General features: G+C 72.7%; 50 protein-coding genes (1 of these 50 only partly in view). 16 read left to right on the forward strand and 34 right to left on the reverse strand.

Features of this window, described 5'->3' with window-relative positions; all coding sequences use genetic code 11:
- Positions 1-45, forward strand: the 3' portion of a protein-coding gene (locus ACGF3H_RS07700; RefSeq protein ID WP_362500679.1) for a hypothetical protein. The gene continues 720 nt to the left of window position 1, outside the view; the window shows 45 of its 765 coding nt (coding positions 721-765); its start codon lies beyond the left edge, outside the window; it ends in the stop codon at positions 43-45.
- Positions 46-285: 240 nt separating this feature from the next.
- Entirely contained in the window at positions 286-807 is a 522-nt protein-coding gene (locus tag ACGF3H_RS07705; protein WP_362500681.1) for a hypothetical protein, read from the forward strand.
- Between the two features lie 95 nt (positions 808-902).
- Here the strand turns inward: ACGF3H_RS07705 and ACGF3H_RS07710 are convergent, their stop codons facing one another.
- Entirely contained in the window at positions 903-1,397 is a 495-nt protein-coding gene (locus ACGF3H_RS07710; protein ID WP_362496803.1) for a hypothetical protein, read from the reverse strand.
- 331 nt (positions 1,398-1,728) lie between these two features.
- On the opposite strand from ACGF3H_RS07710, the gene ACGF3H_RS07715 reads away from it, so the two are divergent.
- Positions 1,729-2,397 carry a class F sortase gene (locus ACGF3H_RS07715; RefSeq protein ID WP_362496801.1) on the forward strand — a complete coding sequence of 223 codons (669 nt, stop codon included), beginning with the start codon at positions 1,729-1,731 and terminating at the stop codon, positions 2,395-2,397.
- Between the two features lie 35 nt (positions 2,398-2,432).
- Here ACGF3H_RS07715 and ACGF3H_RS07720 read toward each other — a convergent pair whose 3' ends face one another.
- On the reverse strand, positions 2,433-3,269 hold the full coding sequence (locus tag ACGF3H_RS07720) for a polysaccharide deacetylase family protein (protein WP_362496799.1): 837 nt from the start codon (positions 3,267-3,269) through the stop codon (positions 2,433-2,435).
- 163 nt (positions 3,270-3,432) lie between these two features.
- Here ACGF3H_RS07720 and ACGF3H_RS07725 point away from each other — a divergent pair, with 163 nt between their 5' ends.
- The gene (locus ACGF3H_RS07725; protein WP_362496797.1) at positions 3,433-3,894 is read left to right on the forward strand and encodes a universal stress protein; all 462 of its coding nucleotides are present in this window, start codon (positions 3,433-3,435) and stop codon (positions 3,892-3,894) included.
- A gap of 102 nt (positions 3,895-3,996) precedes the next feature.
- The gene (locus ACGF3H_RS07730) at positions 3,997-5,409 is read left to right on the forward strand and encodes an amino acid permease (RefSeq protein WP_362496795.1); all 1,413 of its coding nucleotides are present in this window, start codon (positions 3,997-3,999) and stop codon (positions 5,407-5,409) included.
- Here the strand turns inward: ACGF3H_RS07730 and ACGF3H_RS07735 are convergent.
- Positions 5,406-6,221, reverse strand: coding sequence for an alpha/beta hydrolase (locus tag ACGF3H_RS07735; protein WP_362496792.1), 816 nt, complete (start codon positions 6,219-6,221; stop codon positions 5,406-5,408). The two genes, ACGF3H_RS07730 and ACGF3H_RS07735, sit on opposite strands and share 4 nt — an antisense overlap.
- A 57-nt stretch (positions 6,222-6,278) precedes the next feature.
- On the opposite strand from ACGF3H_RS07735, the gene ACGF3H_RS07740 reads away from it, so the two are divergent.
- Positions 6,279-6,761: a MarR family transcriptional regulator gene (locus ACGF3H_RS07740; protein ID WP_362496789.1), complete on the forward strand. Its 483-nt coding sequence runs from the start codon at positions 6,279-6,281 to the stop codon at positions 6,759-6,761.
- A gap of 28 nt (positions 6,762-6,789) precedes the next feature.
- Here the strand turns inward: ACGF3H_RS07740 and ACGF3H_RS07745 are convergent, their stop codons facing one another.
- Positions 6,790-7,941 carry a CapA family protein gene (locus ACGF3H_RS07745; RefSeq protein ID WP_362496786.1) on the reverse strand — a complete coding sequence of 384 codons (1,152 nt, stop codon included), beginning with the start codon at positions 7,939-7,941 and terminating at the stop codon, positions 6,790-6,792.
- Between the two features lie 232 nt (positions 7,942-8,173).
- Here ACGF3H_RS07745 and ACGF3H_RS07750 point away from each other — a divergent pair, with 232 nt between their 5' ends.
- The 3 genes from ACGF3H_RS07750 (at position 8,174) to ACGF3H_RS07760 (ending at position 10,240) form a co-directional block, all read left to right on the forward strand.
- Positions 8,174-8,719, forward strand: coding sequence for a sigma-70 family RNA polymerase sigma factor (locus ACGF3H_RS07750; protein WP_362496784.1), 546 nt, complete (start codon positions 8,174-8,176; stop codon positions 8,717-8,719).
- 141 nt (positions 8,720-8,860) lie between these two features.
- Complete coding sequence (locus ACGF3H_RS07755) at positions 8,861-9,376, forward strand: hypothetical protein (protein WP_362496783.1); 516 nt, start codon at positions 8,861-8,863, stop codon at positions 9,374-9,376.
- 213 nt (positions 9,377-9,589) lie between these two features.
- Complete coding sequence (locus tag ACGF3H_RS07760; RefSeq protein WP_362496781.1) at positions 9,590-10,240, forward strand: zf-HC2 domain-containing protein; 651 nt, start codon at positions 9,590-9,592, stop codon at positions 10,238-10,240.
- Between the two features lie 4 nt (positions 10,241-10,244).
- Here the strand turns inward: ACGF3H_RS07760 and ACGF3H_RS07765 are convergent, their stop codons facing one another.
- The 3 genes from ACGF3H_RS07765 to ACGF3H_RS07775 form a co-directional block, all read right to left on the reverse strand.
- The gene (locus ACGF3H_RS07765; RefSeq protein ID WP_362496779.1) at positions 10,245-10,475 is read right to left on the reverse strand and encodes a sigma-70 family RNA polymerase sigma factor; all 231 of its coding nucleotides are present in this window, start codon (positions 10,473-10,475) and stop codon (positions 10,245-10,247) included.
- Positions 10,476-10,587: 112 nt separating this feature from the next.
- A complete protein-coding gene (locus ACGF3H_RS07770; protein WP_362496777.1) occupies positions 10,588-11,451 on the reverse strand; it encodes a DNA-formamidopyrimidine glycosylase family protein in 864 nt (287 codons plus the stop codon).
- Positions 11,452-11,598: 147 nt separating this feature from the next.
- On the reverse strand, positions 11,599-13,683 hold the full coding sequence (locus ACGF3H_RS07775) for a SpoIIE family protein phosphatase (RefSeq protein ID WP_362496774.1): 2,085 nt from the start codon (positions 13,681-13,683) through the stop codon (positions 11,599-11,601).
- Positions 13,684-13,803: 120 nt separating this feature from the next.
- On the opposite strand from ACGF3H_RS07775, the gene ACGF3H_RS07780 reads away from it, so the two are divergent.
- On the forward strand, positions 13,804-15,228 hold the full coding sequence (locus tag ACGF3H_RS07780) for a lipase maturation factor family protein (protein ID WP_362496771.1): 1,425 nt from the start codon (positions 13,804-13,806) through the stop codon (positions 15,226-15,228).
- Here ACGF3H_RS07780 and ACGF3H_RS07785 read toward each other — a convergent pair.
- Genes ACGF3H_RS07785 through ACGF3H_RS07795 form a run of 3 tightly spaced genes read right to left on the reverse strand, consistent with a single transcriptional unit; the run spans position 15,225 to position 18,294 of the window.
- Complete coding sequence (locus tag ACGF3H_RS07785) at positions 15,225-16,205, reverse strand: aldo/keto reductase (RefSeq protein ID WP_362496769.1); 981 nt, start codon at positions 16,203-16,205, stop codon at positions 15,225-15,227. The two genes, ACGF3H_RS07780 and ACGF3H_RS07785, sit on opposite strands and share 4 nt — an antisense overlap.
- Positions 16,202-16,957, reverse strand: coding sequence for an SDR family oxidoreductase (locus tag ACGF3H_RS07790; RefSeq protein WP_362496766.1), 756 nt, complete (start codon positions 16,955-16,957; stop codon positions 16,202-16,204). The genes ACGF3H_RS07785 and ACGF3H_RS07790 overlap by 4 nt, the downstream gene beginning before the upstream one ends.
- A complete protein-coding gene (locus ACGF3H_RS07795; protein WP_362496764.1) occupies positions 16,954-18,294 on the reverse strand; it encodes an enolase C-terminal domain-like protein in 1,341 nt (446 codons plus the stop codon). Before ACGF3H_RS07795 ends, ACGF3H_RS07790 begins: the two co-directional genes overlap by 4 nt.
- A gap of 159 nt (positions 18,295-18,453) precedes the next feature.
- On the opposite strand from ACGF3H_RS07795, the gene ACGF3H_RS07800 reads away from it, so the two are divergent.
- A complete protein-coding gene (locus ACGF3H_RS07800) occupies positions 18,454-19,155 on the forward strand; it encodes an FCD domain-containing protein (protein ID WP_362496761.1) in 702 nt (233 codons plus the stop codon).
- A 19-nt stretch (positions 19,156-19,174) separates the two neighbouring features.
- Here ACGF3H_RS07800 and ACGF3H_RS07805 read toward each other — a convergent pair whose 3' ends face one another.
- The 6 genes from ACGF3H_RS07805 to ACGF3H_RS07830 are packed head-to-tail and all read right to left on the reverse strand — an operon-like array spanning position 19,175 to position 28,721.
- A complete protein-coding gene (locus ACGF3H_RS07805) occupies positions 19,175-22,195 on the reverse strand; it encodes a glycoside hydrolase family 38 C-terminal domain-containing protein (RefSeq protein ID WP_362496759.1) in 3,021 nt (1,006 codons plus the stop codon).
- 31 nt (positions 22,196-22,226) lie between these two features.
- Positions 22,227-24,263, reverse strand: a complete 2,037-nt coding sequence (locus tag ACGF3H_RS07810; RefSeq protein ID WP_362496756.1) for an endo-beta-N-acetylglucosaminidase — start codon at positions 24,261-24,263, stop codon at positions 22,227-22,229.
- Complete coding sequence (locus tag ACGF3H_RS07815) at positions 24,260-25,546, reverse strand: glycosyl hydrolase (RefSeq protein ID WP_362496754.1); 1,287 nt, start codon at positions 25,544-25,546, stop codon at positions 24,260-24,262. Before ACGF3H_RS07815 ends, ACGF3H_RS07810 begins: the two co-directional genes overlap by 4 nt.
- 54 nt (positions 25,547-25,600) lie before the next feature.
- Positions 25,601-26,521, reverse strand: coding sequence for a carbohydrate ABC transporter permease (locus ACGF3H_RS07820; RefSeq protein WP_362496752.1), 921 nt, complete (start codon positions 26,519-26,521; stop codon positions 25,601-25,603).
- A complete protein-coding gene (locus tag ACGF3H_RS07825) occupies positions 26,518-27,420 on the reverse strand; it encodes a sugar ABC transporter permease (RefSeq protein ID WP_362496749.1) in 903 nt (300 codons plus the stop codon). The genes ACGF3H_RS07820 and ACGF3H_RS07825 overlap by 4 nt, the downstream gene beginning before the upstream one ends.
- Positions 27,421-27,428: 8 nt before the next feature.
- Positions 27,429-28,721, reverse strand: a complete 1,293-nt coding sequence (locus tag ACGF3H_RS07830) for an extracellular solute-binding protein (RefSeq protein ID WP_362496746.1) — start codon at positions 28,719-28,721, stop codon at positions 27,429-27,431.
- 243 nt (positions 28,722-28,964) lie between these two features.
- Between ACGF3H_RS07830 and ACGF3H_RS07835 the strand changes: the two genes are divergently transcribed.
- Positions 28,965-30,008 (forward strand): LacI family DNA-binding transcriptional regulator, encoded by a 1,044-nt coding sequence (locus ACGF3H_RS07835; protein ID WP_362496744.1) that lies wholly within the window; start codon positions 28,965-28,967, stop codon positions 30,006-30,008.
- A gap of 114 nt (positions 30,009-30,122) precedes the next feature.
- Entirely contained in the window at positions 30,123-31,502 is a 1,380-nt protein-coding gene (locus ACGF3H_RS07840; RefSeq protein WP_362496742.1) for an amidase, read from the forward strand.
- A 24-nt stretch (positions 31,503-31,526) separates the two neighbouring features.
- On the opposite strand, the gene ACGF3H_RS07845 is transcribed toward ACGF3H_RS07840, so the two are convergent.
- Both ACGF3H_RS07845 and ACGF3H_RS07850 read right to left on the reverse strand, forming a co-directional pair.
- A complete protein-coding gene (locus ACGF3H_RS07845; RefSeq protein ID WP_362496739.1) occupies positions 31,527-32,009 on the reverse strand; it encodes a GNAT family N-acetyltransferase in 483 nt (160 codons plus the stop codon).
- A gap of 46 nt (positions 32,010-32,055) precedes the next feature.
- A complete protein-coding gene (locus tag ACGF3H_RS07850) occupies positions 32,056-32,232 on the reverse strand; it encodes a hypothetical protein (protein ID WP_239764780.1) in 177 nt (58 codons plus the stop codon).
- Positions 32,233-32,707: 475 nt separating this feature from the next.
- Here ACGF3H_RS07850 and ACGF3H_RS07855 point away from each other — a divergent pair, with 475 nt between their 5' ends.
- Positions 32,708-33,151, forward strand: a complete 444-nt coding sequence (locus ACGF3H_RS07855) for a hypothetical protein (RefSeq protein ID WP_362496735.1) — start codon at positions 32,708-32,710, stop codon at positions 33,149-33,151.
- A gap of 214 nt (positions 33,152-33,365) precedes the next feature.
- Here ACGF3H_RS07855 and ACGF3H_RS07860 read toward each other — a convergent pair whose 3' ends face one another.
- The 6 genes from ACGF3H_RS07860 to ACGF3H_RS07885 all read right to left on the reverse strand — a co-directional run bounded on the left by ACGF3H_RS07860 (position 33,366) and on the right by ACGF3H_RS07885 (position 42,716).
- Positions 33,366-34,868: an SDR family NAD(P)-dependent oxidoreductase gene (locus ACGF3H_RS07860; protein WP_362496733.1), complete on the reverse strand. Its 1,503-nt coding sequence runs from the start codon at positions 34,866-34,868 to the stop codon at positions 33,366-33,368.
- A 184-nt stretch (positions 34,869-35,052) separates the two neighbouring features.
- Positions 35,053-36,393, reverse strand: a complete 1,341-nt coding sequence (locus tag ACGF3H_RS07865) for a wax ester/triacylglycerol synthase family O-acyltransferase (RefSeq protein WP_362496730.1) — start codon at positions 36,391-36,393, stop codon at positions 35,053-35,055.
- Between the two features lie 236 nt (positions 36,394-36,629).
- Entirely contained in the window at positions 36,630-39,242 is a 2,613-nt protein-coding gene (locus ACGF3H_RS07870; RefSeq protein ID WP_362496727.1) for a PA14 domain-containing protein, read from the reverse strand.
- A 162-nt stretch (positions 39,243-39,404) separates the two neighbouring features.
- Positions 39,405-40,625 carry a glucose-1-phosphate adenylyltransferase gene (glgC, locus tag ACGF3H_RS07875; RefSeq protein WP_362496725.1) on the reverse strand — a complete coding sequence of 407 codons (1,221 nt, stop codon included), beginning with the start codon at positions 40,623-40,625 and terminating at the stop codon, positions 39,405-39,407.
- A gap of 54 nt (positions 40,626-40,679) precedes the next feature.
- The gene (gene glgA, locus ACGF3H_RS07880) at positions 40,680-41,855 is read right to left on the reverse strand and encodes a glycogen synthase (protein WP_362496722.1); all 1,176 of its coding nucleotides are present in this window, start codon (positions 41,853-41,855) and stop codon (positions 40,680-40,682) included.
- 42 nt (positions 41,856-41,897) lie between these two features.
- Positions 41,898-42,716, reverse strand: a complete 819-nt coding sequence (locus tag ACGF3H_RS07885) for a (2Fe-2S)-binding protein (protein WP_362496719.1) — start codon at positions 42,714-42,716, stop codon at positions 41,898-41,900.
- A gap of 227 nt (positions 42,717-42,943) precedes the next feature.
- Between ACGF3H_RS07885 and ACGF3H_RS07890 the strand changes: the two genes are divergently transcribed.
- Positions 42,944-44,332: a DMT family transporter gene (locus ACGF3H_RS07890; RefSeq protein ID WP_362496716.1), complete on the forward strand. Its 1,389-nt coding sequence runs from the start codon at positions 42,944-42,946 to the stop codon at positions 44,330-44,332.
- Here the strand turns inward: ACGF3H_RS07890 and ACGF3H_RS07895 are convergent.
- Positions 44,322-45,602, reverse strand: coding sequence for a transglycosylase family protein (locus tag ACGF3H_RS07895; protein ID WP_362496715.1), 1,281 nt, complete (start codon positions 45,600-45,602; stop codon positions 44,322-44,324). The two genes, ACGF3H_RS07890 and ACGF3H_RS07895, sit on opposite strands and share 11 nt — an antisense overlap.
- A 283-nt stretch (positions 45,603-45,885) precedes the next feature.
- On the opposite strand from ACGF3H_RS07895, the gene gndA reads away from it, so the two are divergent.
- Positions 45,886-47,325 (forward strand): NADP-dependent phosphogluconate dehydrogenase, encoded by a 1,440-nt coding sequence (gene gndA, locus ACGF3H_RS07900; RefSeq protein WP_362496712.1) that lies wholly within the window; start codon positions 45,886-45,888, stop codon positions 47,323-47,325.
- A gap of 752 nt (positions 47,326-48,077) precedes the next feature.
- On the opposite strand, the gene ACGF3H_RS07905 is transcribed toward gndA, so the two are convergent.
- The 9 genes from ACGF3H_RS07905 to ACGF3H_RS07945 form a co-directional block, all read right to left on the reverse strand.
- Positions 48,078-48,731, reverse strand: a complete 654-nt coding sequence (locus ACGF3H_RS07905; protein ID WP_362496709.1) for an aspartate/glutamate racemase family protein — start codon at positions 48,729-48,731, stop codon at positions 48,078-48,080.
- A gap of 5 nt (positions 48,732-48,736) precedes the next feature.
- On the reverse strand, positions 48,737-49,081 hold the full coding sequence (locus ACGF3H_RS07910) for a GNAT family N-acetyltransferase (RefSeq protein ID WP_362496706.1): 345 nt from the start codon (positions 49,079-49,081) through the stop codon (positions 48,737-48,739).
- A 24-nt stretch (positions 49,082-49,105) separates the two neighbouring features.
- Entirely contained in the window at positions 49,106-49,525 is a 420-nt protein-coding gene (gene panD, locus ACGF3H_RS07915) for an aspartate 1-decarboxylase (protein ID WP_362496703.1), read from the reverse strand.
- 500 nt (positions 49,526-50,025) lie between these two features.
- A complete protein-coding gene (locus ACGF3H_RS07920; RefSeq protein WP_362496700.1) occupies positions 50,026-50,640 on the reverse strand; it encodes a hypothetical protein in 615 nt (204 codons plus the stop codon).
- Between the two features lie 68 nt (positions 50,641-50,708).
- Positions 50,709-50,996: a hypothetical protein gene (locus ACGF3H_RS07925; RefSeq protein WP_362496698.1), complete on the reverse strand. Its 288-nt coding sequence runs from the start codon at positions 50,994-50,996 to the stop codon at positions 50,709-50,711.
- A gap of 252 nt (positions 50,997-51,248) precedes the next feature.
- The gene (locus tag ACGF3H_RS07930) at positions 51,249-52,484 is read right to left on the reverse strand and encodes a helix-turn-helix domain-containing protein (protein WP_362496696.1); all 1,236 of its coding nucleotides are present in this window, start codon (positions 52,482-52,484) and stop codon (positions 51,249-51,251) included.
- 242 nt (positions 52,485-52,726) lie between these two features.
- The gene (locus ACGF3H_RS07935) at positions 52,727-54,091 is read right to left on the reverse strand and encodes an FAD-dependent oxidoreductase (protein ID WP_362496693.1); all 1,365 of its coding nucleotides are present in this window, start codon (positions 54,089-54,091) and stop codon (positions 52,727-52,729) included.
- A 181-nt stretch (positions 54,092-54,272) separates the two neighbouring features.
- Positions 54,273-55,235, reverse strand: coding sequence for a dihydrodipicolinate reductase (locus tag ACGF3H_RS07940; RefSeq protein ID WP_362496690.1), 963 nt, complete (start codon positions 55,233-55,235; stop codon positions 54,273-54,275).
- Between the two features lie 282 nt (positions 55,236-55,517).
- On the reverse strand, positions 55,518-56,993 hold the full coding sequence (locus tag ACGF3H_RS07945; RefSeq protein WP_362496688.1) for an APC family permease: 1,476 nt from the start codon (positions 56,991-56,993) through the stop codon (positions 55,518-55,520).
- Between the last annotated feature and the right edge of the window lie 4 nt (positions 56,994-56,997).

Raw genomic sequence — 56,997 nt, forward strand, 5'->3', positions numbered from 1 at the left:
TCGACGGAGCCGTTCCTGAGCCTGTTCCCGGGCGTCAAGGGCTGACGGCACGCACGGGCCGCCCCGCCGCACGTGCACGGTGGTGGCCCGCAGGCGTGCCGACACGCCGTGTCCGTCGTCCGGCCGGCGCGGCGCCGTCCCCCGGCCGGCCCACACCCTTGCCCCGTTCGCGCGACTGCGATCGCGCACCCGAGCGGGGCTTCCTAGCGTTTCGGGCATCGAGGTGCATTCCTGGCGCGAGCGGAACAGGTCCGCAGCTGCTCCTCGGGACCCGGAGGATTCACCATGCGCGCGATACCCGTCGCCTCGGCCGCGCTGCTCGGCGCCGCCGCTCTCACGTCCTGCGTGCCGGCCGGTGCGGCCGTCGGCGGCAGCACCACGCCGTTCGGCTTCAGCGTCCGCCCCTCCACCGTCGCGCCGGGCGGCGAGGTCACCCTGCGGGTGGACCGGAACGACGGCGCCTGCCGGGGCCGGGTGAGGGTCGTGTCCGCGGTGTTCGACACGGTCGTCATCCCGCGCACGCACGTGTCGGCGCAGGCGCGGGTCGACCGGGACGCCCGGCCCGGCGCGGTGTACCAGGTGTCGTTCACCTGTGACGGGACGACGGGCACCACGAACCTGACCATCGCCGGCGGCCACTCGCACCGCCCCGACCCCGTGCCGTCCAGGGGCGTCCACGCCGGCTCGGGCGGCAGCGTCGCCGGCTTCGACCTCAAGGAGACCGGGCTCGGCATCGCGCTGATCGCGGGCTCCGTCGGCGCCGGGTACCACCTGTACCGGCGCCGCTCCGGCCAGGAGAGTGCCTGACCTCCCCGCCCCGTGCGCACAGGGCGTCGCCCCGGGTCCCCGCAAGGACCCGGGGCGACGCCCTGCCGACGTGCGCGGTCCCGGTGCGGGCGGCGTCAGATCCGTCGCTCGGATCGGCGGCGCAGCCAGAACAGGCCGCCGCCGGCGACGGCCGCGGCCACGAGCCCGCCGCCGATCGCGATGTCCGTCGGGGTGGCCCCGCTCGAGCTGCTGCCGCCGAGACCGCCGCGGACACCGCCGATGACGGTGAAGGCGGCCGGGCGGGTCAGCGTCCGGCCCGAGCAGTTGACCGTGATGTCGTACGAGCCGGGCCGGGCTTCGTTCCTGATGGTGGCGGTGCCCCTGGAGGTCTCGTTCGCCCCCCGCACCGGGGTCAGGTGGGCCCTGCCGAACGCGTCCGAGGTCATGGTCCCGCCCTGCGGGCAGCCGTCGACCGTGACGGTCAGCTGACCGCCGCGCGCGATGACGCTGGGCAGGGCGACGATGTTGCTCGGCGTGTTGTGGTCGCCGCCGGCGGTGGCCGTGGGGGCGGCCATCCCGAGAACGGCGACCGCGGCACCCGCGGCCGCCAGGGCACGAAAGTCGCGCATGTCATCCTCCGCGGAAGACGCCCCGGGACCCGTCCCCGGTCGATCGGCGAGAAAGCGCCTCCCAGAAAGACCCTCAGTTGCCCTGCCCGCCACCGCATTTCGGGAGTGGTCCGTCCTGGTGAGGGGGCCTACCGGGCAGGAACCGGCGGGTGGATATCACCGCAGGTCACGGACCGTCAGGAAATTCCGGCCCGGCGTGTCCCGGATGGCGCACCGGCGGGCGCGCGCGCCACCCGTTCGCATGCGCCCCGTCGCTGCGCGCGGGCACCGCGCTTAGCGTGCTCGTATGCGCGGACGACACGGCGACGGCCGGGTCGAGAGGGGAAGGCCAATGTACGGGTCCGAGGAACTGGCCGAAGAGGAGGAGCGGCGCAGGAAGCGCGCTCCCTGGGGCGTGATAGCGCTGGTTCTGCTGACCGGGCTCGCGCTCATCCGCAACGGTTCCGGGGAGTTCGACGTGGGCCCGCCGCAGCCCGCCTCGGCGGCCGCCTCGGACACGCGCGTCGCCGGCGGGGAGAACGCCGTCCCGGGCCTCGCCCCACTGGCGTACGCGGTCCCCGACCGGGTCGCGATCCCCGCCATCCAGGTCGACGCGCCGGTCATGCCGGTCGGCCTGGACGCGGACGGCTGGGTCGGCGCGCCGCCGCCCGAGGACCCGAACCTGGCCGGCTGGTTCACCGGCGCGGTGTCCCCCGGGGAGAAGGGCACCGCGGTGGTCGTCGGCCACGTCGACAACAAGACGGGCCCCGCCGTCTTCTACGGGCTCGGGGCGCTGAAGAAGGGGAACAGGGTCGAGGTCTCCCGCCAGGACGGGAAGACCGCGGTGTTCGAGATCTACGGCATCGAGGTCTTCGAGAAGGACGACTTCCCCGGCGACCGGGTCTACGCCTCCAAGGGCACTCCCGAACTGCGGGTCATCACCTGCGGGGGCGGTTTCACCAAGCAGAACGGCTACGACGGGAACGTCGTCGCCTTCGCCCGCCTGGTCGAGGTCCGCTGAACGGACCGGACCGGGCGGGCGCGGCGCGGCGCGCGTCACACGTGCTGCCGCCGGGGGACGGTGAGGTGATAGCCGGAGTCCAGCAGCTGCGGCAGGTAGGAGCGCAGGGCGCGTACGGTCTGCGAACGGTTGCCCCCGGCGTCGTGCGAGAGCACCACGACGCCGGGGGCGGCGCCGTCCTCGACCCGGTCGATGATGGTGGCGGTGCCGGGGGTGGTCCAGTCGAGGGAGTCGACGGTCCAGGCGAGGGGTTCCATGCCGAGTTCGGCGCCGAGCTGGAAAGCGGCACGGTTCCACGCCCCGTACGGCGCCCGGAACCAGCGCGGCGGCTCGCCGTAGGCCTTCTCGACGACCTCGCAGGTGCGTTCCATCTCGGTGCGGATGCGGCGCCGGGTGAACTTGGTCAGCAGCGGGTGGGACCAGGTGTGGTTGCCGACGATGTGGCCCTCGTCGGCCATCCGGGACAGCAGGTCCCTGTTGTGGTCGGCCATCTCCCCGCACACGAAGAACGTCGCGCGCACGTCGTACTCGGCCAGCGTGTCCAGGATGCTGGGTGTGTAGTGGGGGTCGGGTCCGTCGTCGAAGGTGAGCATCATGGTGCGGCCCCGGCCGGACATGCGCAGGATCGGCTCGCTCCGCACCGCGGGCCGGTGGGGGCCGGCCCCGGACGTGCCGTATCCGGTCAAGGGCTGGAGGCGGTAGGCGGAGGGCTTGAGCGGAAGCCGCACCTGGGGGCCCGCGGCGGGGACGGCCGGCCGGGCAGGCCCGTGGTCCCGGCCCAGCGCGAGCACGCCGGCGGTGCCTGCCGCTCCGGCCGCCGCGGCACCGGCGAGCAGGGCGCGGCGCCGCGTGAGCAACTGATCCTTCTTCATGACTCATCACTCGCCCGGGCAGGGGCCGACGCCCCTGAACGACACCGGTGCGGCGGCAGGGATTCACCCGGCCGGCCCAGTGGGCGTCCGCCGGTGCTCGCCCCGGGGAGCGGGGCGCACGGCCGGGGCGGGACGGATCCGGGGGTTCCGATAACCTCGCCGCGTGACGCAACAGCACTCCCATCAGTTCGAGCGGGGCACGGACGGACCGAAGGTCATCGTGGTCGGGGTGGACGGCTCCGACTCCTCGCTCCGCGCGGCGGCCTACGCCGGCGGTCTGGCCCGACGGCAGCGCGCGCTGCTCGCCGTGGTGTACGTGCAGCCGGTCATGGCGGCGGGGGCGGCGCTGGGCGCACCGGTGGCGGACACGACCGACGAGATCGCCGAGGACCTGGTGGCCCAGATCCGGGCGGCGACGGAGAGGTCCAAGGGTGTATTTGACGTGCGATGGGAGTTCCACACCTTCCGCGGCGATCCCTACAACGGCCTGGTGAAGGCGGCCGACGAGCTGCGGGCGGACGCCGTGGTCGTGGGTGCCTCCGAGCAGGCCGGGCACCGGATAGTCGGCTCGGTGGCGGTGCGGCTGGTGAAGGCGGGGCGCTGGCCGGTGACCGTGGTGCCGTGACACCGGTCGGCGCGGCCCGTGCGTCGTGCCTTCCGTCGGGGGCGGGAGTGCGTCATCATGATCCACCGTCAGCCGTTTGCCGATCACGAAGAGGTGAGGCGCATGGCCCGGATCCGCATGGGTGAGGGCGTTCTCCGCCGCAAACCCATCGAGCACATCGAGGACACGGAGGCCGGTCAGGGTGCCGGCCTGGTGCGGTCGCTGGGGTTGTGGCAGCTGACGGCCATCGGCGTGGGCGGCATCATCGGTGCCGGCATCTTCACGCTGGCGGGCACCGTGGCCAACGGCACCGCGGGACCGGCGGTCCTGATCTCCTTCCTCATCGCGGGCGTCGCGAGCGCCGCGGCCGCGCTGTCGTACGCGGAGTTCGCCGGGCTGATCCCGAAGGCGGGCTCGGCCTACACCTACGGCTACGCGGTCCTCGGTGAGCTGGTCGGCTGGTTCATCGGCTGGGACCTGCTGCTGGAGTACACGGCGATCGTGGCGGTCGTCGCGATCGGCATCTCCGGCTACTTCAGCTTCCTGCTCGGCGAGACGGGGGCCGAACTGCCGGACTGGATGCTGGGGGCGCCCGGTACCGGCGACGGGCACAAGGTCGACCTGTTCGCGGCGGTGCTGTGCCTGCTGATCGCCTACCTGCTGACGCTCGGCATCAAGAACGCGGCGCGTTTCGAGATGGTCGTGGTCGTGCTGAAGGTGCTGGTGGTCCTGCTGGTGATCGGCGTCGGCGTCTTCCACATCAGCACCTCGAACTACCAGCCGTTCTTCCCGTTCGGCGTCAGCGGGGCCTTCACGGGCGCGGCGACGGTGTTCTTCGCGGTCTTCGGGTACGACGCCATGTCGACGGCGGCCGAGGAGTCCAAGGACGCTCAGCGGCACATGCCGAAGGCGATCATCTATTCGCTGATCATTTCGATGGTGCTGTACGTGGCGGCCTGTCTGGTGCTGACCGGCATGCAGAACTACAAGGACATCGACCCGGAGAGCGGCTTCTCCACGGCGTTCAAGTCGGTGGGGCTCAGTTCCCTGGCCGACGTCATCGCGGTGGGCGCGATCATCGGCATCCTCACCGTGATGTTCACGTTCATGCTGGGTGTCACCCGCGTGTGGTTCAGCATGAGCCGGGACGGCCTGCTGCCCAAGTGGTTCGCCAAGACCCACCCGACGCGGCACGTGCCGACCCGGGTCACCTGGATCGTCGGGGTCGCGTCGGCCGTGATCGCCGGGTTCCTGCCGATCGGCGAGGCGGCCGAGCTGACCAACATCGGCATTCTGCTGGCGTTCGTGGTCGTGTGCGCGGCGGTGATCGTGCTGCGTTACCGGCAGCCGGACCTGCCGCGCACCTTCCGTACGCCGTGGATGCCGTTCGTGCCGGCGCTGGGCATCGTCTTCTCGATCTGGCTGATCACGTTCCTGCAGTGGCAGACCTGGGTGCGCTTCGCCGTCTGGTTCGTGATCGGCCTGGTGATCTACTTCGGCTACTCCTACAGGAAGTCGGAGCTGGCGGGCCGTTAGAGGCCGCGCAGGAAGTCGAGCACGACGCGGTTGAACTCCTCGGGCCGCTCCATGTTCGGGTAGTGCGCGGTGCCCTCGACCAGCACGGAGCGGCCGTCCCGCACCGTACGGGCGAACCGTTCCGCCTCCGCGATCAGGTCCGGGGCGTCGAGGGCGCCGTTGACGGTGAGGACCGGGACGTCGATCTTCGGCACGCGGGCCCAGGTGCCGGTCAGGGGCACGTGCCGGTTCTCCTCGTCGGGCGTGTGCTTGGAGAGGGTGCCGAGGGCCATCTCCCGGATCCGGCGCAGGACGTCCGGGTCGACGTCCTCGACGGCGCGGTGCTCGCCGGGCACGAAGCGCAGGAAGGCCGTGAGCCAGCCCTCGACGTCACCGGCGGCCAGGGCCCTGCCCTGCTCGGCCTGCACTTCGCGGACCCAGGGGTCGGTGTACGCGAACTCACTGGTGGCTGCTCCGCACGCGACGACCGCGCGGACCAGCTCCGGGTACTCCAGCACGGTGTCGGTGGCGATGGCCCCGCCCATCGAGACGCCGACGAGCACCGCGGGGCCCGTGCCGAGGTGGCGCAGCAGCGCGGCGAGGTCGTCGGCCCAGCGGAACGGCTCGCCGGCGTTGGCCGAAGCGCCGTGGCCGCGGACGTCGGGTGCGATCACCCGGTGGGTGGCGGCCAGGGCCGGTATCTGGGCGTCGAAGACCCGGTGGTCGGTGAATCCGGAGTGCAGCAGCACGACGGGGTCGCCCGCGCCGGTGTCGCGGTAGGCGAGATCGCCGTCGGCGGAGGGGAAGAAGCGCAGATCCGAGGCAGCAGTCATGACAACCAAGGTGTCATTCCGGCCGGGATTTGGCAACTCAGGTGTCATGATGGCGGGATGGACGACACCGACGACACGGCAGCCCCCCTCCCTCCGGACGAACTGGCCCACCGCCTGACCGAGGTCTACGACCTCGTCGGCCCCCTCTACCGGCGCACCCAGCGCAGCGTCGAGCAGGGCCTGGCCGACGAGGGCGTGTCCGTCGGCGTCCGTGCCGTGCTGACCCTGCTGCACCGGGGCGGTCCGATGACCGTGCCGCAGATGGGCCGGGCACAGGCGATCAGCCGTCAGTTCGTGCAGCGCATGGTGAACGACGCGGCGGCCCGCGGCCTGGTGGAGAGCATCCCGAACCCCGCCCACCGGCGGTCGTCGCTGATCCGGCTCACCGGCGCCGGCCGGAGCGCGATCACCGGGGTCCTCGACCGCGAGCACGCCGTGCTCCGCGCGGTCGGCGGCGCGCTCACGGCGGCCGACGTGACGGCCTGCCTGCGCGTACTCGGCGAGATGCTGCACGCCCTCGACCACGTCGACGTCGACTGACCCCGCGGAGGCGACCGGCGCGGGCCGGCTACTCCCCCATCACCAGACCGTCCTCGGCGGCGCCCCGGCTGAGCACCACGTCCCGGATGCGGTCGCGCACGGCACGCACCTCGGCGCCCTTCTCCAGCGCCTGGTCGAGGTTCACCACCCGGCCGGCGTCGACGTCGAAGAGCTGTGGGACGAACTCGGCCTTCGTCACCCGCCAGCGTTCGCCGGGGCGGGCGGGCGGGGCGAAGGTGAAGCGGGCGATGCTCGACTGGTTTCCGCGCGGATCGCGCTCGCCGTCGTCGTTGATCATCTCGCCGGCGATCTGGTCGCCCATCCCGTAAACCACCCAGGTGCCGTTGACCTTCTCGTACGCCTGCGGGACGTGGGCGTGGGTGCCGAGGATCAGGTCGACGGCGGGGCGGCCGCCGCTGCGGGCGGCGGTCAGGCTGTCGGCGAGGGCCAGCTGCTCGTCGTCGGGCTCGTCCTGCCACTCGGTGCCCCAGTGCAGCGACACGACGACGACGTCGGCGCCCGCCTCCCGGGCGGCACGCGCGTCCGTGAGGATGCGGTCCTCGTCGATCAGCTGGACCGCCCACGGCTGTCCCTGCGGCGCCGGGCGGCCGTTGGTGTCGAAGGTGTAGGCGAGATGGGCGACCTGGGCCGCGCCCGCGCGCAGGATCGTCGTGGTGCGCGCCTCGTCCTCGGAGCGGGCGGACCCGGCGTGCCGCACGCCGGCGCGGTCGAGGGCGTCGAGGGTGTGGCGGATGCCGTCCGCACCGTCGTCGAAGGTGTGGTTGGAGGCGGTGGAGCAGCCGTCGTAGCCGGTGGCGGCCAGGGCCGCCGCCACTTCGGGCGGGGACTTGAACAGGGGGTAGCCGCTGTAGTCGCCGTTCGCGCCGTAGACGGTCTCCATGTGGCACAGGGCCAGATCGGCGCGCGCGACGACGGGCTTGGCGCCGGCGAACATGGGGCGGAAGTCGTAGCCGCTGCCGCCCGCGTCGAAGCGCGCCCGCTCGATGATCGAGTCGTGCGGCAGGACGTCGCCGGAGGCCACGAGCGTGAAGGAACCGGGGGCGGCGGACGGGGCGGGGGCCGGTCGCGCCGGCGGCTCGTGGTCGCGGGCCTGGCAGGCCGCGCCCGCGGTGAGGAGGACGGTCAGGGCCAGGGCCACCTGCCGACTGCGTGTGATCATCCGTTCACTCCGCTGTGGTCGCTGCACGAAGAAAAATCACATTTACACACAAACAGGTAAAGAGACGGACGCCGTCGCAGAGGGCTCCGACACGCCCATTAGCCCGTCCGGCGTGCGCGAAAGAGGGGTGCGCCGACCGTTCGTCGGACCGTTCACCGACGCGATCGACCGTCCGTCGCAGACCCGTGCGCGCGCCCTGTCCCCGCACGGGGCCCTGCGGTGCCATACGGCCATGACGGCCGGAATCACCCTCCCCCACGCGACGACCGCCGAGCACGAGCTCGCCGCCCTCCAGCGCGAGCACGGCCGGCCGCTCTTCGCGCTGCTGCTGCGGCTCAGCGACGGCGACCGCCAGCGCGCCGAGGACCTCGTGCAGGAGACGCTGGTGCGCGCCTGGCAGCATCCCGAGGCGCTGCGCGCCGACTCCTTCGACTCGGTACGGCCCTGGCTGCTCACCGTGGCCCGGCGCCTGGCGATAGACGCACGCCGGGCCCGGCAGGCACGGCCGGCCGAGGTCGGCGACGCGGTGCTGGAGAACGCGCCGGCCTGCGCCGACCACGCCGAGCGGGCCGCCGCAGCCCTCGATGTGCGGGAGGCTGTGAAGACACTCACTCCGCAGCACCGTGAAGTCCTGGTGCTGGTGTACTTCCAGGGGGCGAGTGTGGCGGAAGCCGCGACGGCCCTCGGCATCCCGCCCGGTACCGTGAAGTCCCGCGCGTACTACGCGCTGCGCGCCCTGCGCAGGGTGCTCCCGGGATACACCGCCGACCTGCGGTGAAACCGGCCCTATGGTCAAGCCTCCGCAAAGCGCCTTGCCGTGGACCCCGGTTGAGTAATCGGCTGTCCTCATCCGTGTTCCGGACGGGGGCCCATGACCCGGGTCGGGCGACGCGCACGCACCGGAGGAAGGCAGGAAGGGATGCTGCACAGAGGTCACGAGAGCACGGACGGCGCGGGCGGCGGCGAACTGACCGTCCCGATGGCGTGGTTGTACGCCGAGTACATCGCCGACGAGCTGCTGCGGACCGGCGACCTGATGCCGCCGACGTCCTTCGAGTTCCGCGCCGGACGCGACGCGCTGGCGCTGACCGTCTTCCTGTCCGACACCGAGAACGAGCTGAGCGGCATCCGGGTCGTCACCCGGCTGGAGACCTGGCTGTCCCTCACGGCCTACGACCAGCCCTGGCACGAGTGGGTGCACGAGCGGCTGGCCGAGGTCACGGCCGACACCGTCGCCGCCGGCCGGCACTCGCCGGACCTGGAGCTGGCCCGGGCGGCCTGGCGCTGGCTCCAGGAGACCGAACTGCTCGCCCCGGACCTGAACGCGGTGCCCGGCGGTGCCCCGGGCGCCGGGGAGGACGAGGGACCGAAGGTGTGGACCCCGGCCTGGCAACTGGGCCTGCCGCTCGGCCACCTCGCCATCCACCTCTTCTAGACACCGCCTCGGCCGTTCCGCACGCCGCCTCGGCCCTGCCGGGGCCGCCGCCGCGGGCCGGAGAATCTTCGCGCACGGACCAATCCACGGGTCCGGCCGCTCCGAACCCGTCGGTGGGGATTCCGTGTGTGGCTTGAGTGATTCGGCTGCCCGGTGCGTACCGGTGGGAGCAAGGAGTGACGCCACCCGCACCCAACGGCACGAGGATTCGGCATGAGGTCCCTGGAAAGGCATGGCGACGTCGGCGCCTACGCGCTCGGCGTGCTGGACGAGGCGGACGCGTTCCGCTTCGAGGACCACCTCATGGAATGCCCCCGGTGCGCGACGCAGGTGACCGAGTTCGGCCCCACCGCCCGCCAGTTGATGCTCTACCGGCGGGCGACGCCACGCCTCGTCCACCCCCTGAGCCGGCCGGGGCCGAAGTTGCTGGACCGTTTGCTGTCGGAGGTGGCGGCGCGCGCCCGGTCCGGCCGCCGGCGGCTGCTGTACGCCGTCGCCGCCGCCGTGGTGTGCGCCGTGGCCGGGCCCGCCCTCGCGCTCCACGCGCAGCAGGGCGCGCCGGGTGTCCACGTCACCGGGACGGACGCACGGACGGGGGTGTGGGCACGGGTCACGGCCGAGGACGAGGCCTGGGGCAGCGACGTGGAGGTCGAGGTGAAGGACGGGGCGGGACCGCGCTCCTGCCGGCTCGTCGCCGTCGGCCGCGACGGCACCGAGGAGACGGTGACCACCTGGAGCGTCCCCGATCACGACGCGCGGCCGAACACCCTGCGCGGGGGTGCGGCGCTGCGCCCCGGCCAGACCGCCCGCTACGAGGTGCGGACCGTGGACGGGGAGCGCCTGGTGACCCTCCCCGTCGGCTGAGCGCTCACCGTGCGGCGAGGGTCTCGCGCCGGATCCGGGCGCAGGTGCCGGCGAGCAGCCGGGAGACGTGCATCTGGGAGATGCCCGTCCGCCGGGCGATCCGGCTCTGCGACCAGTCCTCGAAGAAGCGCAGGCAGAGAATGGCCCGCTCGCGCGACGGCAGCCGGCGCACCGCCTCCTTGACGCTCTCGCGGTCGACCACGAGCTGGAAGCCGCGGTCGGGCTCCCCCAGCACGTCCGCGAGGCCCGGCCCGCCGTCGGCCTCACGGCCGCCGCCGTTCGACGCGTCGAGGGAGAGGTCCCGGTAGCTCTCCAGGGCCTCCAGCCCCTCGCCGCTGTCGGGCCCGCTACTTCAGCAGCCGCGACAGCCGCCGGTCGGCGAGCGGTCTGCCGCCGGTCTGGCAGGTCGGGCAGTACTGGAGGGAGGAGTCGCTGAAGGAGACCTCGCGGACGGTGTCGCCGCAGACCGGACAGGGCTCGCCGGTGCGGCCGTGGACACGCAGACCGCTCTTCTTCTCCGCCTTGAGCCGGCCCGCCGCCAGGCCCCGGGAGCGCTCCACCGCCTCGGTCAGCGTGGTGCGCAGCGCCGTGTACAGGCGGGCGGTCTCCTCGTCGGTGAGCGAGGCCGCCAGTTTGAAGGGGGACATCTTCGCGGCGTGCAGGATCTCGTCGCTGTACGCGTTGCCGACGCCCGCGATCAGGCTCTGGTCGCGCAGGGCGCCCTTGAGCTGCCGCCGCTCGCCGGCGAGGAGTGCGGCGAAGCGGGCCTCGTCGAAGTCGTCGGAGAGCGGGTCGGGGCCGAGCCGGGCCACACCGGGCACCTGCCGCGGGTCGGACACGACGTACACCGCGAGCCGCTTCTGCGTGCCCGCCTCGGTCAGGTCGAAGCCCGCGCCGGTCTCCAGTGCGACGCGCAGGGCCAGGGGCCCCTTGCCGGGCCGGGGCAGGCCGTCGGGGAGGCTGTCCCTCCAGTGCAGCCAGCCCGCGCGTGCCAGATGGGTCACCAGGTGGAGGCCCCCGGCGGTCTCGATGCCGAGGAACTTGCCGTACCGGTGCACGGCGGCCACCGGGCGGCCCTCCAGGGCGCTGGGCGCGGGGTCGTACGTCTTCAGGACGCTGATCGCCACGGGCAGCACCCGGACGATCTCGCGGCCGTCGAGGTGCTCGGTCAGGAATTCCCTGAGCGCCTCGACCTCGGGCAGTTCGGGCATGTGTCCAGAGTGCCACCCGCCACCGACGGCGCGCGGTCGTGGCACGCCCCGGACAGCACGGCAGCGACGGTGCGGCAGGCACGGCACGGCACGGCACGGCACGGGACGGACGGTGCGGCAGCGGCGGTGCGGCAGCGCGGTGCGGCATCAGTCGTGCGGCATCACGAACTCCGACCACACGCACTTGCCGCTGCCCCGCGCCTCCACGCCCCACGCATCCGCGAGCGTGTCGACCAGGCGCAGCCCCCGGCCTGAGACGCCGGAGTCCCCGGGGTCGCGGCGGCGCGGCAGGGCGCTGGAGGTGTCCTCGACCTCGACGCGCAGCCGGCGGTCGGTACCGGAGAGGAACCGCAGGGTGACGACGGCGGAGCCCTCGGTGTGCATGAGGGCGTTGGTCATCAGCTCGTCGGCGACCAGTTCGATCGAGTCGGCGTGGTCCTCGTCGCCCCAGGCGCGGACCGCGGCGCGGATCATGTGCCGGGCCTCGGTGAGCGCCTCGGGGTCGCCCGGCGCGACGTGCTGACGGACCCGGCCGCCGATGCGGGGCGTGTCCGGGGTGCGGCGGCGCAGCACGAGCAGAGCCACGTCGTCGTCGCCGCGGCGCTGCTCGGCCGCCTCGATCAGCCGGTCGGCGAGGCTCTGTACGTCCGGCGGGGCGGAGGCGACCAGCTCGGTGAGGGCCCGCATCCCGTCGTCGAGGTCGGCGCCGGGCTCCTCGACCAGGCCGTCGGTGCACAGCAGCAGGGTGTTGCCCGGGTCCAGCTCGACGGTGCCGACCGGATAGGCGAGGCGCCCGAACTCGGCGGACAGGCCGAGCGGCAGGCCGCCCTCCACGGGTACGCGGCGGCACTTGCCGTCGCGGTGCCGCAGCAGCGGGTCGAGGTGCCCGGCGCGGACCACCTGGACCACTCCGGTGGTCAGGTCGGTCTCCGCGTACAGGCAGGTCGCGAAGCGGTCGGTGTCGAGCTCGTGGAGGAAGACGGAGGCCCGCGCCATCACGGTGGCCGGCGGGTGGCCCTCGGCGGCGTAGGCGCGCAGCACGGTGCGCAGCTGGCCCATGACGGCGGCGGCGTGCGTGTCGTGGCCCTGGACGTCGCCGATGACGGCGCCGACGCGTCCGCCGGGCAGCGGGATGAGGTCGTACCAGTCGCCGCCGATGTCGCGGCCGAGGGCGCCGCCGATGGTGGCGGCGCGGTAGCGCACGGCGACGTCGCAGCCGGGGACGCTGGGGATGGTGCGCGGCAGCAGGGCCTGCTGAAGGCTCTCCGCGAGGTCCATCTCCTGCTCGTAGAGCATGGCCCGCTGGAGGCTCTGCGCGATGCTGCTGCCGAGGGCGACGAGCACGTTGCGGTCCTCGGGCGAGAAGCCGTACCGGTCGCTGTAGAGCAGCCCGATGGCACCGATCGGCCGGGCCTGGGCGATCAGCGGCAGATAGGCCGCCGAGGTGACGTGCAGACCGGTGAGGTGCGGCCACAGGACCGGATAGCGCTCCGCGAACTCCCCGGGTGACTCGATGAAGCGCGGGCTGAGCGTGCGGACGGCCTCGCTCATCGGGTAGTCCTCGTCCATGCCGGTGACGCGGGTGCCGTGGACGAAGCTGCCGTCCGGTCCCTCGGCCACCAGCAGGATGCGGTCGTCCTCCACCAGGCCCATGACGACGCTGGTGGCACCCAGATGGGTGAGGCCCTGGGTGTCCTTGAGGGCGTCGATGACGTCGTCCACGGTGCGCGCGTGCGCGAGTGCCGCCGTGGCGAGCTGCACGACGTTGGTCTGCTGCCTGCGGGCCTCGTCCAGGGCGGCCTGCTCACGGCGGGCCCCGATGTCGCCGAGCTCCTGGGTGGCGTCGCGGACGATGCCGATGATGCGGCGGGGGCGGCCGGTGCCGTCGCGGCGGATGTAGCCCTGGGTGTGGGTCCAGCGCAGGGTGCCGTCGCGGCGGCGCATCCGGAAGTAGGTGCCGTAGTTCTCGCTGCCGTCCTTCATCGCCTGGGCCACCATGGCGTCCAGGCGGTGGCCCTCGGCCGCCGGGATGCGGGCCGACAGCGACTCGGGGTGGCCGTCGTACTCGTCCGGGCGCAGGTCGAACACCTCGTGCGCCTGGGCGTCCATGTGGAACAGCCCGGAGTCCAGGTCCCAGTCGAAGCTCCCCATGCGGTTGAGCGCCAGGATCGGGTCCGGGTGGGCGGGCCAGTCGTCCGGGAGTGACAGGGCGCTCGCTCCCCGATCAACCATGCGCCCCACCTTGCCAGGATTTGCCCGATTATTCGACTCCTGATCCGCTGCCGGGCGGCCGGGAGGGAAGGCCGGGCGGCCGGGGTACCCGGAGCGCGGGGCACGAGAGGAGCGCGAGGCGTGGAGTGGTTCACCGCACCCGACTACTGGCTGACCCGGCTGGTCTTCCAGCGGGCCCTGGCCGTCGTGTACCTGGTCGCCTTCCTGACGGCGGCCCTGCAGTTCCGTGCGCTGATCGGCGAGCGCGGCATGCTGCCGGTGCCCCGGTTCGTCGAGCGGGTGCCGTTCGGACGGGCGCCGAGCCTGTTCCAGCTGCGCTACTCGGACCGCTTCTTCGCGGGCTGCGTCTGGGCGGGCTGCGCGGTGTCGGCGGCGCTGGTGGCCGGTCTGGACTCGCTGCTGCCGCTGTGGGGGGCCATGCTGCTGTGGCTGGTGCCGTGGGCGTTGTACCTGTCGGTCGTCAACGTCGGGCAGACCTGGTACTCGTTCGGCTGGGAGTCGCTGCTGCTCGAGACGGGGTTCCTCGCCGTCTTCCTCGGCAACGACGAGGTGGCCCCGCCGGTCGTCGTGCTGTTCCTGCTGCGCTGGCTGCTGTTCCGCGTCGAGTTCGGGGCGGGGCTGATCAAGATGCGCGGCGACGAGTGCTGGCGGAAGCTGACGTGTCTGGACCACCACCACGAGACCCAGCCGATGCCGGGACCGCTGAGCTGGTTCTTCCACCACCTGCCCCGGCCGGTGCACCGCGTGGAGGTGGCCGCGAACCACGTCACGCAGTTGCTGGTGCCGTTCCTGCTGTTCACGCCGCAGCCCGTCGCGACGGCCGCGGCGGCACTCATGATCGTCACTCAGCTGTGGCTGGTGCTGTCGGGCAACTTCGCCTGGCTGAACTGGATCACCATCGTGCTGGCCCTGTCGGCGATCCGGTTCCCGGCCCATCCGCCGTCCGCGCCCGGCGCTCCGCTGTGGTACGTGGTCGTGGTCCTCGCGGTCGCGGCGCTGCTGGTCTTCCTCAGCCACCGGCCGGTCCTCAACATGATCTCCCGCCGTCAGGTGATGAACCGGTCCTTCGACCCGCTTCACCTGGTCAACACCTACGGCGCCTTCGGCAGCGTCAGCCGGGTGCGCCACGAGGTGGTGATCGAGGGCACCGCCGACGAGGTCGCCCGCCAGGACTCGGACTGGCGGGAGTACGAGTTCAAGGGCAAGCCCGGTGATCCGCGGCACTGGCCGCGCCAGTTCGCGCCGTACCATCTGCGGCTGGACTGGCTGATGTGGTTCGCCGCGCTGTCGCCGTCGTACGCCGGACCGTGGTTCGGCGTCCTGGTGGAACGGCTGCTGGAGAACGACCGGGCGACGCTGAGGCTGCTGCGCCGCTCACCGTTCCCGCCGGACGCTCCGCCGCGTTTCGTCCGCGCCCGCCTGTTCCGCTACCGGTACACGAGCCGGCGTGAGCTGCGCGAGACGGGCGCGTGCTGGGAGCGGACGTACGTCAGGGAGTTCCTGCCGCCGACCCGGCTGGTGGGGACGGCCGCCCGGAGGAGCTAGGCCCTGCCGGGGACCGGCGCCTCGTGCGGGAGCAGGCCGGTGTCCTTCAGTTCCTGCCAGAAGGCGGCCGGCACCTCTTCCTCCAAAAGGTCGGCGCAGTCGTGGACCTCGGCCGCCGACCTGGCCCCGACCAGGACGCCGGGCACGGCCGGGTGGGCCGTGCAGAAGGCCAGGGCGGCGGCGCGCAGGGTGGTGCCGTGGCGGTCGGCGAGCGATGTCAGGCGCAGGGCGCGTTCCAGCAACGCCGGCGGGGCGGCGGTGTAGTCGTACGGCGCGCCCGGCCCGGGGTCCGCCAGCAGGCCGGAGTTGAAGGGGCCGCCGACGACGACGGAGATGCCGCGCTCGCGGGCCGCGGGCAGGAGTCCCCTCAGCGCGCTCTGGTCGAGCAGGGTGTAGCGGCCGGCGCACAGCACCACGTCGACGTCGGTGTCGCGGACGAAGCGGGTGAGCATCCCGGTCTGGTTCATGCCCGCGCCGATCGCCCCGACCACGCCCTCGGAGCGGAGCCGCTCCAGGGCGGGGTAACCCTCCCGGAAGGCCTGTTCGGCGTGGTCGTCGGGGTCGTGGAGGTAGACGACGTCCACCCGGTCCAGGCCGAGCCGTTCCAGGCTCGCCTCCAGGGAGCGGCGTACGCCGTCGGCGCTGAAGTCCCACACACGCCGGTGCGTGGCGGGCACCGCGAAGCCGTGGGCGAGGTCGTCGCCGTCGCCGGACGCGGGTTCCAGACGGCGGCCGACCTTGGTGGAGAGCGTGTACGCGGTCCGCGGGCGGTCGCGCAGGGCCGCTCCGAGGCGCCGTTCGGACACCCCGACGCCGTAGTGCGGGGCGGTGTCGAAGTGGCGGACGCCCCGCTGCCAGGCGGCCCGCACCGCCTCGTGCGCCTGTTCCTCGCCGACCTCGGTGTACAGGCCGGCGATCCCGGCGGTGCCGAGGCCGAGCCGGGACACCTCGACACCGCTGCGGCCGAGCCGGTTCACCGGGCCGCCGGGCGCAGCCGCAGGCCCTGCATGCCGCCGTCGACGGCGAGGGACGTGCCGGTGGTGGCGCCGGACAGGGGGCTGGCGAGGTAGGCGACGGCGCCCGCTACCTCGTCGGCGGAGACCAGGCGGCCGGCGGGCTGGCGGGCCTCCAGGGCGGCGCGTTCGGCGGCCGGGTCGTCGGCCGCGTCCAGCAGGCGGCCGATCCACGGGGTGTCGGCGGTGCCGGGGTTGACGCAGTTGACGCGGATGCCCTCGCGGACGTGGTCGGCGGCCATGGCGAGGGTGAGGGCGTGCACCGCGCCCTTGGTGGCGCTGTAGAGGGCCCGCTGCGGCAGTCCCGCCGTCGCGGCGACGGAACAGGTGTTGACGATCGCCGCGCTCGTGGAGGCACGCAGGTGCGGCAGGCAGGCACGGGCGGTGCGGACCATCCCGACGACGTTGACGTCGAGGACGCGGTGCCACTCGTCGTCGGGGTTGTCCTCGACGGTGCCCTGGGCCCCGACGCCCGCGTTGTTGACCAGGACGTCCAGCCCGCCGAGGTCGGCGACGGCGGCCTCCACCGCCGCACGCACCGAGCCGTCGTCGGTGACGTCGGCGCGGTACGGCAGCAGCGGCCCGGCCACGGACGACGGGTCCAGGTCGAGGACGGCGACCGCCGCACCGCGCCGGGCGAGCAGTTCCGCGGTGGCCCGGCCGATGCCCGAGGCCCCGCCCGTCACCAGGGCCTTCAGGCCCGCGAAGTCGTTCATGCCCTCCGCTCCTTGCCGTGGTCGTGTTCGGCGGCCCAGTAGGTGCCGTCGGGAAAGCCGTACCGGGTGATCGACTCGGGCCGCAGGGCGGCCGAGAAGCCCGGGGCCGTGGGTGCCGTGTAGTGCCCCCCGCGGATCACCACCGGGTCGACGAAGTGCTCGTGCAGGTGGTCGACGTACTCGATGACGCGGTCCTCGGTGGTACCGGTGACGGCGACGTAGTCGAACATCGACAGGTGCTGGACGAGTTCGCACAGGCCGACGCCGCCCGCGTGCGGGCACACCGGCACCCCGAACCTGGCGGCCAGCAGCAGGATCGCCAGGTTCTCGTTGACGCCGCCGACCCGGGCCGCGTCGATCTGGACGATGTCGACGGCGCCCGCCTGGAGGAGCTGCTTGAAGACGACCCGGTTGTGGACGTGCTCGCCGGTCGCCACCTTCACCGGGGCCACGGCCCGGCGGACGGCGGCGTGGCCGAGGACGTCGTCGGGGCTGGTCGGCTCCTCGATCCAGTAGGGGCCGGACTCGGCGAGGGCCGCCGTCCAGCGCACGGCCTCGTCGACGTCCCAGCGCTGGTTGGCGTCGACCGCCAGGCGGACGTCGGGGCCGATCGCGGCGCGGGCCGCACGGCAGCGCCGGATGTCGTCGTCGAGGTCGGCGCCGACCTTGAGCTTGATCTGCCGGAAGCCGTCGGCGACGGCCTGTTCGGCGAGCCGGGTGAGCTTGTCGTCGTCGTAGCCGAGCCAGCCGGGGGAGGTCGTGTAGGCCGGGTATCCGGTGGCCAGCAGCCGCTCCGTGCGGACGTCGGCGCCCTGCCTGCCCCGGCGCAGGAGGTCCAGGGCGTCGTCGGGCGTGAGCGCGTCCGTGAGGTAGCGGAAGTCGATCTGGGAGACCAGCCACTCGGGTTCCGCCTCGGCGAGCAGCCGCCACAGGGGGCGGCCGGCGCGCTTGGCGGCCAGGTCCCACACGGCGTTGACGACCGCGCCGATCGCCATGTGCATCACGCCCTTCTCGGGCCCCAGCCAGCGCAGTTGGCTGTCCCCGGTCAGGTCCCGGTAGAGCGTGCCCGGGTCGGCGCACAGCTCGTCGACCGACCGGCCGATCACGTGGTGGCGCAGCGCGTGGATCGCGGCGACCTGCACCTCGTTGCCGCGCCCGATGGTGAAGGCGAAACCGTGCCCCTCCGGTGCCCCTTCCGCGTCCGTGCGCAGCACGACGTAGGCGGCCGAGTAGTCGGGGTCCGGGTTCATCGCGTCGGAGCCGTCGAGCTCCCGCGAGGTGGGGAACCGGATGTCGTGGGTGTCGACCGCGGTGATGCGGGCTGGGGTCGGGGACACGCGGCTCCTCGGGGCTGGGCGGGCCAGGTGTCGCATATTTATCAGACCACTTGGGCGAACGAACAGTCGTCGGCCCGCATTTTCTGCGTGCCGACTCGTATTGGTCGGACCACGTCGGCGATTAGACTGCGGCGCACCCCGGCGAACTGGAGGAACGGCGTGGACGAGACGGCCCCGCGCAAGGGCACGGTGACCGCGCGCGCCATCGAGCGGATCAAGACGATGATCGCGGAGGGCCTGCTGGAGCCGGGGCAGCGGCTGCCGACGGAACGGGAGCTCGCCGCGCAGTCGGGCATCTCCCGCAGTTCCATGCGGGAGGCGATCCGCGCGCTGACGGTGCTGGGCGTCCTGGAGGCCCGGCACGGCTCGGGCATCTACGTGACGCGGCTGGAGGCCGGCGACCTGCTGGAGACGTTCGGCGTGGTGGCCGAGCTGTCGCGCGGCACGCGGACCGTGGAACTGCTCGAGGTTCGCCGGGTCCTGGAGTCGGCGGCGACGGCGCTGGCCGCGGCCCGGATCACGCCGGAGCGGCTGGCCGAGGTCGAACGGCATCTGACGGCGATGGACGCCACCGACGACCCGGAGGAGCTCCTCGCCCACGATCTGGCCTTCCACCGGGAGGTCGTCGCGGCGGCCGGCAACGAGACCATGGCCGCCATCCTGGAGGGCCTGTCCTCCCGGACCTTCCGGGACCGCATCAGGCGCGGCCGTCAGGACGAGGGCGCCTTCGACCGCACCCGCCGCGAGCACGCCGCGATCCACCGCGCCCTGGCCGCCCGCGATCCGGAGGCCGCCCGGGCGGCGGCGGCGGCGCACATCGGTGCGGTGGAGGACTGGCTGCGGGCCCGGCTCGCGGAGTGAACCGGGCCCGCCTGTGCCGTCAGGCGCGCTTCAGCCGCAGGGTCATCAGCTGGAACGGCCGCAGCCGTACGGGGATCCGGCCGCCGTCCGGCCGGGGCGCCTCCGCGTCCGCCAGCGGGCGTTCCAGCAGGTCGGTCACCTGCACGTCGGTGACCTCGAAGCCGGTGGTGAGCGTGGCGCGGACCCGGCCGCCGTGGGCCTCGTGGAAACGGACGACCACGTCCCCGCTGCCGTCGTCGGCCAGCTTCACGGCGGTAATCACGACCGCCTCCTGATCGGCCGTCACGAGCGGGGCGACCTCCCCGGCTCCGGTCGTCCGCCGCTCCGGCAGGTTGATCCGCCAGCCCTCGCGCACGGCGTCGCCGATGCCCGCGCCGGGCACCAGCGCGTGCCGGAAGCGGTGCACACCCTGGTCGGTCTCCGGGTCGGGGAAGCGCGGGGCGCGCAGCAGGGACACGCGGACGGTGGTGGTCGTACCGCGGTCGCCCCCGGTGCGGACGGTGCGGGTGACGTCGTGGCCGTACGTCGAGTCGTTGACCACGGCGACGCCCCAGCCGGGCTCCTCCAGGTGGACGAAGCGGTGGTTGCAGGCCTCGAACTTGGCGGCCTCCCAGCTGGTGTTGGTGTGGGTGGGCCGGTGGAAGTGCCCGAACTGGGTCTCCGATGCGTACCGTTCGGCGTGCACGTCGAGGGGGAAGGCGAGCTTGAGGAACTTCTCCGTCTCGTGCCAGTCGACCTCGGTGTCCACGTCCAGCCTCCGCTCCCCCGGTGCGAGCGTCAGCACCTGGGTGACGCGGGAGGAGCCGAAGGAGCGGACGATCCGCACCGACGCGCCGTCGTCGCCGGGGGCGACCTCGTCGGCGTCGGTGAGGTCGGTGACCGTGTTGCGGTAGAACTCGTCGACGTCCCAGGCGTCCCACATGTTGGGGAAGTCGGAGTGGAGCTGGAGCAGGTTGCCCGCACCGCCCGGCGCGATCGTCTCGCGGTCGGCGGCGATGTCGTACGCCGAGACGACCAGCCCTCGCTCGTCGATCTCGACGCGCAGCAGCCCGTTGTCGAGGACGTGGCCGCCGCCGGGGCGGGGGGTGAGGTCGGTGCGGCCCCCGGTCGTGGGCGCGGCGGCGGCGCCGGCCGGGACGCCGGCGCGGGTGTGCGGGGCGGAGTTGAAGACGAGCGGGGTGTCGCCCTCACCGGCCAGGGCGCGCTGGGCGGCGTCGATGATGCCGTTCAGTTCGCCGGCGACACGGTCGTACGTGGCGCGTGCCTCGCGGTGCACCCAGGCGATGGAGGAGCCGGGCAGGATGTCGTGGAACTGGTGCAGCAGCACCGTCTTCCAGATGCGGTCCAGGTCCTCGTAGGGGTAGGGGAATCCGGTGCGTACGGCGGCCGTGGCCGCCCACAGCTCGGCCTCCCGCAGGAGGTGTTCGCTGCGCCGGTTGCCCTGCTTGGTCTTGGCCTGGCTGGTGAGGGTGGCGCGGTGCAGTTCGAGGTAGAGCTCGCCGACCCAGACGGGCGGCTCGGGATTCTCGGCCTCGGCCTTCTCGAAGAAGGCGTGCGGGGTCTCCCACTCGACGGTGGCCGAGCCTTCGAGGTCGCGCAGCCGGGCGGCCTTGGCGACCATCTCGCGGGTGGTGCCGCCGCCGCCGTCGCCCCAGCCGGTGGGGGCGAGGGAGTGCCGCGCGACGCCCTTGTCCTTGAAGTTGCGGGCCGCGTGCGCGATCTCGCTGCCCTTCATGGAGCAGTTGTAGGTGTCGACGGGCGGGAAGTGCGTGAAGATCCGGGTGCCGTCGATGCCCTCCCAGCGGAAGGTGTGGTGCGGGAACCTGTTCGTCTGCGACCAGGAGATCTTCTGCGTCAGCAGGTACTTGGCCCCGGCCGCCTGGATGATCTGCGGGAGTCCGGCCGCGAAGCCGAAGGTGTCGGGCAGCCACGCCTCGTCGTTCTCGACGCCGAACTCGTCGAGGAAGAACCGCTTGCCGTGCACGAACTGGCGGGCCATCGCCTCCGAGCCGGGCATGTTGGTGTCCGACTCCACCCACATGCCGCCGGCCGGCACGAACCGCCCGTCCGCCACGGCCTTCTTGACCCGCGCCCACACCTCGGGCCGGTGGTCGCGCACCCACGCCCACTGCTGGGCCTGCGACATGGCGAAGACGAAGTCCGGCTCGTCCTCCAGGAGGGCGGTCATGTTGGAGGTGGTGCGGGCGACCTTGCGCACGGTCTCGCGCAACGGCCACAGCCACGCCGAGTCGATGTGCGCGTGACCGACGGCGCTGATGCGGTGCGCGGAGGGCACGGCGGGGGCGGACAGCACCTCGGTGAGGCGGGAACGCGCCTCCTGCGCGGTGCCGTTGACGTCCTGGAGGTCGATGGCGTCCAGCGCCTTGTCGACGGCGCGCAGGATCTCCCAGCGCCGCGGCGACTCCACCGGCAGCTCGGCCATCAGCTCGCCGAGCACCTCCAGGTCGAGGACCAGGTTCCACACCGTCTCGTCGAGGACGGCGAGGTCCATGCGGGCGAGGGTGTACTGCGGTTCGCCGCCCGCGGTGTCCTTGTCGCCGAGCCGCGTGGGCACGAAGGGGTGGTAGTCGAGGATGACCGGGTTGGAGGCGGCCTCGACGTGCAGGCGGACCTCCTCGCCGCCCTCGACGGGGGCGCCGATCCGCACCCACTGGTTGCGCGGGTTGAGGCCCTTCACCGGGGTGCCGTCCGGGCGGTAGACGAGGCCCTCGCACTGGAAGCCGGGCATGTTCTCGTCGAAGCCGAGGTCGAGGATCGCCTCGACGGTCCTCCCGGCCCACTCCTTCGGCACGGTGCCCGTGACCCGGAACCAGCTGGTGCCCCAGGGCGCGCCCCAGCGGGCGCCGACCTCGATGGGCCGCGGTTCGGCCGCGAGTCCCTCCTCGACCGGGACGGGCTCGCCGGGGGCGTGCCAGACCGCTACGTCCAGGGGCACGGACTCTGGGTACACGGCGGGGCGGACGCGTTCGTCGAGGACACGCTTGAGGCGGGCTTCGACCAGGTTGCGGTCGTCATGCATGCGGGTGCTCCGGGGTCGGTGGGGCGGGTGTCTACCAGCGGTGGGTCACGGTGGCGGGGGCGGACGTGGTGTACAGCTCCCCCACGGCGCGTACTTCGAACCGTGCGGCGCGCTCGCGCCGCTCGGGGGCGAGTCCGCCGGCGAACCAGGCGCGCTGGCAGGTGCCTCCGAGGAAGCGGCGGGTGCCGTCGGGGAGCACGCGGTGGAGGGTGTAGTGGCGTACGTCGTCACCGTGGGGGTGGTTCCAGGCGAACCGCAGGTCGCCGCCGTGTGCGGCGGTGATCCGCGGGGCGGTGGGCGGCGCGGGCGCCTTCGGTGCGGCCGCGCGGACGGCGAGAGAGCCGAGCCGCCAGCGCACGGGGCCGTCGGACGACGTGAGCCGCACGCCGATCGCGTGCAGCGTGCCGGACAGCCCGGTGAGCGGCACGGTGACCGTCTCCCAGCCGTTGACCGGCTTCGCGGCCCGCGCGGCCGTCACGGGGATCAGGCGGTACGGCGGTGCCTCGCCCGGTGCACCGGCCTCGGCGGTGGCGACGGCGAGTTCGAGGTCCACGGCGCCCGTGTCCGTGCGGTGCGTCAGCTCGACGACCGTGTCCCCGTCCAGCGGCAGCCGTGTCGCGTACAGGTCCAGCAGGGCCGGCCGGTCGAGTCCGCCCTCGACCAGCACGCTGCTGCCGCCCCGCCACGCGTCGGCGAAGTCGAAGCCGACCGCCGGACGCGTGCCCTCCGTCCGCACCACCCAGCGCCGCGAGGGCAGCCGGTCCTGGAGTCCGAGGTGGTTCCACGGCGCGTGGGAGGTCACGGCTCCCTCCTCGTACCAGCGCAGCCCGTGCCCGGTGTTGAACACGGTCGCGAACGGCAGCGACGTGACGCTCGACCGGTCGGCGACCGACACGGCGGGCGCCCGCCAGGGGTCCGTGGCGTCGGGCCGTGACGGGTCGAGCGACGCCCCCGTCCAGAAGCGGTCGTCGGCGGCGTGGAAGTCTCCTGGTGCTCTGCGGTCCTCGGGCAGGTGGTTGCGGGTCCACTCGGGCCGGTACAGGCCGATCGAGGTGACGTGCGGCCGGTCCGCCGGCACGATCGCGTCCCAGTTCCCGGACGTGTTCCAGCCGTTCGCCTCGACGTCCACCCCTGCCCGGAGCTCGTACCGGCTGCGGCCCAGCGCCTCGGCCCGCGCCCCGGAGGAGGCGAGGCGGCCGGCCGTCCAGCGGAAGTCGACGAACATGTCGTCCGCGGCCTCGAAGAACGCCTGGTTCCGGTCGTTCAACGCCCCCTGCCAGCTGACCGTGCCGTCCACGGTCATCGAGTCGTACCAGGTCACCCGCTGGCCCTTCGCCGTCGCCAGGGCCTTGAGCTCCCGTACGAAGCCCCGCATGTCCGCGCCGAGCGCGGCGTCCCCTCCCCCGGTCTCGGCGTTCACGAACCAGCCGTCGAAGCCGTACGCGTCGGCGACCGCGACCAGTTGCGCGGCGAGCGGGAAACGCCCGGCGGCGTCCTTCCGCACCAGGTCGCGGGTCCAGGTCAGCTGCCCGCCGTAGGCGACGGGCGGCAGGAAGACGTTGCCGAGGACGGGTACGCCGTGCCGGTGCGCCGCGTCGACGACCGGCGCGTTGGGAGCGAGGATCAGCCCCTCGCCCGAGGAGCCGCCCCAGAAGACGAGTTCGTCGACGTACGCCCAGTGGGTGAGGGCGTAGTGGTCGGCGGTGGCGGAGCCCTGGGACGGGTTGCCCGCGGTGGGCCCGAAGGAGACCAGGGACTGGATGCGGGCCTGCCCGGCGCGGGCCGTGGTGTTCGCGGGCGTGGGCGTGAAGCGGTCGGCGAGCGGGACGGACGCGGTGTTGAAGGCGAGGTCGGGGTCGTCGGCCGCCCGCCACGTCCGGAGGCTGCGCCAGGTGATGCCGTCCCCCGGGGTGCCGGCGGGGGTCGAGTCGGGGAACCAGTAGGAGGCGTACGGCTGGAGGCCGGCGGCGGCCTTCGGGGCGGCGGCCGCGGCACCGGCGGCGGGGAGGGCGGGCCACAGCGCGGCGGCGGCGCCGGCGAGCAGGACGGTGCGTCGGGTGGGGGTCACGAGCGGGTGCCTCCTTGGCGGACGTGGGGTCCGTGCGGGGTGGGAAGTACCTGGCCGGGCGTGACGACCTCGGTGATGCCGCGCGCGGCGAGGTGCCCGGCGTCGGCCGCGTGGGTGTCGAGGACGGTGGTCGGACGGGCGCCGTCGGCGACGAGCCGGAAGAAGGCGTCGAAGACGGCGCCGCCGGGGGCGCAGGCCGAGCGCGCGGACGGGTGGGCCGGGACGGCCAGCGCGGTGGTGCGCGGGGCGGGCGCGAGGTGTGTTCCCTCGCGTGCCGCTCGGGCCGCGCGGGCCAGGACCCGTGCCGTGTCCTTCGGACGGCGGTCGTTGGTGAGCAGCCCGAGTCCGTACTCCAGTTCGGGGAAGTCGGCCAGCGTCCGGGACACGTCGTGGGAGCACCACCAGGTGACGCCCCACAGGTCGGGGCAGTCCAGGGCGTTCGCGACGGTCGCCTCGGTGAAGGCGGCGGCGTGCTCGGCGGGGACGAGGGGGGCCGGGGCGCCGACCTCCTGGAGCCAGACCGGGCGGTGCGGGTCGCCGGCCCACGCTTTGCTCAGCTCGATCAGGTAGGCGGCGTGGTGCTCACTGGGCACGGAGGTGCGGCCGTGGCGCTGGGCGGTGCCGTTGAAGACCCAGGAGTGCACCGCCGTCACGGCGCCCCGCCGGGCGGCCTGGGCCGGGGTGAAGGGCTGGTCGTCCTGGTACCAGGTCGCGTCGTACTCGGCGTGCAGGTGCATGCGGCCCGGGGCGCCCTCCTCGCAGGCGGCGAGCATCCGCTCCAGCCAGGCGTCTATCTGGTCGCCGGTGGCGCGGTCGGGGTCGGGGTGGGGACCGGCGGAGAACTGGTTGACCTCGTTGCCGAGGGTCATGCCGAGGAAGTTGGGCCGGTCGGCGAGCGCGGCCGCGAGGGTGCGCAGGTAGGCGGCCTGCCCGTCGATGACGTCGGGGTCGGTGAACAGATTGCGGCGGTGCCAGGTGCGGGTCCAGGCGGGCAGGAAGTCGAAGCTGCTCAGGTGCCCCTGGAGGCCGTCCACGTTGACGTCGAGGCCGCGTTCGCCGGCCGCGTCGACCAGCTCCACCAGGTGCTCGACGGCGCGCTCGCGGATCAGGGAGCGGTTCGGCTGGAAGTAGGGCCACAGCGGGAAGACCCGGACGTGGTCCACGCCCAGTGCGGCGACGGAGTCGAGGTCGGCGCGCACGGAGCCGAGGTCGAAGTCGAGCCAGTGGTGGAACCACCCCTGGCTCGGGGTGTAGTTGACGCCGAAGCGCACGGCAGGAGGCATGCGGTGTCCTTGCTGGGGTGAAGTACGGAAGTCGGCCCTCGGCCGGGACGGCGGTCAGCCCTTGACGGCGCCCTCGCCGACGCCGCGGAAGAAGTACCGCTGGAGGCAGGCGAAGAGGACGATCAGCGGCGCCACGGCGATGATCGTGCCGGCCGCGACGAGCCGCTCGTCGTTGGCGAAGGTGCCGTGCAGGTAGTTGAGGCCGATGGTCAGCGTGAACCTGGACGGGTCGCTGAGCACGATCAGCGGCCACAGGAAGTCGTCCCAGGCGCCCATGAAGGCGAAGATCGCGACGACGGCGAGGGTGCCTCGCACCGACGGCACCGCGATGCGGAGGAAGCGCTGCCAGACGTTGGCGCCGTCGACGTAGGCGGCTTCCTCGATCTCGTAGGGGAGGTTGAGGAAGGCGTTGCGCATCAGCAGCACGTTCAGGGCGCTGACGGAGCCGGGCAGGAGGACGCCGACCAGGGTGTTGTTGAGGCCGAGTTCCCGCATGGCGGTGAACTGGGCGATGATGATGCCCTCCACGGGCACCAGCATCGCCAGGACGAACACCAGGGTGGTGACGCGCCGGCCGCGGTAACGCAGGCGGGCCAGGGCGTAGCCGGCGAGGGCGGCGCCGACGCAGTTGGTGACCACGTTGGCCGCGGCGACCTTCAGCGAGTTCAGGGCGTAGTCCCACACGGGGATGGTGTCGGTGACCCGCTCGTAGTTGTGCAGGGTGGGGTCGGAGGGCAGGAACGTGGGCGGGGAGCTGAAGATGTCCTCGGCCGGGCCCTTCAGCGAGGTCGACAGCTGCCACAGGAAGGGGCCGATGGTCAGGGCGAGGACGCCGAGCAGGAGCAGGTAGCGCAGGGCCAGTTCCCACCCGCGTACCCGGCGGCCGTGCTCGTCGGTGATCCGGGGTTCGCGTTCCCGCTCCCGGGCGCCGGCCGGGGGCTTCCCGGTGGGCCGGGTCTTCTCGACGACGCTCACGAGTCCTCCTTACGGTCGGCGCGCAGGACGAGCAGCATCAGGGCGACGGTGACGACGAAGACGACGACGGAGATCGCGGAGGCGTAGCCGACGCGGCCGGTCAGGCCGGTGCCGGTGCGCTGGACCAGCATGACGAGGGTGGTGTCCTCGCCGGCCGGGCCGCCGCTGGGGCCGGCCATCAGGTAGACCTCGGAGAACACCTTGAAGGCGGCGACCGAGGAGAGGGCCGCGACCAGCACCATGGTGGAGCGCACGGCGGGCACGGTGACGGTGAGGAAGCGGCGGACAGCGCCCGCCCCGTCCACGGCGGCGGCCTCGTGCAGCTCACGGGGCACGTTGGCGAGCGCCGCCAAGTAGATGATCATGTAGTAGCCGAGGCCCTTCCAGACCGTGACGGCCATGGCGCTGAGCAGGATCAGCCACTGGTCGCTGAGGAAGCCGACCGGACTCGCGCCGACCGTCTCCAGCAGGGAGTTGACCAGGCCGCGCTCGTCCAGCAGCCAGACCCAGATCAGTCCGACGACGACGATCGAGGCGACGACCGGGGTGTAGAAGGCCGAGCGGAAGAAGGTGATGCCGGGGATGTTCTTCTGCACCAGCAGGGCGAGCAGCAGCGGCAGCAGGACGAGCGCGGGGACGACCCCGAGGACGTAGAGGGTGCTGTTGCGCAGGCCGGTCCAGAACATGTCGTCGTGGAGCAGCTCGCGGAAGTTGGCGAGGCCCACGAACTCGCCCGGGACCAGGGTGCGGCGGTCGGTGAAGGCGTTGACCAGCGTGGAGACGAACGGGTACAGGATGAACGCGCCCGTGATCAGTAGGCCGGGGGCGGCGAACAGCCAGGGACTGGTGGGCAGTTGGCGCCGCACGCGCCGGGTGCCGGTGAGGGTGGGACTCGCCATGACGTCCCTCAGCCCTGCTGCTGGAGGAGCCGGTCGCACGCCTCGACAGCGTTGTCGAGAGCTTCCTGGGGGCTCTGCTTGCCCTGGAGCGCCTTGGCCACCTCGTTGCGCAGCTCGGTCTTCATCTGCTCGCTGAACAGTACGGGCGTGTAGTTGACCGCGTCCTTCAGCGACTCGGCCGCGGCGACGCGCACCCGGGTCTCGTCGGTCCCGTCCTCCTTGGTGAAGTAGGGGTCGTCCAGCGAGCCGGCGGTGCTCGGGAAGATGGCGACCTGCTTGGCGAACGACATCTGGTGAGCGGCGTCGGTGACGTAGTGGGCGAAGGCGACCGCGGCGGGCTTGCGCTTGCTCTGCGCGTTCACCATCAGGCCCATCACGTACATGTTGACGTGGCCGGTACTGGTGATCTGGTCGGTGATGCCGATGTTCCTGTACAGGGTCGGCGCCTGCTTCTTGAAGTTGGCCAGGTCGAGCGCGCTGCCCGGGTTCATGGCGACGGCTCCGGTGAGGAACTTCTTCCCGGAGGACTCCGGGGTGGCCGTCAGTGCCTGCGGGTCGAGGGCCTTGGCGTCGTACAGCTCCTTGTACCGGGTGAGGAGTTCGACGCCCTTGGCGTCGTTGAAGGTGAAGGCGGTGCCCTCCTCGTTCATGAGCGGTACGCCGTAGCGGCCGAAGTCCTCGACGGTGGGCACGTTGGCGAGCGTGGCGACCTCGCCGCCGGTCTTGTCGGCGATCTTCAGTGCGGCGTCGAAGACCTCGTCGTACGTCTTCGGGGGCTGCTCGGGGTCGAGCCCGGCCTTCTCGAAGAGGGACTTGTTGTAGAAGAGGGGGCCGGTGTTGAGGTACCAGGGGAAGGCGTACGTGCCCTGCTTCCCCGGCACCTGGTGGCTGGCCCAGGCGCCGTCCAGGTACTCCTTCCGGTACTGACCGGCGGCCTTGTCCAGGTCGAGGGCGAGCCCGGCCTCGGCGAGCGGGGCCACGAGGTCCGGGGAGACGTTGACGACGTCGGGCAGGGTGCCGCCGGCCGCGTCGGCGCTGATCTTGTCGGCGTAGCCCTCGCCCGGCTGGTCGACCCACTTGACGTGGGTGCCGGGGTACTTCTTCTCGAAGTCGGCGATCAGGCCCTCGAAGTAGGGCTTGAAGTTGGCCCGCAGGTTCCAGGTCTGGAAGGTGATGTCGCCCTCGACCTTGCCCGAGGCGTCGGTCGACCCGCTCCCGTCACCCCCGGAACCGCAGGCGCTGAGCGGCAGGACGAGGGCGGCCAGGGCGGCGACGGCGAAGGTTCTGCGCGAAGTGGGCACGGTGGCACGTCTCCCTGAAGACGTCGGCGGTGGGATGCCAGCGACCATGCACGGGGGCTTCGGAGAAAGTCAATGGATTCACGGGAACTAAAGAAATGAGGCGCACATTAGTACAGGTCAGAGTGGTAGTGGCCGGACACTTGCCCCTTTCTACTAATGCGCTTTAGGATCTCGACGCTCAAGCGCTTTAGCTCTTGTCTCCACCATGCGTCCGGGTTTCACGTTCTGAGGAAAGGAGCGCCCATGCCGGCCAGACGGCCCGCCGCGCGCCGGCCGACGATGAAGGACATCGCACGGCGGGCCGGGGTCTCGGAGAGCGCGGTCTCCTTCGCGCTGAACGGCCGTCCGGGGGTCTCCGAGATCACCCGGGACCGGGTGCGCCGGGTGGCCGAGCAGCTCGGCTGGCGGCCCAGCACGGCGGCCCGCGCGCTGTCCGGCGAGGGCGCGGCCACGGTCGGGTTCGTGCTGGCGCGGCCCGCGCACACCCTCGGCGTGGACTCCTTCTTCCTGCAGCTCGTCTCCGGCATCCAGGAGGTGCTGGCGCGGCGCCATCTCGGTCTGCTGTTCCAGGTGGCAGAGGACGTCGACGACGAGTGCGCGGTGTACCGGCGCTGGTGGGCCGAACACCGCGTGGACGGCGTCCTGGTGGTCGACCCGCGCACCGACGACCCGCGTCCCGGCCTGCTCGACGAACTCGGCCTGCCCGCCGTGGTGATCGGCGGAGCGCCGGACGAACGGCACCCGGGTCTGTCGACGGTGTGGGCGGACGACGCCGGCGCGATGGCCGCGCTGGTGGACGGGCTGCACGCGCTCGGCCACCGGCGGATCGCGCACATCGCGGGGCTGCCGGGCCTCGCCCACACCGAGCGCCGGATCCGGGCCCTGCGCGCCGAGGCGGCGCGGCGCGGCCTCGAGGTGCAGTCGGTGCCCACCGACTACTCCGACGCGGAGGGAGCCGCCGTCACCCGCCGGGTCCTGGAGGCCGCCGCTCCCCCGACGGCCCTGATCTACGACAACGACGTCATGGCCGTCGCAGGGGTCGCCGCCGCGGCCGGCCTCGGTTTCTCGGTGCCGGCGGACGTGTCCGTGGTGGCCTGGGAGGACTCGGCGCTGTGCCGCATGGTCGAGCCGTGGCTGTCCGCGCTGTCCCGGGACAGCGTGGAGTTCGGCCGCACGGCGGCGACGGAACTGACCGCCCTGCTGGACGGTGGCCCGGCCCGCACGGTGGGCGTGCCGGTGCCGCGGCTGATCGAGCGCGACAGCACCGGACCGGCCCGGCCGGCCTGAGCGGGGGCCGACGCGGCCCGGGCTCTCGACGCGGAGGCGTCCGGGCGGGCAGAGTGCTCTCTGCGTACTCGCCAGTAATTCCGTCCCCGCACCGCACCGCACCGAGGAGCTCCCGTGACCGACTGGCCCGGCCGGACCGCCGCCGAGATCGCCGCCGCCGTACGTGAGAAGCGGGCCACGCCGCGCGAGGTGGTGGCGGAGCACCTCGCGCGGATCGAGCGGCTCGACGGCCGTGTCGGCGCGTTCCGGACGGTACGCGCCGAGGCGGCCCTCGCGGAGGCCGAGGAGGTGGGCGCCCGCGGTGATCTGGCCGAACTGCCGCTGGCCGGCGTCCCGGTGGCCGTCAAGGACAATCTCCCGGTGCGCGGCGAGTCGACGCTGGTCGGTTCCGCCGCGACGCCGGACACGCCCGCCGCGGCCGACCACGTCACCGTGGCCCGGCTGCGGGCGGCGGGCGCGGTGGTCGTGGGACTGACGAACGTGCCCGAACTGTGCGTGTTCGGCACCACCGAGGGCGTGCACGGTACCTCCCGCAACCCGTGGGACCCGGCGCGCACGGCGGGTGGTTCGTCGGGCGGCAGCGCCGCCGCGGTCGCCGCCGGGCTGGTGCCCCTCGCGCTGGGCAACGACGGCATGGGTTCGCTGCGGATCCCGGCGGCCAACTGCGGCCTGGTCACCATCAAGCCGGGACACGGCGTGGTGCCGGCCGGCATCGGCGACGGCGACTGGTTCGGCATGTCCGAGAACGGGCCGCTGGCCACCACGGTGGAGGACGCCCGGGTGATGCTCTCGGTGCTCGCGGACGATCCCGACGAAGGCCCCGCGGTCGGTCCGGCGGGCGGCGGACGGTTCCGCCGCGCGGACCCCGGCAGCCTTCGCGTGGCCGTCTCCCCACGCAGCCCGCTCGCGGGTGTCGCCGTCTCCCGGCCGTACGCGGACGCCGTGCGTGAGGCGGCCGGGGTACTGATGCGGGCCGGGCACCAGGTGCGGCGGGCGGACCCGCCCTACCCGGCGTCGCTGGGCCTGACCGCCGTGGCGCACTGGACGGCGGGGACGTCGGTGGACGCGCGGGGTCTCGACCCGCGCAGGCTGGCTCGGCGCACCCGGGTGCACGCGGGCGTCGGGCGGCGCTTCGTACGCACGGTGTCCACCGGAGCGGGCCGGCAGCGGCTGCGCGATCGTCTGGAGCCGTTCTTCGCCGAGTACGACGTCCTGCTCACCCCGGCGCTGGCCCGCCGCTCGCCCCAGGCCGGACCGTGGCACGAGCGGGGCTGGCTGCGCAACGTGGCGGCGAACTCGGCGTATTCGCCCTTCACCCCGCCGTGGAACCTGACCGGCTGGCCCGCGATGTCGGTGCCCTTCGGCACGCTGCCCTCGGGCGCCCCCTGTGCCGTACAGCTGGTGGGGCGCCCGGGGTCGGAGGCGGTGCTGCTGGAGCTGGCGGAGCGGATCGAGGCGCTGCGCCCGTGGCGGCGCACGGCGCCCCTGGACTGAACGGCCCCCGGGCTCCGGCGGGCCCTAGAGGGCGCGGTACATGATGTGCAGGCCGACCGGTCCGTGCCGCGGGTGGTCGAAGGCGTCGGGGACCGTGCCGAGGATCGTGAAGCCGAGGGAGGTCCAGAGCCCGACGGCCGGGTTGGTCTCGACGACGGCGTTGAAGACCATCCCCCGGTACCCCTCGGCCCTGGCGGACTCCAGGACGTACTCGGCGAGGGCGCGGCCCGTGCCGCGGCCGGCCCGGTCCGGGTCGACCATGAAGCCCGCGTTGGCGATGCGGGCGGCGGGGCCGCCGTAGTTGGGGGTGACGTAGGCGGAGGCGACGACGGTGCCGGTGTCGTCCTCGACGACGTGGACGCGTTTGGCGGGGTTCATCCACAGGTTCCGGGCCACGTCCTCGGGGGTGTCCGGGTCCCAGGCGTAGGTCTCGCCGGCCGCGACGATGCGGTGCCAGAAGGGCCAGATCTGCGGCCAGTCGGCGGCCGTGGCTTCCCTGATCAGCATGGGCGTGAGTCTCGCACGCCCACGCGTCCGGCGGGCCTCGCGGGGGTCAGTCCACGCTGGGCAGGATGTGCGGCTCGGCGAGGTCTTCCTCGTAGCCTGCGAGGCGGATGGGGGCGGAACGTGCCCACACGTCGAGGCTGCCGATCTCTCCGGGTCGGCGTCCCGCGCGCTCGGCGCGTTCCTTGGGGCGTTGTTCGGGGTTCGTCGTCGTCTCCGGTGTCACCGCGCACTCCTTATGTGTCGGGTCACCCTCGGGGCCTGTCGGCCAGTCTGCCGTCCGGCACCTGGCGCCCGCTCGGGTCTGAGTCGCATGCAGTTCGGACGCGGTGGCGCCGGTAACTCGTGCGGGAGCGGGCCGATGTGGATTGGCTCGTCCCATGACGGACCGTGGGTGTGGGTAGGCACCCGGTCCTGCTCGTCCGTCCGCTCCAGATTAACCAAATGAGCGGGGGTGCGCTCTATGGGGCTCCAAAACATGGGGCAACCATTGCCCGCCGCCCCGCGCACAGTTGGGGACAGTCTGCCGTGAATCGCCGTCTTTCGCCCGGCAACCGGCTCACCCGTTCGGCCCACACCGTCGGCCACACCTTCGAATATCGGCACCGGTGGCCGTGCCGTTCAGGTGCCGTTGGCTGCGCCGCAAGCTCGCCATGGTGCGCTGGCGGTCCGCATCGGCTGTCTCGTGGGAGGACCGGGGCATGGAACTGCGCAGCGTCGAGGAGCTGATGGACCTGTTGTACGCCTGCCGGGGCGCACGGGCGTCCTCCGGTCGGGGCGGCGGCCCCGTGGATCCGCACGGGCACGCGCTCCGGACGGCCGCGCTGCTGCGCCGGCGGCGCCCCGCCGACAAGGAGCTCCAGGTGGCCGGCCTGGTGTCCGTGGTGGGGGCGCACCTGTGGCCCGGCGGTCCGGCCGGGCGCACGGCCGACGTGGTACGGCCCCTGCTCGGACCGCGCGTCGCCCGCCTGCTGCACGGGCACGCCCTCCCGGACGGCCGGTCCCACGACGACGACCTGCTCAGCCTGCGCCAGGCCGGCGAGGAGGCCCGTACCGCCGTCTTCGACGCCGGGGTCCTGGAGGACTGGCGCACGGTGCTGGAACTGCTGGCGGCGCGCAACTCGCGGCTGGGAGCGGTCGACTGACCGGTCGCGCCGCGGGTGCGCGGGCGTGCCCGAGATCAGGACGGCCACGCGATGCCCCCCGAGAACGGGGCGACAGGCCCAGGGGCGGGCCTGCATGGGATCGAACCACGAAGTACGCGGGACCGGCGCACCGGGCACGCCGGCGCACACCCCACGGTAGGACGGAGGCCGGCGAACGGGCCAGCGGATTACGGCCGTTGGCCCGGCGCCGGGTTCACCACTTGCCGGGCGCGTAGTCCTTGAGGAAGACGCCGTACAGGTCCTCGCCCGCCTCGCCGCGCACCACCGGGTCGTAGACCCGGGCGGCGCCGTCGACGAGGTCGAGCGGGGCGTGGAAGCCGGCCTCGGCCAGGCGCAGCTTGTCGTAGTGCGGGCGCTCGTCGGTGATCCAGCCGGTGTCGACCGAGGTCATCAGGATGCGGTCGGTGTCGAACATCTCCTGGGCACTGGTCCGCGTCACCATGTTCATGGCGGCCTTGGCCGCGTTGGTGTTCGGGTGACCCGCACCCTTGTAGCCGCGGGCGAACACGCCCTCCATCGCCGAGACGTTGACGACGTAGGCGCGTCCGGAGGACGCCCTGCGCGCGGCCTCGGCCATCGCCGGCCGGAGCGCGCTGATGAGGATGAACGGCGACGTGTAGTTGCACAGCTGGGTCTCGAGCAGCTCCACCGGGGAGATCTGCTCGATGGTCTGCACCCACGTGTTGGTGTCGACGACGTCGGGGAGCAGCCCGCCCGCGTCGATGGCGGTGCCCTCGCGGTGCCGCATCACGCTGGCGTTGCCGGCGACCAGGGCGAGGTCGGCCACCTTCTGCGCGTCGAGCCCCGAGGCGCCGACGGGCAGTGCGGTCAGTCCGTCCACGGCGCCGGAGCCGAAGGCGCCGATCACGTGGTGGGCGGGCAGCTCACCGGCCGGCAGCGGGGCGCTCTCGCCCTCGACGAGGGCGGCGTACGCGGAGGGCAGGCGGCGCACGGTCTGGGTGGCGTTGTTGATCAGGATGTCGAGCGGGCCCTGCTCACGGACCTGGTCGGCCAGCGCCACGGCCTGGGCCGGGTCGCGCAGGTCGATGCCGACGACCTCCAGGCGGTGGATCCAGTCGGCGGAGTCGTCCATGGCCTTGAAGCGGCGGATGGCGTCCTTGGGGAAGCGGGTCGTGATCGTGGTGTGCGCGCCGTCCCGCAGCAGCCGGAGCGCGATGTACATGCCGATCTTGGCCCGGCCGCCGGTGAGCAGCGCGCGTTTGCCGGTGAGGTCGGCGCGGGCGTCGCGCCGGGCCCGGTTCTCGGCGGCGCAGTCCGGGCAGAGCTGGTGGTAGAAGTAGTCGACCTCGACGAAGCGCTGCTTGCAGACGTAGCAGGAGCGGGGGCGCTGGAGTATCCCCGCGATCGTGCCCTCCTCCGTGCGGGAGGAGGGCAGGATGCCCTCGGTCTCGTCGTCGATGCGCTCGGCGGACCCGGTGGCGGTGGCCTCGGTGACCGCCTTGTCGTGGGCGGTCTTGGCGGCCCGGCGCTCCTGGCGGCGGCGCTGCTTGACCATCCGGTAGATGTGCGAGGTGGCCCGGCGGACCGCGATCGCGTCGGGGTGGTCCACGTCCAGTTCGTCGAGCTCCGCCAGCACGCTCAGGCAGACCGCGAGCCGCTCCGGGTCGATACCGGGGCCGTACGCGGGGGCGGCCACCTCGTCCGTGGTCGCCGGGCCGTCCTGTGTCACCGTCATCGCCGCTGCCGTTCCCTGGGTCACCGTGGCGGCGCTCCGAGTCGCGGCCGCTGTCGAACAGCGGATTTTATTCAGCGCCGGGCCCGGATCCAAACCCGCCGGGGTCGCGGCCCGTCTCCCGGATCGGCCCGGTCGCCACGGTCGGTGCTGCTGGACGCCCCGGGGACGATCCGGACGACTGCCCTCAAGGGCCGCAGGCAGTGAGCAACGTCTCCACCTCCTCGGACAGCGCCAGGGCGAGCCGGTCCAGGTCCGGCACCGCCTCGGCGTCGGCGACCAGTCCGTAGTGGACCCGCCCCCGGTACGTCGAGACGGCGACCGCCAGGGCGTGGCCGCGCGCCAGGGGCGCCAGCGGGTAGACCTCCGTGAGCGGGTGCCCGCCGAGCCGCAGCCCGAGGCTCGGCAGGGGCACGCTGGTGACCAGGATGTCGAACCAGAGCCGCGCGGCCTGGCCGACCAGGGGTCCGCCGAGCCGGTGGCCGAGCGCCGGCACGTGGTCGGCGAGGAGGGCGACCGCGCCGGCTCCCCGTCCCGGTCCGGCGTCCTTGTTGCGGTCCATGGCGGCGCGCACCGTGCCGAGCCGGGACAGCGGGTCGGGGTCGCCGACCGGAAGCCGTATCAGGTAACCGGAGAGCCGGTTGCCCTGCGGATGGGCGGTGCGGGGCCGACGCTGGGAGACGGGGATCAGGGCGCGGGGCGCGACGCCCTCGCTGCCGTCGCCCCGCTCGTCCAGCCAGCGGCGCAGGGCGCCGGCGACGACCGCGATCAGGACGTCGTTGACGGTGCCGCCCTCGGTCTTGCGGATCCGGTGCACGTCGTCGAGGTCGACGGCCACCCCCGCGGTGCGGCGGGTGCCGGAGGACTCGGCGCCGAGGGCGGGCGAGGTGCGCACGTCGAGGGTGGACAGGGCCGCGGCGGCGCCGATGTCCAGGGCGCGTCCCGCGTCGGAGAGGGCGCCGCGCACCAGACCGGGCAGCGTGCGCACGTCCGGCAGGAGGCCGCGCCGGGGCGCCTCGGGCCGGGGCCGGGGCGCGGGCATGTCCATCGGGTCGAGGACGCCCGCCGCGAGGGTCAGGGCCCGCAGTCCGTCGGCCAGGGCGTGGTGGAACTTGAACAGCACGGCGAACGCCTCGCCGTCCGCGTCCGGCAGCACATGGGCCTCCCAGGGCGGCCGGCCCCGCTCCAGCGGGCGTTCCATCAGGCGGCCGGCCCGGGCGTGGAAGTCCGTCGTCGGGGCGTGCAGCCGGACGTGGTCGAGCGGGTCGAAGCGCGGGTCGGGCTCGCGGGTGGCGCCGCCGAAGGAGAAGGGCCGGCGCAGGGCGAGCGGGGGCTGCCACGTGTCCCGGATCCGCATCCGCAGCCCCGGCACTCCCGGCGCGCGGGCCGCGAGCAGGTCCGCCGCGTGGGCGGCCGCGGTGGGCGAGTGAGCCGGGAAGACGCCGAGCGCCGCGAGGTGCATGGGGTGCTCGGCGGACTCGATGTTCCAGAACGCCAGGTCGAGAGGGGCGAGCAGATCGGAAGTCAAGGGCTGCCTCGCAAGGACGACGGGTGGACAAGCAGTCAATCGCCCTCTGCCGATTACGGTCAAGTACGATCAAGCTACGCACAGTTAACAGCAGGTAAAAGTCCGGCCCCTCGGAAGGGGCCGGACTCGTGCAACTCATGGGAGGGCTCGTGGTCGGGCCCGCCCCTGCGGCGCACGCGGCACCGCACTTCCCCACCCGGACGGCTGCGGGCCGACCGGGGGGCCGTGCGAGGTGCTCAGCCGGCCGGGCACCCCGCGGGGGCGGGCCGGGACGCGTCGCGGATCAGGGCCTGGTGCGCGGCCCTCATCCGCTCGGCGTCCGGCTTGAGGACCTCGCGGTCGTAGGTCGTCAGCCCGTTCAGCTCGCCCTCGACATCGGTGATCTGGGTGTAGACGGCGCCGTTGCTCCCCCGGCAGACGAGGGCGCGTACCTCGTCGAGCCTGGCCAGGTAGTCGTCGGTGTACGTCGCCGGATCGACGTCGACGTACGACTGCTGCACCGACCAGGCGTGCCCGGGCACCGCGAGGCCCAGGCCGCCGTACTCGCCGCTGACCAGGGCGCGTTCGCCGTCCGGGCGGGGCGGCAGGGCGGGGCTCGGGTAGCCGTGCTCGTCCATGATGTCGCCCGCCCCTCCGTCGGCCCCGAGGTTCAGGCCCGACTGGTTGTTGACGAGGCGGGTCGGGTCCCAGGCCTTCGCCTGCGCGGCGACCCGGCCGATGTCGTACTGGCCCCAGCCCTCGTTGAAGGTGACCCACATGACGACCGACGGACTGCTGACGTGCTCGTCGATCATCTCCTTCATCTCGCGCTCGTACTCGGCGCGCGCGGCCGTGCCCGGGTTCACGCCGGCGGTCATCGCGGGCATGTCCTGCCACACCAGCAGGCCCAGCCGGTCGGCCCAGTAGAACCAGCGGTCGGGCTCGACCTTGATGTGCTTGCGCACCGCGTTGAAGCCGAGCTGCTTGTGCAGCTTCAGGTCGTACGCGAGGGCCTCGTCGGTGGGCGCGGTGTGCAGGCCGTCGGGCCAGAAGCCCTGGTCGAGGGTGGCCATCATGAAGACGGGCTCGCCGTTGAGCGTCGTGCGCGGCACGCCGTCCACCTTCTCGACGGCGACGGAGCGCATCCCGAAGTAGCTGCGGACGCGGTCGGTGCCGACGGTGACCTTCAGGTCGTACAGGAACGGGTCGTCGGGCGACCACAGCCGCGGGTCACGGATCCTCAGGGTGAGCGGCTCGCCGGTGCGCCCGCTCACCGTGGCGACCTGACGCTTCCCGGCGTACGCCGTCGCGCTGATCCGTACGCCGTCGCGCACGCCCCGGGGCTCGACCGTGAGGGTGCCCGCGTCGACGTCCGGGGTCAGCTTCAGGGAGTCGACGTGGTCCCGGGCGACCGGCTCCATCCACACCGTCTGCCAGATGCCGGAGCTGGGCGTGTACCAGATGCCGCTCGGGTCCAGGCGCTGCTTGCCGAGCGGCGGGTTCTCGCCGTCCGCCGCGTCGGTCGGGTCGTGGACGCCGACGATCAGCTCCTGGGTGCCGCCGGGCTTCAGCGCGTCGGTGATGTCGGCGCTGAACTTGTCGTAGCCGCCCTTGTGCTCGGTGACCTTCGTGCCGTTGACGTACACCTCGGACTGCCAGTCGACGGCGCCGAAGTTGAGCAGCAGCCGCTGTCCGGAGCCGATGTGCCAGTCGCGGGGCACGGTGAAGGTGCGGCGGTACCACATGCGGTCCTCGTGCCGCTCGATGCCGGAGAGCTGCGACTCCACCGGGTACGGGACGACGATCCGCTCCTTCAGCCGCTCGCCCACCGGCGGCTGCTCGCCGGCCTCGGCGGCGGCGAACTGCCAGCGGCCGTTGAGGCTGCGCCAGGCGTCCCGCGTCAGCTGCGGGCGCGGGTACTCCGGGAGGGCGTCGTCCGGGTCGACGTCGTCGGCCCACCGGGTGCGCAGCTCGTAGGTGGAGTGGTTCGCCCCGCTGCTCCAGAACGCCTTGACAACGTTGCCGTCGGCATCGGTGAGGCCCCCGGCACCGTCGTAGCGGACGTCGGCGGTGCCGGGCGCGGTGCCGGTGCTGTTGCCGACGACGGGCTCGCCGAGGGCGACGAGGAGCGTGGTGGGGTCGGCCGGGTCGACCGTGGCCTCGCCCAGGGGCCACGTGGCGCCGCCGATCACCGCTTCGAGGTGGTCGGTGAGGCCGGCCGGGGCCGCGGCGAGGGGCTGGGCGAAGTCGAGCTCCAGGGTGCGGCCGGTGGCGAGCACGGTGGTCGCCGTCGCACCGTCGTAGTCGAAGCCGTCGGGCAGCCGGAACGCCGACTGGGGCACCGGCTCCTTGGTGCCGCCGGGCTCGGTCCAGCGCAGGTGCAGGTTCGAGCCCCCGTAGTGCTCGAAGTACTCCAGCTTGATGTCGTAGGACTGTCCGGCCGTGAGCTCGACGGGCTCGGCGGTCTGCTCGCGGTCCCAGTCGTCGACCCAGTGGTCGATGGCGAGCCTGCCGTCGATCCAGAGGCGGAAGCCGTTGTCGCCGGTGACCGAGAAGGTGTGGGCGCCGGTCTTCTCCGGCACCAGCTTGCCGGTCCAGCGGACGCTGACGTCGTCGGACCGGCCGGTGGCGAAGCTCAGCCGCGGCTCCAGGGTGCCGAAGTCGATCTGCGGGTCGAAGCCGGTGGCCTTGAGCTCGTGGAAGTCGAAGGCGCCGGGGGCGGACTGGGTGTAGTACTCGCCCTTCAGACCGTGGGTGCCGTCGGCGGCGCCGTCGACCGCGCTCGCCTCCGGTACGGCGGCGAGTCCCGCGACGCCCAGGGCGGCGGCGAGCAGCAGCGCCAGTCTGTTTCTGAGTCGTTTGGTGCGCACTGACCCTCTCCTCGGGAACGGGTGGTGGCTGATGGCTCAGGACATCGATGTCATACATCGATGGAAAAGAACAGCAGTGGCATGACAACACGGATTCCGCTTGCAGTCCAGGGACATGACAACAGCACCGGGGGCATCCGGAGCCCCCGGCGGCCCCGTCCGTCACGGCACCCGCTGCCCCTTGCCCAGCGCGATCACGCCGCCCTTGGAAACGGTGTACAGGTCGGCGTCCCGCTCCGGATTGACACCGATCGTCGCGCCCGGCGGCACCTGGACGTTCTTGTCCAGCACCGCCCCGCGCACCACCGCGCCCCGGCCGATGTGCACGTTGTCGTGCAGCACCGAGCCCTGCACGACCGCGTCGGGGTCGACCACCACGCCCGGCGACAGCACGGACCGGGTGACCTGGCCGCGGATCAGACAGCCCGCGCTGATGATCGACTCGCTGGCCATGCCGCCGGCGTTGAACCGGGCCGGGGAGAGCTGGGTGGAGTGGGTGTAGATCGGCCAGTCGCGGTTGTAGAGGTTGAAGGCGGGCCGCTCCGCGATCAGGTCCATGTGGGCGTCGTAGTAGGCGTCGAGCGTGCCGACGTCCCGCCAGTAGCCCTGGTCCCGGGAGGTCTCCCCCGGGACGTGGTTGGCACTGAAGTCGTACAGCGCGGCCTCGCCCCGGTCGGTGAGCTGGGGCAGGATCGAGCCGCCCATGTCGTGCACGGAGCGCGGGTCCTCGGCGTCCCGTTGCAGGGCGTCGACGAGGGCCTTGGTGGTGAAGACGTAGTTGCCCATCGAGGCGAAGACGCAGTCGGGAGCGTCGGCGAGCCCCGGGGGGTCGGCGGGCTTCTCCAGGAAGCCGGTGACGGTGCGGCCGTCGGACCCGGGGGTGATCACCCCGAACGACGACGATTCACTGCGCGGCACCCGGATGCCGGCCACGGTCACGCCCGCGCCGGACTCGATGTGCTGGGTGAGCATCTGGCGCGGGTCCATGCGGTACACGTGGTCGGCGCCGAACACCGCCACGTACTCGGGCTGTTCGTCGTGGACGAGGTTCAGCGACTGGAGGATGGCGTCGGCGCTGCCCAGGTACCAGCGCGGGCCGAGGCGCTGCTGGGCGGGGACCGGGGTGACGTAGTTGCCGAGCAGGCTGGACATCCGCCAGGTGGTGGTGATGTGCCGGTCCAGCGAGTGCGACTTGTACTGCGTGAGGACGCAGATCCGCAGGATGTCGCCGTTGACCAGATTGGACAGCACGAAGTCGACCAGCCGGTACGTGCCGCCGAAGGTGACCGCGGGTTTGGCGCGGTCCGCGGTCAGGGGCATCAGACGCTTGCCCTCCCCGCCTGCCAGCACGATGCCGAGCACCGAAGGACCACCACGACGCATGGCCGCTCCCCTCACCCTCGTTGGTGGCCCATGCCTGCCCGTGGGCCCGACCGCCTATGCCTTTTCGAGCGTCTCCTCGTAGAGCCGGACCGTACGACGGGCGACCGCGTCCCAGCCGAACTCCTCCACCGCGCGCTCCCGTCCGGCCTCGCCCATGCGCCGGGCCGCCTCCGGGTCGCCGAGGACGGAGTCCAGTGCCCGGGTGAGGCCCTCCTCGAAGGCGTCGTCCGCGTGGTCGCCGCCGCTGTCGTCCCTGGGCACGAGTACCCCCGTTTCGCCGTCCGCCACGACCTCCGGGATGCCGCCGACCCGGGAGGCCACCACAGGCGTGCCGCAGGCCATCGCCTCCAGGTTGACGATGCCCAGGGGCTCGTAGACCGACGGGCACACGAAGACGGCGGCGTGGGTCAGCAACTGGATCACCTCCGGGCGCGGCAGCATCCGCGGGATCCAGTGCACCCCCTCGCGGGCCCGGCTCAGTTCGGCGAAGAGGTCGCGGAACTCCTGGTCGATCTCGGGGGTGTCCGGGGCGCCCGCGCACAGGACGACCTGCACGGCCGGGTCGATGCCGCGCACCGCCCGCAGCAGGTGGGGCACGCCCTTCTGGCGGGTGATGCGGCCGACGAACAGGACGTACGGCCGGGAGCGGTCCAGGCCGATCCGGTCCAGGGCGTCGGTCCCGGGGTCGGGCCGGTACAGGGTGGTGTCGATGCCGTTGTGGACGACGTGGACCCGGGACGCGTCCAGGGCCGGGTAGCAGCCGAGGATGTCCTCGCGCATGGCGCCGGACACCGCGACGACGGCGTCGGCGGATTCGACGGCGCCGCGTTCGGCCCAACCGGACAGGGCGTAGCCGCCGCCGAGCTGCTCGGCCTTCCAGGGGCGCAGCGGCTCCAGGGAGTGGGCGGTCACGACGTGCGGGATGCCGTACAGCTGCTGGGCGAGCCGGCCGCCGAGGTTGGCGTACCAGGTGTGGGAGTGGACGAGCTCGCGGCCCTCCAGGGCGGCGGCCATCGCCAGGTCCACGGAGAAGGTGCGCAGCGCGTCGTTGGCGCCGTCGAGCGCGGGCCACGGGCGGTGGCGCAGCACGCCGTCGGCGCGGCCCTCGCCCCAGCAGTGCACGTCCAGGTCGACGAGGCGGGCGAGCTCCCGGGCGAGGAACTCGACGTGGACACCCGCACCGCCGTACACGTCGGGCGGATACTCCCGGGTCAGCAGTCCCACACGCACCCGGAACCTCCCCTGCTCGGCGGCTGGTCCCCTCATGGTCACTCAGACGGGGCGCCCGGGGAAGAGCGCGGGAGCCTCGGAGGGAGAGGAGGCGGTGAGGAGCGGGGCGGTCGTGCCGGCCGAGGGGGGGCGGGAGAAGCAGCAGTCACCGCAGACGCCCCCGCCGGGCACCCGGTAGTAGAGGCAGCAGCTGCGACGCCGGAAGGCGGTGCCGGTCAGGGTGCCGGTCCCCGCGAGCAGGGGGTGCGCGAGCAGGCCGGTGGTGAGCGAGCGGGCGCGGGCGGCGTCGTCGGTACGGCCGTTGCCGCGCGCCCAGCGGTCCAGTTCGCGGGCGGCGCCGGCCAGCGCGGAGGCGGCGTTGCCCCACAGCAGCCCCGTCGCGAGGCGGTACCGGGCGCGCAGGGCCGCCGTCAGCGGTGCCAGGTGGGTGTCGAGCACGACCTCCGCCACGGTGGCGGCGTCCCCCGGCCGAGGGCGCGCCTCGGCGAGCCACAGGTCGTCGGGGGCGGCGGCGTCGGGGTCCCAGTGCAGCAGGCCCGGGTCCAGGTCGGGGACCCGGGCGTAGAGGACGGCGCAGCCGAGCGCCACCGACCACAGGCGGGCGGCGAGCCCCTGGTGCGCCACCGAGGCGGCGATCCGGGTCTCGGGGGCGCGGAGGGCGGCGGCGACCTTCCGGACGCGGAAGCCGAGGGGGTCGTGCGGGATGCCGTGCGTGGGTCCGTCGGCGGGCGCGCCCTCGGGGTCCTGGCGGCAGGCGTGGGCGAGGGTGGGGAGCGGCCGGTGCGCAAGCGGCCGGGAGACGCGCAGCACGAAGAATCCGCCGAGCGGGCGGAGGGCGGCGAGGCCGGGGTCGAGGTCCACGGAGAGCAGTAGTATCAAGGCCCCTACGGGGCGGGGTCAGGGGTCCTCGACGAAAGACGCCCACCCTGGGGAGGACGGCACCGTCTCCGTACTCCATCGGTAGTAGGACCCAATGAGTGCTCAGGGACGACGACGGGAAGATCCTGGCACGGCATCGTGTTCTTCATGGAAGACGACCGTTCGCCGCGCCGGGCCCCGGGCCCCCGCCTCACGCAGAGGAGCAGCCGATGAGCGCCCTCGCGTTGTCCGTGCTGCTGTCGCTCGTCTCCGCCGTGGCGTACGCGGGCGGAGCGATCGTGCAGGAGCAGGTCGCGGCGTCCTCCACCGGTGCCGAGTACGCCCCTCTGCGCCGGCCCGGCTGGTGGGCGGCGGTCGGCCTCAACGGCCTCGGCGGTCTGCTGCACGTGGTGGCGCTCGCCTACGGTCCGCTGAGCCTGGTGCAGCCGCTGGGGGCCCTCACCATCGTGTTCGCCCTGCCCATGGCGGCGCTGTTCGTGGGCCGCAGGGCCGGTGCGACGGCCTGGCGCGGCGCGATCATGGCGACGGTCGGCCTGGCCGGCCTGCTGTCCCTGGTCGGCGCGTCCGAGGCCCAGTCGCTGGACACGGCACAGCGCGTGGCGGTGGCCGTGGTGACGGCCGGTGCGATCGTGACGCTGATGATCGCCGGCCGGGCCGCGCAGCGGCATCCCGCGGTGCGCAGCGTGCTGTTGGCGACCGCGTCGGGCATCGCGTTCGGCATGTCCTCGGTCTTCACCAAGACGGTGGCGGTCGACTGGACCGGCGGCGTGTCGGTCGCCGACCTGCCGTCCCTGGCGGTGATCGGCGTGCTCGCCACGGCCGGCATGCTGCTGTCGCAGGCCTCCTACCGGGGCGCCGGCCTCGCTGCCCCGCTGGCGGTGCTGACGGTCGCGAACCCGGTGGTGGCGGCCGTGGTCGGCATCACGATGTTCGGCGAGTCCTTCCGCTACGGCACGACCGGCACCGCGCTCGCCCTGAGCTGCGGTGTGGTGGCCGCGGGCGGACTGATCCTGCTGACGACGGAACGGCTCGCGCGGGAGGCCGCGACGGGGGCCGACACGGAGGCCGTGCCGGACGCCGCGGTGCCGGAGGCCGGGGACGGGGCGGTCTTCGGGGGCGTGGTCCTGGAGGCGGAGGCGGCCTGCGCGTCCGCCGTGGCGCCGACGGACGGGTCCCCGGGCGTGGCGGTCGTGCCGGTCGCGCCGGTGGCGGTCGTGCCGGTGGTCCGCGCACCGATGGCTGTCGAACCGGTGGTCACGGTGGAACCGGCGCCCCGCGCACCGACGGCGGACGGACCGGGGGTCCGCGCGTCGGCGGCCGTCCAGCCGCTGCTCTCTTTCTCGGTCCAGGCGCAGCCGGTGCCCGGCACGTCCGCGGAGGGCGGGCAGCCGCGCGCGTCCCGACCCTCCAGGGTGTTCCTCCCCGGCCCGGCCCAGGTGCCGGCGCCGGTCACCGCGCCCGCCGCGGAGACGTACGCGGCCCCGGAACCGGCGGAGCCCGCGGCCGAGGACCTGATCGTCTCCTACGGGCCCTTCTACGGCAGCCCGTACGTCCCGCTGCCCGTCCTCGACCGGCGCCGGGTGCGGATCAGATCCTGACGCCGCCGGCCCGCAGGTACGCCACCGGGTCGACGTCCGAACCGAAACCGGGCCCCGTCCGCACCTCGAAGTGCAGATGCGGGCCCGTGACGTTGCCGGTGGAGCCCGACCGCCCGATGCGCTGGCCGGGGCCCACGGACTGGCCGTCCTTCACGGAGATCGCCGACAGATGCGCGTACTGGGAGTAGCGGCCGTCGGCGTGCCGGACCACGACCTGGTAGCCGTAGGAACCGCCCCACCCGGCGCTGACGACCCGGCCCGCGGCGACCGCCTTGACGGAGGTGCCGGTGGGGACGGGGAAGTCGACGCCGGTGTGGTAGCCCTTCGACCAGGACGAACCCGCCTGGTGGTACGGCGTGCCGGTGGAGGCGTCGACGGGGGCCACGAGGGCGTGACCGCTCGCGGCCTTGTCCTTGCCGGTGTCCGGGGACGACTTCTTGGGCTGCTTCTGCTTGGCCGGTTTCTTCTGCTGCTTCGGCTCGGCCGCCGGGGACGCCTTGTGCTCGGCGCGCGGCGCCGTGGCGGCACCCCCGCCGCGCAGCGCCAGCCGCTGGCCGGGCAGGATCAGGTCGGGGTCCGCGCCGATCGAGTCGCGGTTGGCCTCGTACAGGCCCTCCCAGCCGCCCGTGACCCGGTGGCTGTCGGCGATGCCGGACAGGGTGTCGCCGGTGACCACCGTGTACATGCGGGCCTTGCCGGCGCGGGACTGCGGTGTGGTCTGGGGGCGTACGTCGGGTGCCTTGCCGGTCGTCCCGGCGGTCTTGTCGGCCGTTTTCCGCGCGGACCCGCCGGGCGACGTCCCGGCGGCCTTCCCGTCCCGCTTCGCGGCGGATCTCTCCGCGCCCTTCTCGGCCCCCGCGCCCCCGGCCGGGCGGATGTCGGGCGTGTCGCCGCCCCTGCTCAGTCCGGCCCGCACCGAGCACACCGGCCAGGCGCCTGGTCCCTGCCCGTCCAGCACCTTCTCGGCGACGGCTATCTGCTGGTCCTTGGTGGCCAGGTCGGCGCGCGGCGCGTACGCGGTCCCGCCGAAGGCCTCCCAGGTGGACTGGGTGAACTGCAGGCCGCCGTAGTAGCCGTTGCCCGTGGCGATGTCCCAGTCGCCGCTGGACTCGCAGGCGGCGACCTTGTCCCAGGTGTCCACGTCGGCCGCCTGCGCGGTGCCGGTGCCGATGAGCGGGAGCGCGATCCCGGCGCCTCCCGCGGTGACGGTCAGTGAGGCCCGGTTGATCCTGTTCGGCTGGTACCGGCGGTGCCGGCCGCGTACGGCCATGGGTGTCCCCCTCGACATTGCGTCAGGAGGGGCAAAAGTAAGCGCCGCCAATCGGCCGTGACAAGGCGGCAATCGGCCGGTTGGTCCGGTCAAGTGGCGCAGAAGCGGCGCCCGTTGACCGCACGGTGCGTTCCGCCGCTGAGGCCGCGGGCGCCTTCCGTGCGTACTTCAGACCGCCGGGTCAGGACATGCGACCGGAGTACCGGCACGTCAGGATGGTCCAGCGGCATACTGACGCGCACGACCGGCACCACCGACACCGAGGTCATGAGGAGCCAAGCCAATGAGCACTGCAGCGCAGATCGGCGTGACGGGACTCGCGGTCATGGGCCGCAATCTCGCCCGCAACTTCGCCCGCAACGGCTATACGGTCGCGGTGCACAACCGGACCGCGTCACGCACGCACGCGCTGATCGAGGAGTTCGGGAGCGAGGGCGACTTCGTGGCGGCGGAGACCGCCAAGGAGTTCGTGGCGGCGCTGGAGCGTCCGCGCCGCCTGGTGGTGATGGTCAAGGCCGGTGACCCGACCGACGCGGTGATCCAGGAGTTCGCGCCGCTGCTGGAACCCGGCGACATGATCATCGACGGGGGCAACGCCCACTTCGCCGACACCCGGCGCCGCGAGCGGGCGCTGCGCGAGCAGGGCATCCACTTCGTCGGCACCGGCGTCTCCGGCGGCGAGGAGGGCGCGCTGAACGGACCGAGCATCATGCCGGGCGGCTCGAAGGAGTCGTACGAGTCGCTGGGCCCGATGCTGGAGAAGATCTCCGCGAAGGCGAAGGACGGGGCGCCCTGCGTGACGCACGTGGGCCCGGACGGCGCCGGCCACTTCGTGAAGATGGTGCACAACGGCATCGAGTACGCCGACATGCAGCTGATCGGCGAGGCGTACCAGCTGCTGCGGGACGTCGCCGGGTACTCCCCCGCCGAGATCGCGGACATCTTCCGCACCTGGAACACCGGCCGGCTGGACTCGTACCTGATCGAGATCACGGCGGAGGTGCTGTCGCACGTGGACGCGGCGACGGGCAAGCCGTTCGTGGACGTGGTGCTCGACCGGGCGGAGCAGAAGGGCACGGGGCGCTGGACCGTGCAGATCGCACTGGACCTGGGGGTGCCGGTGTCCGGCATCGCGGAGGCGGTCTTCGCCCGGTCGCTGTCCGGTCACGCCGCGCTGCGGGACGCCTCGCGGGGACTGGCGGGCCCGGAGGCCACGGCCCTGGGCGAGTCGGAGGCCGCCGCCTTCGCCGACCGGGTGGAGCAGGCGCTGTACGCGTCCAAGATCGTTTCGTACACCCAGGGGTTCCACGAGATCGCGGCCGGCAGCGAGGAGTACGGCTGGGACATCGACCTGGGCGCGGTCTCCTCGATCTGGCGCGGCGGCTGCATCATCCGCGCGGCCTTCCTGGACCGCATCCGCGCCGCGTACGACGCCCGGCCGGACCTGCCGAGCCTGCTGTCGGACGAGACGTTCGCCCGGGAGATCGCCGACGCCCAGGACGACTGGCGCGAGGTCCTGGTCGCCGCCACCCGCCAGGGCGTCCCCACGCCCGGCTTCGCGGCCGCCCTCGCCTACTACGACGCTCTGCGCGCCGAGCGGCTGCCGGCGGCGCTGACGCAGGGGCAGCGGGACTTCTTCGGCGCGCACACGTACCGGCGGACGGACCGGGACGGCTCGTTCCACACGCTGTGGGGCGGGGACCGCTCGGAGGTCACGGCGTAGACGCCGACGGGCCGGGCGGTCGGTCGTCGCCGCGTGGGGAGGAACGCCCACGCCCCGTGAGCCCCGCCTCGCCGGTGTGAGCCGTGGCCCACGGGGCGCGGCCCCGCGCGTCGCTGTGTGCGAGCCGTTGGCTCACGGGTGTGGCCCGCGCGGCCCTGCGCGTCGCTGTTGCGAGCCGTTGGCTCACGGGCGTGGCCCGCGCGGCCCTGCGCGTCGCTGTTCCGAGCCGTTGGCTCACGGGCGTGGCCCGCGCATCGCGGGTCGCCACGCTCGCGCGCAGAGGCCACGGGCCACGGCCGGCGGGTCGCGGGTCAGGTGAGCGGTGGTCCCGGCTCCGGGTTGGGTACCGGCTCGGGGCCGGGCGGGATCGGTGACGGCGAGGGCTCCGGCGGACCGGGATGCGGGGGCGGCGGAGTCGGCCCCGGGGACGGTCCGGGCCCCGGAGGCTGGGGCGTCGGCTCGGGCCCCGGGCCCGGCGGCTGCGGGGTCGGCTCCGGACCGGGGCCCGGAGGGGGCGTCGGGTCGGGGCCCGGGCCGGGCGTCGGAGGCGCGGGGGTCGGGTCCGGGCCGGGAGTCGGTCCCGGGGTGGGCCCGGGCGGGACGGGATCCGGATACGGGTTCGTCATGGCGGGGTCCTCCGGCCAGTGGTCGACAACGGCTAACGACTTGTCCCCCGCCTACCCGACCGAAGTGCCCCCACTCACTCCCCCGCATGACGGGCCGGGGCCCAGGTGGCCGACGCGGCCCACGGCTCAGCCGGTCACCGGCCGACCCCACCGCACGGCTGCCGCCCCGGCGGCCAGCCCCGGCCCGGGACTCGCCAGTACCGGCACCCGGGTACGCGTGAACCGCCCGGCGGGCGCCATCGACGCCTGGGCCAGGACGATCGCGTCGGCGTCGGTGACCGCGTCGGCCGCGCCGGCCACCAGACGTGCGTAGCGGTCGGTGTCCCCGGCCTCGAAACACGGCCAGGCACCGTCGACCAGGCGCGTCCGTACCTCGACGGGGCGCCCGGCGCGCCGGGCCTCCTCAGCGACGAGCGCCCGGGTCGGCTCGAGGGTGCTCTCCAGGGCGGCGAGGACGACGACGCGCGGGCCGGCGGCCACGGCTGCGGCGGCCATGGGCCGGTCGACCCGCAGCACGGGCACCCCGGCGCCGTCGGCGGCCTCCTCGGCGACGCCGCCGATGGTCGAGCAGGTGCACAGCACTGCCCGCGCGCCGCCGTCGACGGCCTGCCGCAGCGCGGCGAGTACGTCGGCCCGCACCGCCCGCGGCCCCTCGCGCCGGGCCCGGTCCAGCAGCCCGGCGTCCACGTGGTGCCGCAGCGCGAGGCCGGGGTGCGCCTCGTCGCGCAGGGCGTCGAAGACCGGAACGTGGACGGGCGAGGTGTGCAGCAGGGCGAGCACGCCGGTCAGAACCGGCCGGGGTGGGCCACGAGCCACTCCTTCGCCGCGCGCAGCAGCTCGGGATCGACGGCGGGGGCCTCCTCCGGGTGACGCGCGGCCCACTTGACGACGTACGGGCACAGCGGGGCGACGGGGACACCCTCGCCCCGCGCCAGGGTGTACAGCTCGCGCGCCAGGGAGCCCGCGATGCCCTTGCCCTCGTGCGCCGGCTCGACGATGGTGTGCACCGGGACGAGGGCGCGCTCGGGGGCGTCCAGGACGAAGTACTCGATGCGGCCGACGACCCCGCCGCCGCTCCGGGCCTCCAGGCGGCCCGCCGCCCGGTCGTCACGAATCTCGATGTCGCTCACGGGCAGGCTCCTCGTACGAAGGGATCAGACCGACACGGCCTGAGGGCTGCGCTCCTGGTCCGATCCCGGCACCGGTTCGGACGGATCCGCACCGAGCTTCACGATGCGGTTGTCGCTGTCCACGTGCACGACCCGCGGCTTCAGCGACCGCGCCTCGGCGTCGGTGACCTGAGCGTAACTGATGATGATCACCAGGTCGCCGGGGTGGACGAGATGGGCGGCGGCCCCGTTGATCCCGATCACGCCGGAGCCGCGCTCGCCCTCGATGACGTACGTCTCGAGCCGGGCACCGTTGGTGATGTCCACGATGTGCACGAGCTCACCGGGCAGCAGATCGGCGGCGTCGAGCAGGTCGGCGTCGATCGTCACGGAACCCACGTAGTGCAGGTCGGCCTGGGTGACGGTGGCGCGGTGGATCTTGGACTTGAACAGAGTACGCAGCACTTTGGGACTCCTCTGAGACGGCTCCCTGCCTGCTTCCTACAGGTCAAGGGCGTTCTCGACTGTACACCGGCACGCGCCAAACGATGTTTGTGAGGAACATCGCTCCGGTCGGGCGATACGGGCCCTCACTTGGGCTTTCGTGCCGTCACCGACGCCTGCTCAGTCAATCCTCCGGGAATGCCCGGCGACTCATGCTGACCGAACGCTGACTTACCTGATTGGCCATCAGGCAGGCGGGAGCCCTCCGCACATGGACCCTGTCATACATACGGGCGGGCAGCCATCCACTCACTCACTCGGACATCTCAGCCAGGGTTCACCTGGCGCATCGTCGCCTACCCACGCAAGCCCCCGGTGGCGTGGCGACCAGCTGTCCTGCACGCCCGGACCAGCCCGCCCGCGGGCACGAGTGATCACGGCGCACCGTGGGCAGTACACAGCGTGATTGTCCCGGTATCAACGGTGTGGTGTACGGGGCACAACACGGCCGGTTCCCCCCCTCACCCCTTCGACATCGACGAGGGCGGCGTGGGAAGAGGGCTGACGCCGGGTTCGAAGTGGTCGCGGATGTAGATGCGGGTACGCTGCGGCGTGTACTCGTACACATAAACGCTGACACAATGCTTGTCCGACAAGCCATACATGTCAGAGGTTTCCTGTTCCTCCGGAGCGTTGGGGGACCCAGGGCAGACGTAGCCGTAGCGCATGCCGTCCTTGAGCGTCTCGGGTTCCGGGAGCCCGAAGTGCGCGAAGTCGTGGGGAGTGGCGTCGGTCTGTGCGGAGGTCGGTTCCAGCCACTTCTGCTCCGGCGGGTGCTGCTTCACATAGGCGTCCGCCTCCGACCTGGTCAGGGTGAAGGTGAGGATGCCCGTGTCGAAGCGAGAGGTGACCTTGTAGGCGGCCTGCGGGGACCGGGCCGTGGCCGGGATGCCGAGGTCCATCTGCTCGCTCATCCACTCCGGTGTGATCCCCTCGGCCCACCGCACGTCCGCCGCCTCCTCGCCCAAGCGGTCATCGGGTCCGGTGCCGTCGGGTGCGCCGAGTAGCCGGCCCGCCGCGACCACGGCGCCCGACAGGACCAGCACACCCGCGGCCACGCCAGCGACGAGCCACACGCGGCGACCACCGCCACCTCCGGTACCGCTCGCGCCCTCCTCGGGTGCCCGGAAGGGATTCCCTTCGCTCACCGACCATCCGCCCTTCCCGTCGGCATGCCGGTCGCACGGTCCTGTTGTTGCTCCCGGCCGGGGTCCAAGCGGCCGTCCCTGCTGTCGTCGGGACCCGGTAGCGGGTCGTCGTCCGGCTTCGAGGAGCCGAGGTCGTAGTGGTGGACGCCGCTACTGCCCGCCATGTCGAACTCCCGAGCGAAACCTACCCGGTGCAGCTTGGCCATCTGCCCATCGGGGATCTCCAGCGGACCGACATCGACGCCCTTGCCCTCGTCCCAGTTGTACCGGTCCCAGACGTTCACCTGGTAGTCGACGCCGATCCTGGGGCTGGCTCATGGGCTACCACCTCCCGGGCGACCGTACCCGAACAGGCGATACCCGACGCATGTGCCAGCACAAAAGACGGATGTCCCAGCTCATGCGAAGCTACAGGAGACGTTCGCCTCGCAAGTGCGGCAGCGTCATACCGACACCGCGAGGTGTCGGGTCGACGTCGGAAGAGCTCGCCGGCGCGTGAGCAAGTCGACCGTGGTCCACTGGCCCGTGAGGTGAGCTCAGTCCGGTCCGGTCGCCACGATGTCCGGTGCGATGTCCAGCACCAGGAGCGCCGCCGCCACATGGGTCGGGTTGGCCTCCACCTTGACGGCCGACAGTTCGTTGGCGCGTGAGACCCGCCGTTCGACGGTGTTGCGGTGCGCATAGAGGTTGGCGGCCGCCCGGGTGGTGCTGAAGCCGCATTGCACGTAGGTGAGCAGGGCTTGCCGCAGGGTTGTGTCGGCTTCGGCCAATGGCCCGAGGGTGTTGACGACGAACCGACGCGCGCCGGGCCGGTCCTTCGTGAGCGCGTCGATCAGCTCGACGTCGGCGTAGGCGATGAATGGCCGGTCGGACCCCAGCCGGATCACCAACGCCTGCGCCGCGAGGGCGTCCTGGTGGCTGGAGCGGAATCCTTCGAGTCCGCGTCCCGGCCTTCCCACCGCCACGCGGACCTCGTCGCTCGCCGCGAGGTCCTTCTCCACGTGGTGAAGGTCCGGGACGGCTTCCCCCGAGAGCCAGATCCACCGCGACGTGGCGCTGGCGCGCGCCACCAGGGCGCTCCGGCCCCCCACGGAGGAGCGTACGGCGGCGATCGCCTCCTCCAGGGCACCGGCCTGCCGGGGATCGTCGATCCACAGGACGAGGCCCACATGCCACCGTGCCATCCGGTAGCGCAGGTGCCCTTCGGCGAGGTCCTCCGCCATCGGTGCCCCACTGGCGATCAGCTGGATCAATGCGATGCCCTCGGCGTCCGTATTGCCCATCGCCGCGGCGAGGCCGGCCTGCCGCAGGGCCGCGACGGAGTCGAGGGCGTACTGCACCAACGACTTCGCCGTCACGTCCAGGACCCCGACGAGGAGGTCGGGGTCGGCGCAGTGTGCCACGCACTCCTCAAGCCATCGCCGCCAGCCGATCCCGAGGGCCACGCGCCAGGCACCTGCGAAGTCCGGCGCGATGCCCCGGGAGACGAGATCGTTGATGTACGCCGTGGTCCTGGGGCTGACGTAGGGCTCTACCCGCCGTCCCGGTTGCTGAACGTTTGCGGTCAACCATTGGAGCAGGTCGGAGCGGTTGAGTGCGCGATCCTCCTCGACCAGCGATGCGTCCGCGAGGAGGGCGGGATCGTTCTGGGCAATGAGAGAGGGCCTCGCGAAGGCGTCGACCCAGGCGTCCGTTTCCGTCAGCAGGCGCTGGCACAGTGACCTGATCGCATCGGCGACTCCACGGGAGGGCGGGGGCCACAGCTCTTCCATGTTCTCAGTGTCCCTCTGCTCTCGGGGGAGCCGAGGCTCCCGACATGCCGTGTCGCAGACAGATGAAGGGCTCGTCCGCGGCCTGACCGACGGCGAGGACCTGCCTGGGTTCTGTCGTCGGGTGTCGGGCCCGGATCAGGAGTGATGCGAGGACGACGGCTGCTTCGGAGGACTCGGCGGTCTTGTCGTAGCGGGTGACGATCTCACCCCGCGCTGTCACAGATCAGGCGCCGCCCGACCCTTCAGGAGTCCCCGCGCCTGCCGCGACGGAGCGCCCGCCGGGCCAGCGTATTGCTGCCGTTGAAGAAGTCGTTGAACCGGTCCAGCCGCCAGATGGATCGGAGGACGAACGGCTGCATCAGCAGTGACATCGACGGCGAATACTTCGAGGCGTCCGACCAGATGCCGGCGAGGTCCTCCGACATCTCACCGTCGACCATGTAGTCGGCGAGCTGATGGGTCACGTACGGCACCTGGCAGAGGCCGTGGCCGTTGCAGGCCATCGCGTAGAAGACGTTGTCGCCCACCTGCCCGGCTACCGACAGCCAGTCCGGGCTGATGCCGATCCAACCGCCCCAGGCCCGCTCGATGGCCACGTCGGACAGCGACGGGAACCGACGGGCCAGATCCTTCCCCATGTCCTGCACAACACCGGGGTCCGGGACCCGGTCCGGGAGCGGGTACGTCTGGCCTCGCTGAGCTTTACGGACCCCGCAGACGATGGTGTTGCGCTCGGTGAGCCGGTAGTGGGTCATCAACTGGTGCTGGGTGATGATGCCGGACCGACTGGTCCAGTCCAGCGCGGCGAGTCGCTCCGGCGCGATGGGTTCCGACTCGATCTCGATGACGTACAGCGGCGTCGCGAGGTTCTTGGGGGTGATGTCCCACTCGCCGCCGTAGACGCTGGTTGCGAGCAGCACCTTGTTGGCCCGCACGGTGCCGTGCGGTGTCGTGATCTCGACGGTGCTGCCGGTCCGCCGGACATCGCTCACCCGCGACTGCTCGAAGACCTTGGCCGAGGAAGCGAGCAGTGCGCGACGCACACCACGAGCGAGCTTGCCCGGGTTCAGCATCCCGCCGATGGATTCCCGCATCCCGCCCACGAAGCCGGCGGGAAGGCCGAGTTCCTCCCTGCTGCCGACAGTTCCGTTCCCACCGAAGGCGCGCAGGATCGCCGCCTGGGTGCGCACCCTGAGCATCATGAGGGGTGAGACCGCGCCCCACACCAGGCCGTTCGCCACGTAGTCGCAGTCGATGTCGTGCGTCTTGATGAGGTCTTCCACATAGCGGCCCGCGTGCTCTGCCAGTTTGGCCATGACCGGCATCTTCTTCGGCGACTGGAGGCTGAGCATCCGCAGGTCGCCACCCGGCGCCCCGGCGATCTGACCGCCGTTGCGCGAAGCTGAGCCGTAGCCGCAGAACTCGGCCTCCAGCAGGACCACGTCCTGGGCGCGCTCCGCGAGGCGCAGCGCAGCCGCCATGCCACCCATGCCGCCGCCGACGACGGCGATGTCACAGGTGAGGTCGCCGTCCAGCGCGGGCTGCACGTCGTCCGGCGGGTCGATCCAGCCGGTGAAGCTGGTGTACTTCGTGCTGTCGGTCCTCATGCTGTCCCGATCTCCTTCCAGGTGAGGCGCCCGCCCCACTTCGTGCTCCGCGTCGAGGCGTGCTCGGCAGCACGCCCGAGCCCCCCCGTTCCCGTCCGGCGGATCGACCGTGACGGGCGGCTCTTCGGCAAGACGCGTGAAGACGGCGAACAGGAGGTTCTCCGTCTTCTGCGTCTCCGTCTCAGTCCTGAGAAGTCGTGGCCCCGAGCGAGGCCCGGCCCGCTCGCCGCTCTCCCTTGGCCGCGACCGAACGGGGAGGTAAATCCCCCATCGAGAGGAGACCGGGACGCGCCTCGACGACCGCGGTGGAGGCGTTGACCGCCGCCGCGACGGTGCTGAGGAAGGAATCGAAGCCCACGGAGGAGCGGAGGTCGACTACCTGCTCCTCTCCGACGATCCGGTAGTCATCGCCCGCCACCACCTCGTCGGCCGGCTCGAAGAACCCGAACGTGATCTCCAGATCGATCACCACTTCGCCCTCGAGCACGCCCCGGGCGGCATGAGTGACAGCCGCGATCTGCCCCGGTTCGATACGCATGTGGTCCCCGACGCGCGGCGAAGTCGTCACGACAGCGGGTTCGACCTCTCCCACGTCCACCGAGTCGAGATCCCATCCGATCCCTGCCGCGAGCGCCCCGATGGCCTGCTCGAAGCCGTGGTGCCCGACGACTTCACCCCGGCTGCGAGCCGTCGCGAACTCGCGCATGGTCAGACCGAGGCCGAACTTCGACAGGATCGCACCGTAGCGTGACATGTTCGTCCGTCGGCGGATGCGCACGCTCTCCACGCGCTGGGTCAATGCGGTCAGCAGGAGAGGAAGGGTGTCCATCAGGACGCCCGGGTTCGCCCCACTGCCCAGGACGGTCACGCCGTGCGCCTTCGCCGTGGCGTCGAGCCGTCGGGCCAGGTCGGGATGGCTCTGCCATGGATAGGCCAGCTCTTCGCAGATGCTCAGGACGTTGTACGAACGCTCCAGCAGCGGCAGCAGGACGTCGGCCACCCTGTGCAGATCCGAGACGGTCGCCACGATCGCGAGGTCGGCGGTGGGCAGGTCGGCCGGGTCGCTCACGACGACGACACCGTTCGGGTCGCCACCGAGCAGCACTCCGAGGTCTTGACCGACCACGCGGGGGTCCTGGTCCACTGCTCCGACGATCTCCACGTCCGCGCGTCGCAGCAAGGAAGAGGCGAGGGCCCGGCCAGTGGCACCGAGTCCCACGATGACAGTCTGATTACTCAACGCACTCTCCTAGGCGCCCCGGTCGGCACGCCCTCGACACGGTGTTCAGTGGCACTGAACTTCGCCTCCGGCGGTTACCTCGTATCCCACTGTCGCCAGCCATGACCGCGGGTGAGAACAACGCCGAGCACCTACTTCCCCTGGGGATGGTGCGCGGTGCACAAGCCGGTCGCGCCCCCGGATTCATCAGCCCTGATCATTCGAGGACATCGCCTGGAGCCGCTCGTAGACAGCCGGCCGGCGCGCTCGCAGGACGAGGGCCTGCACCGCGCCGGCCACGGCCGAGAGGGCGACGAGGCCGCCGATCGCCCAGGCGCCCGTGGTGGTGCCGACGAGGAGCGGGAAGTTGGCGACCATGAGGCAGACCACACAGGCCAGGCCGAGGAAGGCGACGCCCGGGGCCACGACCGTGCGCCACACCGACTGCCGCCGGTCGGCGCGCCGGAAGAAGCCGATGACCGCGAGGCTGGTGGCCGCTATCAGCAGGACGATGCCGAGGGTGGCGGCGCCGGAGAACCACGCGTAGAGGTCCCCGATCGGGTCGAGGCCGAGCATCGCGACGACGGCCGTGGTGACGAACGCGACCACCGAGGCGACGGCCGAGGAGGCTGACGGCGCGCGGTGCCGAGCGTGAACGACACCCAGCGAGGCCGGAAGCGCGCCGGCCCGGGACAGCGCGAACTGGTAGCGCGTCACGACGTTGTGGAAGGCCAGTACGCAAGCGAACTGGCTGGTTATCAACAGGAGTTGCATGGTGTCGGCCCAGACGGACCCGACGTAGCTCCGCGTCAGCGTGAGGACCAGGCCCTCGGGGTCGGCCTGCGCGGCTCCGACCACCGAGTCGACGCCGGCCCCCACCACGATCGCCCACACCGTGAACGAGTAGAAGACCCCGATCACCAGGATCGCGACGTACGTCGCCCGCGGGACCGTGACGTCGGGGTCCTTCGCCTCGCTGCGGAACACGGCCGTGGCCTCGAAGCCGATGAACCCGAAGATGGCGAACATGACGCCGAGTCCCAGGGAGCCGGTGCCCACGATCGACGGTGACAACGGCTCGGCCGTCAGGCCATGGGCGCCGCCGTGGCCCACGATGCCGAGGTCGAGGACCAGGAGCAGCAGCGATTCCAGCACCAGCACGGCGCCGAGCACTTTGGCGCTCAACTCGATGTCGCGGTAGCCGAGGAAGGCGATGACGCCGAGCGAGACGAGCGCCCACGACCACCACGGGGAGCCGGCGTCGGCGTACCGCTCGATGACGTTGCTCGTCGCGACGCCGACGTAGGCGTTCACCCCGACGAGAAGCAGCATGTAGGAGAAGAGCGCGAGGGTCGCGGCCGAGAGGCCGGGTATGCGGCCGAGTCCGGCCTGGACATAGGCGTAGAAGGCGCCCGCGTTGCGTACTCGTCCGGCCATCAGCGTGAAGCCGACCGCGAAGATCAGCAGCATCACGGTGGACAGTGCGAAGTACAGCGGCATTCCCGGGCTGCCGCTCACGGCGAAGGCGAGCGGCACCCCGCCGGCCACCAGCCCGAGCGGCGCCGCCGCGGCGACGACCATGAACACGATCTGCGAGATGCCGAGCCCGCGATGGAGCGGGTTTCCCGGTCCCGCTCCACCGTCGGCTGCTTCGACGTGCCCTGTCTTGGAGGGGTCGGTCATGGCG

The sequence above is a fragment of the Streptomyces sp. NPDC048185 genome, from assembly GCF_043202495.1.
Classification (GTDB): Bacteria; Actinomycetota; Actinomycetes; order Streptomycetales; family Streptomycetaceae; genus Streptomyces.

Bases quoted from the DNA above. Each gene is read 5' to 3' on its own strand.
- ACGF3H_RS07740 (WP_362496789.1), top strand. From the start codon at position 6,279: ATGGACGACACCGACGACACGGCAGCCCCCCTCCCTCCGGACGAACTG.
- ACGF3H_RS07790 (WP_362496766.1), bottom strand. From the start codon at position 16,957: ATGAACGACTTCGCGGGCCTGAAGGCCCTGGTGACGGGCGGGGCCTCG.
- ACGF3H_RS07745 (WP_362496786.1), bottom strand. From the start codon at position 7,941: ATGATCACACGCAGTCGGCAGGTGGCCCTGGCCCTGACCGTCCTCCTC.
- ACGF3H_RS07775 (WP_362496774.1), bottom strand. From the start codon at position 13,683: ATGGTTGATCGGGGAGCGAGCGCCCTGTCACTCCCGGACGACTGGCCC.
- ACGF3H_RS07815 (WP_362496754.1), bottom strand. From the start codon at position 25,546: ATGCCTCCTGCCGTGCGCTTCGGCGTCAACTACACCCCGAGCCAGGGG.
- ACGF3H_RS07930 (WP_362496696.1), bottom strand. From the start codon at position 52,484: ATGGAAGAGCTGTGGCCCCCGCCCTCCCGTGGAGTCGCCGATGCGATC.
- ACGF3H_RS07730 (WP_362496795.1), top strand. From the start codon at position 3,997: ATGGCCCGGATCCGCATGGGTGAGGGCGTTCTCCGCCGCAAACCCATC.
- glgC (WP_362496725.1), bottom strand. From the start codon at position 40,625: ATGCGTCGTGGTGGTCCTTCGGTGCTCGGCATCGTGCTGGCAGGCGGG.
- ACGF3H_RS07755 (WP_362496783.1), top strand. From the start codon at position 8,861: ATGCTGCACAGAGGTCACGAGAGCACGGACGGCGCGGGCGGCGGCGAA.
- ACGF3H_RS07895 (WP_362496715.1), bottom strand. From the start codon at position 45,602: ATGGCCGTACGCGGCCGGCACCGCCGGTACCAGCCGAACAGGATCAAC.
- ACGF3H_RS07860 (WP_362496733.1), bottom strand. From the start codon at position 34,868: ATGACGGTGACACAGGACGGCCCGGCGACCACGGACGAGGTGGCCGCC.
- ACGF3H_RS07710 (WP_362496803.1), bottom strand. From the start codon at position 1,397: ATGCGCGACTTTCGTGCCCTGGCGGCCGCGGGTGCCGCGGTCGCCGTT.
- gndA (WP_362496712.1), top strand. From the start codon at position 45,886: ATGAGCACTGCAGCGCAGATCGGCGTGACGGGACTCGCGGTCATGGGC.
- ACGF3H_RS07825 (WP_362496749.1), bottom strand. From the start codon at position 27,420: ATGGCGAGTCCCACCCTCACCGGCACCCGGCGCGTGCGGCGCCAACTG.
- ACGF3H_RS07705 (WP_362500681.1), top strand. From the start codon at position 286: ATGCGCGCGATACCCGTCGCCTCGGCCGCGCTGCTCGGCGCCGCCGCT.
- ACGF3H_RS07770 (WP_362496777.1), bottom strand. From the start codon at position 11,451: ATGCCCGAACTGCCCGAGGTCGAGGCGCTCAGGGAATTCCTGACCGAG.
- ACGF3H_RS07720 (WP_362496799.1), bottom strand. From the start codon at position 3,269: ATGAAGAAGGATCAGTTGCTCACGCGGCGCCGCGCCCTGCTCGCCGGT.
- ACGF3H_RS07845 (WP_362496739.1), bottom strand. From the start codon at position 32,009: ATGCTGATCAGGGAAGCCACGGCCGCCGACTGGCCGCAGATCTGGCCC.
- ACGF3H_RS07945 (WP_362496688.1), bottom strand. From the start codon at position 56,993: ATGACCGACCCCTCCAAGACAGGGCACGTCGAAGCAGCCGACGGTGGA.
- ACGF3H_RS07855 (WP_362496735.1), top strand. From the start codon at position 32,708: ATGGAACTGCGCAGCGTCGAGGAGCTGATGGACCTGTTGTACGCCTGC.
- ACGF3H_RS07750 (WP_362496784.1), top strand. From the start codon at position 8,174: ATGACGGCCGGAATCACCCTCCCCCACGCGACGACCGCCGAGCACGAG.
- ACGF3H_RS07805 (WP_362496759.1), bottom strand. From the start codon at position 22,195: ATGCATGACGACCGCAACCTGGTCGAAGCCCGCCTCAAGCGTGTCCTC.
- ACGF3H_RS07760 (WP_362496781.1), top strand. From the start codon at position 9,590: ATGAGGTCCCTGGAAAGGCATGGCGACGTCGGCGCCTACGCGCTCGGC.
- ACGF3H_RS07835 (WP_362496744.1), top strand. From the start codon at position 28,965: ATGCCGGCCAGACGGCCCGCCGCGCGCCGGCCGACGATGAAGGACATC.
- ACGF3H_RS07715 (WP_362496801.1), top strand. From the start codon at position 1,729: ATGTACGGGTCCGAGGAACTGGCCGAAGAGGAGGAGCGGCGCAGGAAG.
- ACGF3H_RS07935 (WP_362496693.1), bottom strand. From the start codon at position 54,091: ATGAGGACCGACAGCACGAAGTACACCAGCTTCACCGGCTGGATCGAC.
- ACGF3H_RS07890 (WP_362496716.1), top strand. From the start codon at position 42,944: ATGAGCGCCCTCGCGTTGTCCGTGCTGCTGTCGCTCGTCTCCGCCGTG.
- ACGF3H_RS07735 (WP_362496792.1), bottom strand. From the start codon at position 6,221: ATGACTGCTGCCTCGGATCTGCGCTTCTTCCCCTCCGCCGACGGCGAT.